This window comes from Aeromonas sp. MdU4, from assembly GCF_041929505.1.
Lineage (GTDB): Bacteria > Pseudomonadota > Gammaproteobacteria > Enterobacterales > Aeromonadaceae > Aeromonas.
In genome coordinates, this window is record NZ_JBHFMW010000029.1 from 56819 (window position 1) to 114489 (window position 57671).

51 protein-coding genes and 1 riboswitch (2 of these 52 running past the window's edge) are annotated in these 57671 nt (G+C 59.1%); of the genes, 34 read left to right on the forward strand and 17 right to left on the reverse strand.

Going from position 1 to position 57671, the window contains the following annotated elements; translation table 11 throughout:
* The 20 genes from mshE to ACE1BR_RS17530 form a co-directional block, all read left to right on the forward strand.
* Window positions 1-810, forward strand: partial view of an MSHA fimbrial ATPase MshE gene (gene mshE / locus ACE1BR_RS17435; protein ID WP_374872467.1) — the end only. 900 nt of this gene lie to the left of the window's left edge; 810 of the gene's 1710 nt are visible here — the last part of the coding sequence; its start codon lies beyond the left edge, outside the window; its stop codon occupies window positions 808-810.
* Window positions 811-813: 3 nt separating this feature from the next.
* Entirely contained in the window at window positions 814-2034 is a 1221-nt protein-coding gene (locus ACE1BR_RS17440) for a type II secretion system F family protein (RefSeq protein WP_374872469.1), read from the forward strand.
* Between the two features lie 90 nt (window positions 2035-2124).
* Complete coding sequence (locus ACE1BR_RS17445; protein ID WP_374872471.1) at window positions 2125-2589, forward strand: hypothetical protein; 465 nt, start codon at window positions 2125-2127, stop codon at window positions 2587-2589.
* 77 nt (window positions 2590-2666) lie between these two features.
* Window positions 2667-3338 carry an MSHA fimbrial major subunit MshB gene (gene mshB, locus ACE1BR_RS17450; RefSeq protein ID WP_374872473.1) on the forward strand — a complete coding sequence of 224 codons (672 nt, stop codon included), beginning with the start codon at window positions 2667-2669 and terminating at the stop codon, window positions 3336-3338.
* A gap of 14 nt (window positions 3339-3352) precedes the next feature.
* Window positions 3353-3784: a prepilin-type N-terminal cleavage/methylation domain-containing protein gene (locus ACE1BR_RS17455; RefSeq protein WP_374872475.1), complete on the forward strand. Its 432-nt coding sequence runs from the start codon at window positions 3353-3355 to the stop codon at window positions 3782-3784.
* 51 nt (window positions 3785-3835) lie between these two features.
* The gene (locus ACE1BR_RS17460) at window positions 3836-4324 is read left to right on the forward strand and encodes a prepilin-type N-terminal cleavage/methylation domain-containing protein (RefSeq protein WP_374872476.1); all 489 of its coding nucleotides are present in this window, start codon (window positions 3836-3838) and stop codon (window positions 4322-4324) included.
* The gene (locus ACE1BR_RS17465) at window positions 4311-4907 is read left to right on the forward strand and encodes a prepilin-type N-terminal cleavage/methylation domain-containing protein (protein ID WP_374872478.1); all 597 of its coding nucleotides are present in this window, start codon (window positions 4311-4313) and stop codon (window positions 4905-4907) included. The genes ACE1BR_RS17460 and ACE1BR_RS17465 overlap by 14 nt, the downstream gene beginning before the upstream one ends.
* Window positions 4907-5839: a PilW family protein gene (locus tag ACE1BR_RS17470; RefSeq protein ID WP_374872480.1), complete on the forward strand. Its 933-nt coding sequence runs from the start codon at window positions 4907-4909 to the stop codon at window positions 5837-5839. The genes ACE1BR_RS17465 and ACE1BR_RS17470 overlap by 1 nt, the downstream gene beginning before the upstream one ends.
* A 37-nt stretch (window positions 5840-5876) precedes the next feature.
* Window positions 5877-6299, forward strand: a complete 423-nt coding sequence (locus ACE1BR_RS17475) for an MSHA biogenesis protein MshP (RefSeq protein ID WP_374872687.1) — start codon at window positions 5877-5879, stop codon at window positions 6297-6299.
* The gene (locus ACE1BR_RS17480; RefSeq protein WP_374872482.1) at window positions 6299-9985 is read left to right on the forward strand and encodes a DUF6701 domain-containing protein; all 3687 of its coding nucleotides are present in this window, start codon (window positions 6299-6301) and stop codon (window positions 9983-9985) included. Before ACE1BR_RS17475 ends, ACE1BR_RS17480 begins: the two co-directional genes overlap by 1 nt.
* Before the next feature lie 204 nt (window positions 9986-10189).
* Window positions 10190-11230 carry a rod shape-determining protein gene (locus tag ACE1BR_RS17485; protein WP_005340051.1) on the forward strand — a complete coding sequence of 347 codons (1041 nt, stop codon included), beginning with the start codon at window positions 10190-10192 and terminating at the stop codon, window positions 11228-11230.
* A gap of 42 nt (window positions 11231-11272) precedes the next feature.
* Window positions 11273-12160, forward strand: a complete 888-nt coding sequence (gene mreC / locus ACE1BR_RS17490; RefSeq protein ID WP_374872484.1) for a rod shape-determining protein MreC — start codon at window positions 11273-11275, stop codon at window positions 12158-12160.
* Window positions 12160-12645 carry a rod shape-determining protein MreD gene (gene mreD, locus ACE1BR_RS17495; RefSeq protein ID WP_374872485.1) on the forward strand — a complete coding sequence of 162 codons (486 nt, stop codon included), beginning with the start codon at window positions 12160-12162 and terminating at the stop codon, window positions 12643-12645. Before mreC ends, mreD begins: the two co-directional genes overlap by 1 nt.
* Window positions 12646-12647: 2 nt before the next feature.
* Window positions 12648-13235 (forward strand): Maf family protein, encoded by a 588-nt coding sequence (locus tag ACE1BR_RS17500; RefSeq protein WP_374872487.1) that lies wholly within the window; start codon window positions 12648-12650, stop codon window positions 13233-13235.
* Between the two features lie 94 nt (window positions 13236-13329).
* On the forward strand, window positions 13330-14799 hold the full coding sequence (rng, locus tag ACE1BR_RS17505) for a ribonuclease G (protein ID WP_374872489.1): 1470 nt from the start codon (window positions 13330-13332) through the stop codon (window positions 14797-14799).
* Entirely contained in the window at window positions 14800-18699 is a 3900-nt protein-coding gene (locus ACE1BR_RS17510) for a YhdP family protein (RefSeq protein WP_374872491.1), read from the forward strand.
* 35 nt (window positions 18700-18734) lie between these two features.
* On the forward strand, window positions 18735-19331 hold the full coding sequence (locus tag ACE1BR_RS17515; RefSeq protein ID WP_374872493.1) for a nucleotidyltransferase domain-containing protein: 597 nt from the start codon (window positions 18735-18737) through the stop codon (window positions 19329-19331).
* Between the two features lie 19 nt (window positions 19332-19350).
* Complete coding sequence (locus ACE1BR_RS17520; RefSeq protein ID WP_374872495.1) at window positions 19351-20157, forward strand: carbon-nitrogen hydrolase family protein; 807 nt, start codon at window positions 19351-19353, stop codon at window positions 20155-20157.
* Window positions 20158-20227: 70 nt separating this feature from the next.
* Window positions 20228-21676, forward strand: a complete 1449-nt coding sequence (gene tldD / locus ACE1BR_RS17525; protein ID WP_162516844.1) for a metalloprotease TldD — start codon at window positions 20228-20230, stop codon at window positions 21674-21676.
* A gap of 32 nt (window positions 21677-21708) precedes the next feature.
* Window positions 21709-22572, forward strand: coding sequence for an SIS domain-containing protein (locus ACE1BR_RS17530; protein ID WP_374872497.1), 864 nt, complete (start codon window positions 21709-21711; stop codon window positions 22570-22572).
* Window positions 22573-22639: 67 nt separating this feature from the next.
* Here the strand turns inward: ACE1BR_RS17530 and ACE1BR_RS17535 are convergent, their stop codons facing one another.
* The 8 genes from ACE1BR_RS17535 to ACE1BR_RS17570 form a co-directional block, all read right to left on the reverse strand.
* Entirely contained in the window at window positions 22640-23272 is a 633-nt protein-coding gene (locus tag ACE1BR_RS17535; RefSeq protein ID WP_374872499.1) for a DUF2057 domain-containing protein, read from the reverse strand.
* 44 nt (window positions 23273-23316) lie between these two features.
* Entirely contained in the window at window positions 23317-24390 is a 1074-nt protein-coding gene (locus ACE1BR_RS17540) for a porin (protein ID WP_374872501.1), read from the reverse strand.
* Between the two features lie 102 nt (window positions 24391-24492).
* Window positions 24493-25947, reverse strand: coding sequence for a PTS N-acetylmuramic acid transporter subunit IIBC (gene murP / locus ACE1BR_RS17545; RefSeq protein ID WP_374872503.1), 1455 nt, complete (start codon window positions 25945-25947; stop codon window positions 24493-24495).
* A gap of 102 nt (window positions 25948-26049) precedes the next feature.
* Window positions 26050-26946, reverse strand: a complete 897-nt coding sequence (gene murQ / locus ACE1BR_RS17550) for an N-acetylmuramic acid 6-phosphate etherase (RefSeq protein WP_374872505.1) — start codon at window positions 26944-26946, stop codon at window positions 26050-26052.
* A gap of 264 nt (window positions 26947-27210) precedes the next feature.
* Window positions 27211-27414 (reverse strand): hypothetical protein, encoded by a 204-nt coding sequence (locus tag ACE1BR_RS17555; RefSeq protein ID WP_374872507.1) that lies wholly within the window; start codon window positions 27412-27414, stop codon window positions 27211-27213.
* A 194-nt stretch (window positions 27415-27608) separates the two neighbouring features.
* A complete protein-coding gene (locus ACE1BR_RS17560; protein ID WP_374872509.1) occupies window positions 27609-27812 on the reverse strand; it encodes a hypothetical protein in 204 nt (67 codons plus the stop codon).
* Window positions 27813-27975: 163 nt separating this feature from the next.
* Window positions 27976-28692, reverse strand: coding sequence for a MarC family NAAT transporter (locus ACE1BR_RS17565; protein ID WP_374872511.1), 717 nt, complete (start codon window positions 28690-28692; stop codon window positions 27976-27978).
* Window positions 28693-28831: 139 nt separating this feature from the next.
* Window positions 28832-30148, reverse strand: a complete 1317-nt coding sequence (locus ACE1BR_RS17570) for an MFS transporter (RefSeq protein WP_374872513.1) — start codon at window positions 30146-30148, stop codon at window positions 28832-28834.
* Between the two features lie 181 nt (window positions 30149-30329).
* Here ACE1BR_RS17570 and ACE1BR_RS17575 point away from each other — a divergent pair, with 181 nt between their 5' ends.
* Complete coding sequence (locus ACE1BR_RS17575; protein WP_374872515.1) at window positions 30330-31004, forward strand: ATP-binding protein; 675 nt, start codon at window positions 30330-30332, stop codon at window positions 31002-31004.
* A 110-nt stretch (window positions 31005-31114) separates the two neighbouring features.
* Window positions 31115-31834 carry an acid phosphatase AphA gene (gene aphA, locus ACE1BR_RS17580; protein ID WP_374872517.1) on the forward strand — a complete coding sequence of 240 codons (720 nt, stop codon included), beginning with the start codon at window positions 31115-31117 and terminating at the stop codon, window positions 31832-31834.
* Window positions 31835-31913: 79 nt separating this feature from the next.
* On the opposite strand, the gene ACE1BR_RS17585 is transcribed toward aphA, so the two are convergent.
* Window positions 31914-32177, reverse strand: a complete 264-nt coding sequence (locus ACE1BR_RS17585; protein ID WP_374872519.1) for a hypothetical protein — start codon at window positions 32175-32177, stop codon at window positions 31914-31916.
* A 169-nt stretch (window positions 32178-32346) separates the two neighbouring features.
* Between ACE1BR_RS17585 and ACE1BR_RS17590 the strand changes: the two genes are divergently transcribed.
* From ACE1BR_RS17590 to ACE1BR_RS17610, 5 genes are all read left to right on the forward strand, one after another.
* Complete coding sequence (locus ACE1BR_RS17590; RefSeq protein WP_374872521.1) at window positions 32347-33168, forward strand: HDOD domain-containing protein; 822 nt, start codon at window positions 32347-32349, stop codon at window positions 33166-33168.
* Between the two features lie 130 nt (window positions 33169-33298).
* On the forward strand, window positions 33299-33802 hold the full coding sequence (locus ACE1BR_RS17595) for a GNAT family N-acetyltransferase (RefSeq protein ID WP_374872523.1): 504 nt from the start codon (window positions 33299-33301) through the stop codon (window positions 33800-33802).
* A 208-nt stretch (window positions 33803-34010) separates the two neighbouring features.
* The gene (locus ACE1BR_RS17600) at window positions 34011-35363 is read left to right on the forward strand and encodes an alpha-glucosidase/alpha-galactosidase (protein ID WP_042032231.1); all 1353 of its coding nucleotides are present in this window, start codon (window positions 34011-34013) and stop codon (window positions 35361-35363) included.
* Window positions 35364-35407: 44 nt separating this feature from the next.
* Window positions 35408-36808 (forward strand): melibiose:sodium transporter MelB, encoded by a 1401-nt coding sequence (gene melB / locus ACE1BR_RS17605; RefSeq protein ID WP_374872525.1) that lies wholly within the window; start codon window positions 35408-35410, stop codon window positions 36806-36808.
* Window positions 36809-36866: 58 nt separating this feature from the next.
* Window positions 36867-38453, forward strand: a complete 1587-nt coding sequence (locus tag ACE1BR_RS17610; RefSeq protein ID WP_374872527.1) for a hypothetical protein — start codon at window positions 36867-36869, stop codon at window positions 38451-38453.
* Window positions 38454-38501: 48 nt separating this feature from the next.
* Here ACE1BR_RS17610 and melR read toward each other — a convergent pair whose 3' ends face one another.
* The 6 genes from melR to ACE1BR_RS17640 form a co-directional block, all read right to left on the reverse strand.
* Window positions 38502-39422: a transcriptional regulator MelR gene (melR, locus tag ACE1BR_RS17615; protein WP_374872529.1), complete on the reverse strand. Its 921-nt coding sequence runs from the start codon at window positions 39420-39422 to the stop codon at window positions 38502-38504.
* A gap of 172 nt (window positions 39423-39594) precedes the next feature.
* Window positions 39595-40785 carry a MalY/PatB family protein gene (locus tag ACE1BR_RS17620; RefSeq protein WP_374872531.1) on the reverse strand — a complete coding sequence of 397 codons (1191 nt, stop codon included), beginning with the start codon at window positions 40783-40785 and terminating at the stop codon, window positions 39595-39597.
* Between the two features lies 1 nt (window position 40786).
* Window positions 40787-42250 carry a Na+/H+ antiporter NhaC gene (gene nhaC / locus ACE1BR_RS17625; RefSeq protein WP_042012971.1) on the reverse strand — a complete coding sequence of 488 codons (1464 nt, stop codon included), beginning with the start codon at window positions 42248-42250 and terminating at the stop codon, window positions 40787-40789.
* A 114-nt stretch (window positions 42251-42364) separates the two neighbouring features.
* Window positions 42365-43387 (reverse strand): LacI family DNA-binding transcriptional regulator, encoded by a 1023-nt coding sequence (locus ACE1BR_RS17630; protein WP_374872533.1) that lies wholly within the window; start codon window positions 43385-43387, stop codon window positions 42365-42367.
* A gap of 229 nt (window positions 43388-43616) precedes the next feature.
* Complete coding sequence (locus ACE1BR_RS17635; RefSeq protein WP_374872535.1) at window positions 43617-43793, reverse strand: hypothetical protein; 177 nt, start codon at window positions 43791-43793, stop codon at window positions 43617-43619.
* A 502-nt stretch (window positions 43794-44295) separates the two neighbouring features.
* Window positions 44296-45573 carry a cation:proton antiporter gene (locus ACE1BR_RS17640; RefSeq protein WP_374872537.1) on the reverse strand — a complete coding sequence of 426 codons (1278 nt, stop codon included), beginning with the start codon at window positions 45571-45573 and terminating at the stop codon, window positions 44296-44298.
* Window positions 45574-45776: 203 nt separating this feature from the next.
* Here ACE1BR_RS17640 and metH point away from each other — a divergent pair, with 203 nt between their 5' ends.
* From metH to rimK, 3 genes are all read left to right on the forward strand, one after another.
* The gene (gene metH, locus ACE1BR_RS17645; RefSeq protein WP_374872539.1) at window positions 45777-49460 is read left to right on the forward strand and encodes a methionine synthase; all 3684 of its coding nucleotides are present in this window, start codon (window positions 45777-45779) and stop codon (window positions 49458-49460) included.
* A gap of 7 nt (window positions 49461-49467) precedes the next feature.
* Complete coding sequence (locus ACE1BR_RS17650; protein WP_374872541.1) at window positions 49468-50622, forward strand: Gfo/Idh/MocA family oxidoreductase; 1155 nt, start codon at window positions 49468-49470, stop codon at window positions 50620-50622.
* A 113-nt stretch (window positions 50623-50735) separates the two neighbouring features.
* Window positions 50736-51632, forward strand: coding sequence for a 30S ribosomal protein S6--L-glutamate ligase (gene rimK, locus ACE1BR_RS17655; protein WP_374872543.1), 897 nt, complete (start codon window positions 50736-50738; stop codon window positions 51630-51632).
* Between the two features lie 84 nt (window positions 51633-51716).
* Here the strand turns inward: rimK and ACE1BR_RS17660 are convergent, their stop codons facing one another.
* Window positions 51717-52961 carry a sensor histidine kinase gene (locus ACE1BR_RS17660; protein WP_374872545.1) on the reverse strand — a complete coding sequence of 415 codons (1245 nt, stop codon included), beginning with the start codon at window positions 52959-52961 and terminating at the stop codon, window positions 51717-51719.
* Window positions 52958-53626, reverse strand: coding sequence for a response regulator transcription factor (locus tag ACE1BR_RS17665; protein WP_374872547.1), 669 nt, complete (start codon window positions 53624-53626; stop codon window positions 52958-52960). The genes ACE1BR_RS17660 and ACE1BR_RS17665 overlap by 4 nt, the downstream gene beginning before the upstream one ends.
* Window positions 53627-53714: 88 nt before the next feature.
* On the opposite strand from ACE1BR_RS17665, the gene ACE1BR_RS17670 reads away from it, so the two are divergent.
* The 4 genes from ACE1BR_RS17670 to thiC all read left to right on the forward strand — a co-directional run.
* Complete coding sequence (locus ACE1BR_RS17670) at window positions 53715-54137, forward strand: hypothetical protein (protein ID WP_335816127.1); 423 nt, start codon at window positions 53715-53717, stop codon at window positions 54135-54137.
* A gap of 86 nt (window positions 54138-54223) precedes the next feature.
* A complete protein-coding gene (locus ACE1BR_RS17675; protein ID WP_374872549.1) occupies window positions 54224-54709 on the forward strand; it encodes a hypothetical protein in 486 nt (161 codons plus the stop codon).
* 56 nt (window positions 54710-54765) lie between these two features.
* The gene (locus ACE1BR_RS17680; protein ID WP_374872551.1) at window positions 54766-55281 is read left to right on the forward strand and encodes a MerR family transcriptional regulator; all 516 of its coding nucleotides are present in this window, start codon (window positions 54766-54768) and stop codon (window positions 55279-55281) included.
* Between the two features lie 77 nt (window positions 55282-55358).
* Window positions 55359-55471: riboswitch (TPP riboswitch) on the forward strand.
* A gap of 279 nt (window positions 55472-55750) precedes the next feature.
* A protein-coding gene (gene thiC, locus ACE1BR_RS17685; RefSeq protein ID WP_374872553.1) for a phosphomethylpyrimidine synthase ThiC crosses the window boundary here: on the forward strand, window positions 55751-57671 show its 5' portion. It continues 71 nt past the right edge of the window; only the first 1921 of its 1992 coding nucleotides appear in the window; it begins with the start codon at window positions 55751-55753; its stop codon lies off the right edge, out of view.

Here is a 57671-nt window from a genome sequence, read left to right on the forward strand (position 1 = left end):
GGGATGCCGCCGGAGATCCTGACCCGCTTCCGCCGTCAGCTCAAACGGCCGCACGGGATGATCCTGGTGACAGGTCCGACCGGTAGCGGCAAGACCACCACGCTCTATGGCGCGCTCTCCGAGCTCAATCAGTCCAGCAACAAGATCATCACGGTAGAAGACCCGGTGGAGTATCGCCTCTCCCGCGTCAATCAGGTGCAGGTCAATCCCAAGATCGGTCTCACCTTCTCCCACGTGCTGCGCTCAACCCTGCGTCAGGATCCGGACATCCTGTTGGTGGGGGAGATGCGGGATAACGAGACGGTAGAGATTGGCCTGCGTGGCGCCATAACCGGTCACCTGGTGCTGACCACCTTGCACACCAACGATGCCGTCACCAGTGCCCTGCGCCTCATCGACATGGGGGCGCCCGGCTATCTGGTGGCGAGTGCGCTGCGGGCCGTAGTTGCCCAGCGGCTGGTGCGGCGGGTGTGTGAACACTGCGTCGAGGAGACTGCGCCGGATGAAGGGCAGGCCACCTGGCTCACCGTGCTCTCCGGCGAGACGCCCGGCCAGCACACCTATCACAAGGGGCGTGGTTGCCAGAGCTGCAACTTCACGGGGTACTCTGGCCGGATCGGGGTCTACGAGCTGCTGGAGCTGGATCAGCCGATGATGGATGCCTTGCGCCGCAACGATGCGGAAGGGTTTGCCAAGGCGGCTCGCCAGCATGTGCATTACCGGCCGCTGGCTCTCACTGCACTGGATTATGCCCGTCAGGGCATCACCTCGGTGGATGAGGTGTTGCGACTGGCTGAGGATCTGGGGTAAGCGATGGCTAACTTTGCTTACAAGGGGCGCGACAGCCAGGGCAACGCCACCAGTGGCGTGGTCGAAGCGGCCAATGAGATGGCTGCTGCCGAGCAGCTGATGCGCCGTGGCGTGATGCCTACCGAGCTCAAACCGGGCAAGGCCAAATCTGCCGCCATCGACTGGTCGTTGTTGCTGGAAGGGGGCGTCAAACTGGATGAGCTGGTGATCTTTTGTCGCCAGATGTATGCCCTGACCCGGGCCGGGATCCCGATCCTGCGTGCTATCTCCGGGCTGGAGGAGGGCACTCACAGCAAGCCGCTCAAGCGGGCGCTGCATTCGTTGGGGGAAGATCTGGGCAACGGCCGCCCATTATCCAGTTCGATGCAGGCTCATCCCAGGGTGTTCAGCAGCCTCTTTATCGCCATTATCCACGTAGGGGAGAACACCGGTCAGCTGGAAGAGGCCTTCCTGCAACTTGCCACTTATTTTGAACTGGAACTGGAGACCCGCAAGCGGATCAAGACCGCCATGCGTTACCCCAGCTTCGTGCTGATTGCCATCGGTATTGCCATGGTGATCCTCAATATCATGGTGATCCCGGTTTTTGCCGGGATGTTCGCCAAATTCGGGGTGGAGTTGCCGCTGGCGACTCGTATTCTGCTCGCCACCTCCCACTTCTTTGTCCACTACTGGTGGCTGCTGCTCGCCATTCTGGCGGGGATGGTGTTTGGCTGGCGGCGCTGGGTCGCGACGGTGAAAGGCAAGCTCACCTGGCATCGTTGGCAACTCAAGTTGCCGATTGTCGGCACCATCATAGAGCGCTCACTGCTGGCCCGGTTCGCCCGCAGTTTTTCGATGATGCTCAAAGCCGGGGTGCCACTCAACACGGCGTTGATGCTGGTGGCCGACGCAGTGGATAACGCGTACATGGCGGGGCGGGTGCGGGATATGCGGGCTGGTATCGAGCGGGGTGAAAGTCTGCTGCGTACGGCGGCAAGCAGTGGCCTGTTTACACCCTTGGTGATGCAGATGATTGCAGTGGGAGAGGAGACCGGCCAGGTCGATGACCTGCTGCACGAGGCGGCCGAGTATTACGAGCGGGAGGTGGATTATGACCTCAAGAGTCTCACCGCCCGGATCGAGCCGATCCTGATTGGGATCGTGGCCGTGATGGTGCTGATCCTGGCGCTGGGTATCTTCACCCCGATGTGGGACATGATGCGTGCTGTAAGAGGCAAATAATTCGCGGTTACCTGATTCTTGGCACTCCCGAGTGGGGACATGACAAGAGCCGTCAGGAGAGGTAATTCGCAGGCGTAGTCGGGGGGCGAGATGAGCAGACAGGGAGTGCAGGATGATCGCTGGATGGCGGGATATCGGCGGATTGCCGTGGTGATCCTGCTGATGGTGATTGTTGCAACCCTGGGGCGCAGTTATCAGCGGAACCGGGAGGAGGCGCAGCAGTTGGCCCTTACCCTGCTGGGAGAGCAGTTTGCCGAGCGGGCACAGCGTTTGCACGGGCTTTGGCTCGATGAGCGGCGCCCTGAGATATTGCGTATTGCGGAGCAGAGTTGGCAATTTGATTCTCGTGGCTGGCCACTTGGGCTGCTGCCGTTGCAATCCCCTTCTGCTAATTGCCAGCAATTGTGGCTGGCCCTGGTAGGGGATGTTGCTACCGCAGGATTACCTCCTTTGCAGTATCTGGCTCGCGTCGATGGTCTCGGTTGTGAGATCGGATGGGATGGTTATTGGCTCATTTATCAATTTTCTGACGGACGAGTGATAAAAAAGCCTTGAATGAGGCCAATCATATGGGCCAACTACATGATTTTTTTGGGTCTGCATGAAATAATGCCAGACATTATGGAGGAAGCATGGCAATGAAACCAATGGCATCAACAATGCCGGGACAGCGGATGATGAGACAGTCAGCAGGTTTCTCCCTGATTGAACTGGTGATCGTTATCGTGATCCTGGGGATCCTGGCGGTAACGGCGCTGCCGCGCTTTCTCGATGTGACTGACGAGGCGAAGAAGGCCAGCGTGGAAGGGGTCTCTGGCGGCTTTGCTACCGGGGTTTCTCTGGTGCGTGCCCAGTGGGAGGCAGAGGGAAGAGCCAAACAGGATAGCCTCAACACAGTGCTCTATGACGGTTCCCGTTTCTATCTTACTACACCGACCGATACCCAGATCAGCAATGGTGAGTTATCACCGGGTTATCCGATGGATACTGCGGCTGGCGGCAATCCCGATGTCGATCCGGCCAATCTGACCGCAGAGCGGTGTTTGAAAATTTGGGAGGGGTTGCTGCAAAACCCGCCCAAGGCTACGGCCAGCTTCAGTGAAGTGCGCGGTAGTGGTAATGACCTGAAATACTATGCCACCGTGAGCAGTAATGGACTGGATTCGGTCTGCCGTTACTATCTGGTTAATAGTTTAAGTAAGGGCAGCGATGGCAAGTATCAGGATCCGCAAGGCAGTACTGATGCTTTTATGAGTTTCAGTTACCGTCCGGCGTCCGGTCAGGTGACCACTAATATTAATTGACAGAGGAAAGTAAAATGAAAAAACAGGCGGGTTTTACCCTGATCGAACTGGTTATCGTGATCATCATTCTGGGTATTTTGGCCGTGACTGCTGCGCCCAAGTTCCTGAATCTGCAGGATGATGCTCGTTATTCTGCCGCGCAGGGTGTGCAGGCAGCACTACAGAGTTCTGCAAATCTGGTATATAGCAAAGCAGCACTGGAAGGTAAGGAAGCCGTATCTTCAGCTACCTCTCTGACGGGACTGACTGGTGTACAGGTTATTTATGGTTATCCGACTGCAGCAACAATTTCTGCGGCTGTAACGCTTGATGGTTGGGTCGCTTCCGGTTCGGCAGGTACTTTTGTTCCCCAAAATACAGCTGGTAATACTTGCTCTGTTGTCTATACCCAAGCAACGTCCTCCGCAATTTTTAGTACTGCAATTAATGGTTGTTCCAAACCATAATGGCAAGCGAGGCTTCGGCCTCGCTTTCTCTTTTCCCTGATGAGAACCTCCATGCCTGCAACCAAGGGCTTTACCCTGATTGAACTGGTACTGGTTATCCTGTTACTCGGGATTCTGGCCGCCTTTGCCGTGCCAAAATGGCTGGGCAAAGGCGGCTTTGAAACTCAAACCGTGCGTGACGAGCTGCTGACCCGTCTGCGGCTGGTGCAGACCGTCAACATGCATGAACCCGTCAACCGCTGTACCCAGCTGGTGGTGGCCTCTCCCCGTTTTGCCCACCGCACTTATGCTGCATGTCCCGTCAGCGATGATTTGAACAGTGGCTGGACCGACAATTTACGTACCCGTGGCCGGGTAGTTACCCCTTCTGCCGGTATGACGATCTCCCTCAATAACAGCAACAGCTTCGTGCTGCGCTTTGATCAGATGGGGCGTCCCCTTGGGGTTTGTAGCAGCGGTTGCACCTTGCAGGTAAGTGACGGTCGCGAGACCAGCCGCATCCAGATCGAATCTGAGGGGTATATCCATGAGAGCCCCTGAACGCGGTTTTACCCTGATTGAGCTGATTGTCGGCATGGTGCTGCTGGCAGTGGCGTTGACAGGCATCCTCGGGATGTTGGTGAATCAGGCGCCGCAGGCAGTGGACCCGGTGCAGCAGGTGCGCGCAGCCCAGCTGGCGCAACGTCTTGCGGGTGAAATACTGCAAAAATCGTTCGATGAAAACTCCGATCATAACGGTGGTCGTTACCGTTGTGGTGAACAGGTCGCGGGGGTGGCAATTTCCCCTTGCTCAAGCGGCTATGGCCCTGATGGTGGTGAGCGGGCCCCCTACACCTTTAACGATGTGGATGATTATCAGACCAGCGCTATTTGTGCCAAGGGATGGGCGGAGGTTAACTGCTTGCAGGGTGATTGGATTGATGCGGGATTCTTTACGCAAACCGACGCCAAGGTTGCAAGTGAAGAGTATCGCAACTATCAGGTCAGGATCGTCGTTACTCCGGATAACCTCTTTGGCAGCTCGGGTGTGAGCACTGAATCCATTGGCAAGCGTATCGATCTGCAGATCAAACTGCCGGATGATAGCGTGCTCGATTTCTCCTTCTATCGGGGGAACTACTGATGGAACGCTTCCACGTCGGGTTTTGCGAGAGTGATCGAATGGCCGATCACGCTTCCGATGACCGATTACGCCAACCAGCTAATCGAACCTGCGCCGGGCCAGGGTTTAACCGTGGTTTTACCCTGGTTGAGCTGGTGATGGTGATCTTGCTGCTCGGAATCATGGCGACCTTTACCAGCCAGTTTATCGGTATCGGCACCCAGATCTACGGTGATGCCAGCAGCCGTGAGCAGCTGATGAGTGACGCCCGTTTTGCCATGGAGCGGCTTAACCGCGAGTTGCGCAACGCAGTGCCGGGATCTGAGCGTATTGAAGATCGGGATGGTAATTGGCTGGACCAAGGTCCCTGTCTGCGGTTCTGGCCCATCAGCACGTCGAGCCGCTACCTTGCTCTCAACAAGGTGGTATCGGGTAGCACTTCGACTATGGAGCTGGTGATGGCAACACCCGCATCTGTGATAGATCCCATGGTCACGGATGCCGCCGCCGTCAAGGTCGGTGATCGGATGGTGGTCTTCCCGTTACCGAGTTCCAGCGCAGATTCCCTGGTCGACGGCTGTGATTACGGGCGTTGTGTCGTCAATGTCACCGCGGTGCTGACCCCAGTCTCCGGTGCCCAGAGCATTCGTTACACCAGCTCGGAAAATTTCGCCGGGCTTTCGCCGGGGAGTCGGGTCTATTTTGCCAATCAACAGGTTCGTTATTGTGTGCAAGGGGGGGCGCTATACCGTACCAGCGCGGGAATCAGTACCGCTGCTAGCACCTTGCCACTGGGAGTCTTGATGGCCGAGTCGCTTCGGTCTGACAATGTTTTTTATCGGGAAACCTCCGCCTTTAATGCGCAGGGGGAGTTTGGCATGCGCTTTGTGTTCGAGCGCAAGGGGGAGTCGGTCACCTTCAACCACAAAATCGAGGTGTTCAATGTCCCTTGATGCACTCTCTTTAGGGCGGAAACGGGGCAGCGCGGTGATGATCGCCCTGTTTGTGATTGTGGTGATGGCGTTGCTGGCGGCAGCCATGGGCCGTTTTCTGATCGATAGCGGTGAGAAAAATACCGTGGAGGTACGCAGTGTGCGGGCTCTGCTGGCCGCCCAGAGCGGGCTGGAGGTTGCACTTTATCAGCTTTTTCCCAACCGGCCAGCAGCGCTACCATCTAATGCTTGCGACGTGGTGATTACCAAACTTCAGTTTAATGGCAACCTCGGCTTGGCAGGTTGTCAGGCGGATATAAGTTGCAAGGCGATGCAGGTGACTTATAACACCCAGAGCAGCACGGGCTACAGGTTACAGAGTGTCGGAACCTGTGGCACCTCTGACCTCAACAGCGCCAATCCCGATTTTGCCGTGAGCAGAACAGTGATGGTGGAAGCTTATGATGGAGGAACTCCCTGATGCGCAATCTATGGTTCATCATCGCGATCTGGCTATGTAGTGGCGCAGCAAGCGCGTTTCAGGTGATTGATAACTCGACCTATTTTCCTGCGGTGACGCAGGGGCATCGTGGGAATGGCAATCTTAATTGCAATTCTCTTGGTAATCCGGCATTGACTATGTATGGCTCTGCTAAGGTAAATGGCACTGGTGGCGCAGCACTCAACTATTGCGCCTCAACTCAGGGTTCCGGGATGCCGTTGGATGCGTGTGACAATGCCGATGGTTCTCGCCGCCTGTGTACAATTACTAAAAATACAATTCGTGGATTATCTATTACCGGTAGCAATGCTTTTTTATCGAGTAGTGGTTCCAGTGGCAATTTTTCACAATGCCAAGCTGGAGAGCAATTAAATATCGGAAGTGCAACCTCTAATCAATATAATGCGATTACATTGAACACCAGTTGTTCTTTAAATTTTTCCAGCGCAGCCAAGGAATATCGCATCAAGTCGCTGGCGTTGAACAATAGCGCCAAAGTGATTTTTTCATCGGGTGATTACTGGATTGAGTCATTAACCCTGAATCAGGGAACTGAAATTCAGATCCTTGGCGAAGTGCGGATTTTTGTAAAAAATAGCTTTGAGTTGAATGATGCAATATTGAACTCATCTGGCGAAGGTTCTCTACTCTTATTTGGCTATGGCGGGATAACGCTAAATAGTGGTAGTCAAATAAATGGCTACGTGTACACAGATCAAAATCTGACACTTAATAACGCCGCAATTATCCGAGGTCGCACGACAAGTCGCAGCCTCAATATGACAGATAGCTCCGCAATCAATGACCAGGCGTTTAATCCCACTCTGACTTGTTTTAACGATAACTTTTCATCAGGCTCGCTGAGCAGTGACTGGGTGGTTAAAACCAGCAGTGGTTCCTTCACCCCCTCGATCGTTAGCGGTCGTTTGCGTCTGACCCAGGCGGTGGGCGATCAGGCTACCTCGACCACCTATCAGCGGTTATTCCCGGCAGCTAGCAATCTGGTGACCATCTCGTTCAACCACTATGCCTATGGGGGCGATGGGGCAGATGGCATGGCGGTGGTGCTCTCTGATGCCACTGTGACACCGCAGCCCGGGGCTTTCGGCGGGCCGCTGGGTTATGGCTTCAAGCCCGGGATTTCCGGTTTTGCCGGGGGCTGGTTGGGGATTGGGTTCGACGAATATGGTAACTACTCTGGCGAAGGCGGGACGAGTAACGTCGGGCAGCGTCGGCAGTCAGTGGCCATTCGAGGATCCGGTTCGGGCACCAGCGGTTACAACTATCTCAGAGGTACCTGTAACGACGGAACAACCAACATTTATACCAATTGCTTGAGCCCAGCGGTCGATGGCAATGGCAGTTCCAATCACAAATACCAGCTCACTATCGATTCGCGTGTCAACGGACAGTCGCTGGTGAAGGTGGAGCGGGACACCGGTAGTGGCTATGTCACCCTGATCGACTGGTTCAATGCCCAGAGCCAGAGTGGTCAGACTCAAGTCCCGAATGATTTTCTGCTCTCTTTGACTGGTTCGACAGGGGGGTCAACCAACGTACACGAGCTCGACAACGTACAGACCTGTGCTCTGCGTTCCAACCCGGTCGGGGTGCAGATTGATCACTTCCAGCTTGATCACTCCGGCCAGGCTCTGACATGTAATCCTGAAACGGTGACGATCAAGGCGTGTGCCGACGCAGCCTGTTCCACTCTCATCACTGACCCTGTGACGGCTACCTTGAGTCTGACGCCGGTCTCCACCAGCAATGGCTGGATTGGTGGCAATACGGTGACCTTCAGTGGCGGCTCTACGACCGTTCAATTGCGCAATAACTCCGCCACAATACCGGTGACAATCGGTGTGTCCAGCTCAACCCCTACCACCAAGCCATTTAGCACCACCTTGTGCAAGGCCGGTGCTGCAGCCCCCAGTGCGGCAGCCTGTACCCTGAACTTTGCCGATAGCGGCTTCTTTTTCGATGTGCCGGATACCTATTCCAATCAGCCGCAGACGGTCACCATCAAGGCGGTCAAAAAGAGCGATGTGACCAAGCAGTGTGTGCCGGGATTTGCCAGCCAGACCAAGAGCGTCAAGTTCTGGAGCAGCTATATCACCCCGACCAGTAACCCTTACAACAGTAAGATGAGCGTCAACAACAGTGTGCTCGGTACCAGTCAGGGGGCTGCGACGCCGGTCTCTCTGGCGTTTGATGCTCAGGGGCAGTCGACCATCACAGTCAATTATCCGGATGCAGGCAAGGTACAACTGGATGCCCGTTATGATGGTACCGGCAGTGAAGCCGGTCTGGTGATGCTTGGCGCGGATCAGTTTGTAGCGCGTCCGGTTGGTTTGTGCATTACGCCCTCGCAAGGGGTCTGCATGGCAGGGGATAGCAGTTGCCCGGTATTCAAGAAAACGGGGGAGGCGTTCCAGGTAGATATCAAGGCGATGGCCTGGGAGTCGGCCAATGATGGGGATATCTGCGCAGGGAATCAGACCACGCCCAATTTTGTGCTGAGTGGCATTGGCTTGGGAAGTGCCCTGGTTGCGCCCACCCCCGGCACTAACGCCGTGCTTGGCACCACCACCTATAACCATGGTGCAGCCGCCAACAGTCTCAACAGCGTTAGCCAGACGGTGAACGAGGTTGGGGTATTCAAAATGACAGCGACCCCGCCTGCCAGCGGCTACTTCGGATACACCATCCCTTCCGCACAGAGTCAGCCGGTGGGGCGGTTTATCCCTACCGACTTCAATCTGGTCAGTGGCGACATAGCGCCAGCCTGCATTGTGTTCTCCTATATGGGGCAGCCCTTTGATGTCTCGCTGGATGTGCAGGCCCGAAACCAGTCAGGGGGAGTGACCCAGAACTACAAGGGAAATTTTGCCAAGGGTAGCGCCTATGTCACGGTCGCCAATAACCAGGACGGAAAGTCCCTGTCGAGCCGCTTGCGCAGCTTGCCGTCTCTGCCATGGCTCAATGGCCGGGCGGTATTGACTGCTGGCAGCACTGAATTTGCTCGTCTCTCCGATACCCAGCCGGATGGCCCCTACAAGTCGCTACTGTTTGGTCTCTATATGAGGGACAACGATGGTGACAGAACATTGATTGCAAGCCCCAATTTCAACGATGCCGTGGCTGGTAACTGTATTGGTGCCAGTTGCAATGCCCGGTTGATCGACAATGTGCCCATGCAAGCCTATTTCGGTCGCTTGTTGGCGGGTACGGCGGCGGGTCTTGCCTCTGCGCCGCTGGCCGTTCCCTTGCAGATGCAGTATTACGAGGCGGGCAATTGGCAGTTGAACAAGCTGGATCAGTGCACCCAGTTTTCCCTTGCCGGTCAGGGTGTTGCTTTCCTCAATCCAAGCCATTCGTTTGATGCGGCAACCAGCAGCCTGAATCTGGGGGCGGGACGAACCATCAAGCTGGGGCTGGGCAGCATACCTCCCGGTGCTATGTCGGGTACGGCAAAAGATGGCGAGATCCTGTTCCAGTTTGCCAAGCCGGATATCTCGGTACGCATCCCCTACAAGGTCGATTTGGCAAAACAGCTGTCGCAGCCGCTCTGGTTGTCTGACCCGAGCAGTCTGCAGGGGGAGGCCACTTTTGGCTCCAGCCGCGGTAATGACAGAATTATTTATCGGCGCGAATTATTGCGCTGAATCGTGATGGATGGGGGATGGTGGATTTCCATCCCCCTAAATCCTTGTTTATTAGCGTTTGTAAGCCTGAGCGAGTGAGTGATGACTCGCACTTTTGTCGCGCTTGATTGAGTGGCGACAGTTTGAGCGCTTGCCCATTGGGGTGGGCATTGGTAAAGTTAGCCGGTTTTCTGCACCTCCAAATTCTTAGGATTTCCCGTAGCCATGTTCAAAAAGCTCAGAGGCGTCTTTTCCAACGATCTGTCGATCGATTTGGGAACTGCCAACACCCTGATCTATGTAAAAGATCAAGGGATCGTCCTTAACGAACCCTCAGTTGTCGCCATTCGCCAAGAGCGCGGGAACGCCAAATCGGTCGCTGCTGTCGGTCATGCCGCCAAGCAGATGCTGGGCCGTACCCCGGGCAACATCTCCGCAATCCGCCCGATGAAAGATGGCGTGATCGCCGATTTCTACGTGACCGAGAAGATGCTGCAGCACTTCATCAAACAGGTTCACGACAACAACTATTTCCGCCCCAGCCCGCGAGTGCTGGTGTGTGTACCGTGTGGCTCCACTCAGGTTGAGCGTCGCGCCATCAAGGAGTCCGCTCTGGGCGCCGGTGCCCGCGAGGTTTACCTGATCGACGAGCCTATGGCTGCGGCCATCGGTGCTGGCCTGCCGGTCTCCGAAGCGACCGGTTCCATGGTGGTTGATATCGGTGGTGGTACTACCGAAGTGGCCATCATCTCCCTGAACGGTGTGGTTTACTCCCAGTCTGTCCGTATCGGTGGCGACAAGTTTGACGAAGCGATCATCAGCTACGTCCGTCGCAACTACGGTAGCCTGATCGGTGAAGCCACCGCCGAGCGTATCAAGCACGAGATCGGTTCCGCCTATCCGGGTGAAGAGGTGCGCGAGATCGAAGTGCGTGGCCGCAACCTGGCTGAAGGTGTACCGCGCAGCTTCACCCTCAACTCCAACGAGATCCTGGAAGCGCTGCAAGAGCCGCTGTCCGGTATCGTCGCTGCTGTCATGGTTGCACTGGAACAGTCTCCGCCGGAACTGGCTTCCGACATCTCCGAGCGCGGCATGGTGCTGACCGGTGGTGGCGCACTGCTGAAAGACATCGACCGTCTGCTGATGGAAGAGACCGGTATCCCCGTCGTCGTTGCTGAAGATCCCCTCACCTGTGTGGCCCGTGGCGGCGGCAAGGCGCTGGAGCTGATCGATATGCACGGTGGCGATCTGTTCCACTACGAATAAGACCCAAAGCCGGCCAGCGTGCCGGCTCTTTTTTGACGACCCATGAAACCCATTTTTGGTAGAGGCCCTTCGCTTCAGTTACGGTTGTTTCTCGCCGTCATCATCTCCATCGCAGCCATCGTCGCGGACTCCCGCTTCGGTGTGTTTACCCATGTCCGCGTCTACCTCAGTTCGTTAGTCAGCCCGTTGCAATACATGGCCAATGCGCCCGGCACCCTGCTCGACACCATGTCGACCCAGGTGCAGACCCGTGCCGATCTCATCGAGCAGACCAAGCAGCAGGAGCAGCAACTGTTCACCCTGCGTGCCCGTTTGCTCAAGATGGATCATCTGGAGCACGAGAACCAGCGACTGCGCGAGTTGCTCGGCTCGCCGGTGCACAAGGAGTCACGCAAGATGGTGGCCGAGCTGCTGTCGGTCGACTCCGACCCCTTCAGCCATCAGGTGCTGATCAACAAGGGGGCGCTCGATGGCGTCTATAACGGTCAGGCGGTGATCAACGATCAGGGGGTGATTGGTCAGGTGCTCCATGTGGGCTCCACTACCAGTCGCGTCCTGCTCATCACCGACACCAGCCACGGCATACCGGTGCGGGTGCTGCGCAACGACTTGCGCGCCATTGCCTCCGGCAGCGGCGAACTCGATATGCTGGAGCTGCGCAACCTGCCACGCAATACCGATATTCAGGTGGGCGATCTGCTGGTCACCTCCGGTCTCGGTGGTCGTTTCCCGGAAGGTTATCCGGTGGCGACCGTGACTCGCTCAGAGTATGTGGAGGGCAAGCCCTTCGCTCAGGTCGAGGCCAAACCACTGGTTGAGCTTGACCGCTTGCGTTACCTGCTGTTGCTGTGGACCGACAAGAAGCCTGACGTTCATGATGATGGTGAAGCGGCCGCACCGGCTGCGTCCGCCGCAGGAGCGACGCGCTGATGTTACAACCCGCCAGTGGCAGGATCTGGATCTGGATCTCGATCCTGCTGGCCTTGAGCCTGTCGATCCTGCCACTTCCTTTCGAATTTGACCCTTTCCGCCCGGACTGGCTGGCTATGGTGCTGCTTTACTGGGCCCTGGCCTTGCCGCACCGGACCAACGTCGGCACCGCCTGGGTGGCTGGCCTGCTGCTGGATGTGCTGCTTGGCAGCACACTCGGGGTGCGGGCGATGGCGATGGCCATCACCACCTATCTGGCGGCCTTCCAGTTCCAGAAGATCCGCAACTTCTCCCTCTGGCAACAGGCGCTGATCATCGGTGGCCTCTCGCTGGTGGGCAAGATGACGGTATTCTGGGCCGAGCACCTGTTCAGCCAGGCCAGTCTCAATTTCTCCTATTTTTGGTCGACCTTGACGACGATGTTAATATGGCCCTGGGTGTTTCTGGTGTTGCGCAAAGTGCGGCGCCGCTTCAATATCAGGTAAATATGAACAAAAACAACGAACTGCAACTTTATCTCGCCTCTGGCTCTCCCCGTCGTCGTGAACTGCTGACTCAGCTTGGTTACCGCTTCGAGGTGTTGAAGCTGGATGTGCCCGAGCAACGCAACGAAGATGAAAAGGCACAGGATTATGTCTGCCGCCTCGCTCGCGACAAGGCCACTGCCGGGGTGGCCGCCGCGCCCACGGCGTTGCCGGTGCTCGGTGCCGACACCATAGTGGTGCTGGGGGAGCGAGTGCTGGAGAAACCATCCGATCTGCTCGATGCCAAAGATATGCTGGAAGCGCTCTCCGGCAAGGTGCATCAGGTGATGACCGCGGTGGCACTTGCCAGCAAGGATCGTTGTGACGTGCGTCTGGTTACCACCAACGTGGCGTTTCGCAAGCTGGACGAGGCCGAAATCGAGGCCTACTGGCAAACCGGTGAACCCTGCGACAAGGCCGGGGCTTACGGTATTCAGGGTATTGCAGGCAAGTTTGTCAGCCGTATCGAGGGGAGCTACAGCGCCGTGGTCGGCCTGCCCCTGCTGGAAACGGACCTGCTGATCAAGCATCATCTGGAACAGCTCAAGTAATTTTCCGTCAGCGGTGTTCTGCTGCGTTTTCCCTTGCGCGCGTTGTACCGGATTGGCTCTAAAGAATTCAAAACTGGAACAGGCAAGGTTACTTATGTCGGTAGAACTGCTGGTTAACGTTACCCCCTCTGAAACCCGCGTTGCTCTGGTCGAAAACGGTCTGCTGCAGGAAGTGCATGTAGAGCGTCAGGCCAAGCGCGGCATCGTGGGCAATATCTACAAAGGCAAAATCAGTCGGGTGCTGCCCGGCATGCAGGCGGCCTTCGTCGATATCGGCATGGACAAGGCGGCTTTCCTGCACGCTTCCGATATCGTCCCCCACACCGAGTGTGTGGCGGTGAAGGAGAAGGAGCAGTTCCAGGTCGGCAATATCGCCGAGCTGGTGCGTCAGGGACAGGACATCATGGTACAGGTGGTGAAAGATCCGCTGGGTACCAAGGGTGCCCGCCTCACCACCGATATCACCTTGCCCTCCCGTTATCTGGTCTTTATGCCGGGCAGCGCCCACGTCGGCGTCTCCCAGCGTATCGAGTCGGAAGCGGAGCGGGAGCGCCTCAAGCGCACCGTGGCCGGTTATGTGGATGATCTGGGTGGCTATATCATCCGCACTGCCGCCGAAGGGGTGGGGGAGCAGGAGCTGGAACAGGACGCTGCCTTCCTCAAGCGCCTGTGGCGCAAGATCCTCGAGCGCAAGCAGAAGTACCCGCCCTGCAAGATCCTCTACGAGGATCCCAGCCTGGCTTTCCGGGTGGTGCGTGACTTTGTCGGTGCTGAGCTCGACAAGATCCGGGTCGACTCGCGCCAGAGCTTCGATCAGCTCAAGCGCTTCACCGAGGAGTATGTGCCGGAGCTTGCCAACAAGCTGGAGTACTACCCCGGCGAGTCGCCGATCTTCGATCTCTACGATGTAGAGAACGAGATCCAGCGTGCGCTGGAGCGCAAGGTGGAGCTCAAATCCGGCGGCTACCTCATCATCGACCAGACCGAAGCCATGACCACGGTGGATATCAACACCGGTGCCTTCGTCGGCCATCGCAATCTGGAAGAGACCATCTTCAACACCAACGTCGAGGCGACGGCGGCCATCGCTCGTCACCTGCGCCTGCGCAACCTCGGCGGCATCATCATCATCGACTTCATCGACATGCAGTCCGAGGATCACCGCCGCCGGGTGCTGCATAGCCTGGAGCAGGCGCTGTCCAAAGATCGCGCCAAGACCAACGTCAATGGCTTCTCCCAGCTCGGTCTGGTGGAGATGACTCGCAAGCGCACCCGCGAGAGCCTTGAGCATGTGCTTTGCTCCGAGTGTCCCGAGTGCAAGGGGCGCGGTCGGGTCAAGACGGTGGAGTCGGTCTGCTTCGAGATCCTGCGGGAGATCATCCGGGTCAATCGTGCCTACGATGCGGATCAGTTCACCGTCTACGCGGCCCCGGCCGTGGCCGACTACCTCCATGGCGAGGAGTCCCACAGTCTGGCGGAGCTGGAAGTGTTCATCGGCAAGCAGGTGCGGGTAGTGAGCGAACCCCTCTGTGGTCAGGAGCAGTTCGACGTGGTGATGATGTAATTGGTCTATCGCTGGCTGAGTCGGGGCTGGTTGGCCCTGGGGGTCCTGTTCGTACTGATGGCCATGCTGGTCACCTTGGTACGGGTCGGGGGCCCTTTGCTGAATCAATACCGGGAGAGTCTGCTCAACACTCTGCTGGCAGATTCACAACTCAAGGTCAGCGTGGCGCAAGTGGGACTGGACTGGACACAATCAGGCCCAGCCCTCGAATTGCAAGGCATTGCCATTGCCCCGGATTCCAAACGTTACACCATCCAGCTTGGCAAGGCCTGGGTTCATCTCGACTTCTGGCGCACCGTCAACGAGCTCAAGCCGGTCTTTGGCGAGTTGATCCTGAGCGATGGCGACATCACTCTCGATTTCAGTCAGCCGACCAACAGCCGCGAGCCGGAGCGGGATCCCCAGCAGGGGGCGCTGCTGCGTTTTCTGCTGACCCAGCTTGCCACCTTTGATGTCCACAATACCCGGCTGAGTATTACCACTGCCCTCGGTGACTTGCGGGCGCTCGACATTGCCCAGTTGCACTGGCAGAACCGTGGCAAGCGTCATCAGGGGGTCGGCAAGGCCTATCTCATCAACGGGGTGGGCGAGAGTACCCTCGATCTGATCCTCGATGTGGAGGCCCCCGAGGCACGCCTCGATCGGCTCAAGGGGCAGCTCTATCTGGGGGCCCGCCAGCTTGATATCACGCCGACCCTAGCCAAAATCCATGCTGGTGAGCCCAAGGTCGCCGGTCAGCTCGACTTTCAGCTCTGGAGCGAGTTTGCCAACGGCCAGCTGGGCAATACCCTGCTGGCCTTTGGCCATAACTATCTGATCTGGAAAGATCCCAAGAAGCAGGAGCTGCATCGTCTCGGCCTCGATGGCGGCAAGATCCAGCTGCGTCGGGATGGCCAGAACTGGCAGCTGGCCAGCCACGATGTCATCTTCAAGCTTGACGAAAAACCCTGGCTGCACAGCAGGTTACAACTGGAGCGGATTGGCGACCGGGTACAGGGTTATGTGCCGCGCATCGACTTCGACAAGATCTCCCAGATGAGCCAGCTGGTCTCGGCGCTCTACCCCTCGCTCAGTGAAACCCTGCGTCAGACCAACCCTCAAGGCTCGCTGCAGGATCTGACCCTGCTGGCAGATGCCAACTGGCAGGATCTCTCCCTCAGTGGCCGCGCCGTCAACCTGCATCTCAACGCGTGGCGGGATGTGCCTGGTATGCAGGATCTTAACGGAGAGTTCTGGGTGACCCCAAAGGGGGGGAGTGCCAGGTTTGCCCTCGGCAAGGACAAGATCGATCCGGCTCGTCACTTCAAGGAACCGATCCCGGTTGACAGCTTCTCGGCTCGTCTCGACTGGTGGCGTGAGGCGCAAGGTTGGGTGCTCTACGGGCAGGATATCGCGCTGGATAACCCGGATCTGACCCTTGCCAGCCGTTTCCGCCTCGATCTGTTCGAGCACCCCTTTCTCGCCCTGACCGGCCGCATTGAGGTGAAGAACGCCGCTCATGCCGATCGCTACTTCCCGTTGCAGGCGATGGACAAGGGGCTGGTGGATTATCTGAGTGGCGCCATCAAGGGAGGCAAGGCCAAGGGGGCCGACCTGCTCTGGTATGGCGAGTTCAGGGATTTCCCCTACAGCAAGGGTGAGGGCATCTTCCAGGTGGCGGTGCCGCTGGAGCAGGCGACCTACGAATTCTTCCCCGGTTGGCAACCGCTCACCGACCTGCAGATCGACCTGCTATTCCAGAATGCCAGCCTCGATATGCGCAGCCGCTCGACCCGGCTTGGCAAGGCGAGCTCAGACTCGGTGCATGCCTGGATCCCGGATCTCTCCCCCGGCGCCCATCTCTATGTGGATGCCAAGGTAGAGGGCGAGGGCAAGGCCATCAGTGACTATTTGCAAGACTCGCCGCTGGGGGGCTCGGTTGGGCAGGCATTGCGGGAGATCGAGGTCCGTGGTCCGATGGCCGGTTCGGTCAAGCTCGATATTCCCCTTGATGGCACGGGTGAGGTCAAGGCGAGCGGCGACGCCACCTTCAGCAACAACAAGGTGCGGGTGGCCAGTCTGGATCTGCCGCTGGAGAAGGTGCAGGGACGGCTCGAATATGACAACCAGCAGACCCGCTTCAGCAACCTCAAGGCGAGCCTGTGGAATCAGCCGCTCACCCTCAACTATCAGGGGCGCCAGCATCCCGATCATTATCAGGTTGATCTGGACTTCAAAGGGCAGTGGGATAGCCGACGCCAGCCAGCTGCCATCTCCTCATACGGCATCCTCAACGGCCGCAGCAACTGGGGCGGCAAGCTGGGACTGACGCTGCCCGATGGCAAACCGTTCAGATTCCAGCTGGGTCTCGACTCCACTCTGCAGGGAATGGCGCTCGATCTGCCGCTGCCACTGGCCAAGAGCAGTTCCAGCCGCCTGCCGCTCACCGTGATCGCTCGCGGGCGGGATGGCAGTGCCGATATCCGCGCCGTGCTGGGGGTCGATGTGGATATGCAGACCCGACTGGTTTACGGCGAAGGGGTGCCTTATCTGAGCCGGGTACGGGTCGATGTGGGCCAGCCGGGGGCGCGGGTACTGCGTGATGTCCCTTTGCTGCTCGCCATCAATCAGCAGGAGGCCGATGTGGGCGGCTGGTTGGCGCGACTCAAGCAGTGGCTGCCCTCCGGCAATGCGCCGACCGGTACGGCTGTAGTTGGCCCCTCTTTCCTGCCGCAGGAGTGGTGGGTGGATGGTCAGTTGGCCCGCGCCTATATCGGTAGCGCCACCCTCAAGGCGGCACGCTTCACCGTGGGGCCGACCAATCAGGCGACCGAGGTGATGATCGACAGCCCCGACGTGATGGGGGTGATCCGCTTGCCGGCAGTAGCCAATCGTCCGGTGGATGCCAAGTTTGCCCGTATTTACTGGTCCGGCAAGAGTTCGGATCTCAGTCCGGATCCCGATGCAAAACAGGATAGTGCCATCATGGCCTCGATCCCCTGGCTGACATTCAGCTGTGTCGATTGCCGCTTTGGTGAGCTGCCGCTCGGCGAAGTGAAAGGTGAGCTGGTGCCGGGTGCCAACAAGGTGACCCTTAAAGGGCTGGATATGCGGCTGGCAGGCAGCCAGTTCACCGGGAGCGCCGACTGGCTGGCTGATGGCAACCGGATGGAGACCCGGGTCCGTGGCAAGCTGACCAGCAACAACAGCGAGCTGCTGCTCAAGCGGCTGGGCTACACCTCGCCCATTGGCGATGCGCCCGGCTCGCTCGCCTTTGATCTCAACTGGCAGGATGTGCCCTACCGGCCGAATCTCGCCACCCTGGGTGGCAGTGGCAACTATCAGCTGGAGGGCGGCACCCTGCGCGAGGTCAATGACAAGGGCGCCCGGCTGCTCTCCCTGCTCAGCCTCGACTCCCTGCTGCGCAAGCTGCGCCTCGATTTTCGCGATGTGTTCGACAAGGGCTTCTACTTTGAATCCATGTCCGCATCTGCCAAGATCGCCCAGGGGCAGGTTACAAATGACGACTTCTACATGAAGGGGGCGGCGGGCAATCTGCGCGGTGAGGGGATTGCCGATCTGGTGCGCTGGCGGCTCGATTACGAGCTGAGCTTCTCGCCCAATTTGGGCGGGACTCTGCCGGTCGTGGCGGCCTTCTCCATCACCCCGGTAACCGGCCTCTATGTGCTCGCACTCTCCAAGCTGCTGGAGCCGGTGGTGGATGTAGTGACCCGCATTGATTTTCGGGTCTCCGGCCCGCTTGATGACCCCAAGCTGATCGAGGCGGGACGCAACCGGGCTCGCATCAAGCTCAACCAGCAGCAGAAAGAGGCGGTCGATGCTGTGGCGCCCAAGTTGCCTGCGACCACGGCCAGCCCGTTGCTGCTGAATCCACAACCCGGGAGTCCACGCCAGCCCTGAGACTGGCAGTGTGACCCATCACAAGGAGTGATCCCATGACAAGGAGTGATGACCAGACGAACTTGCTTGCCATACCGCCACTGCAGCGGTCATTGGTGCAGGCGGTAGTGGCGTGTTTTGAACCTTGCGTTGAGGTGCTGGCGGCGGTAGTGATCGGCTCTTTGGCCAAAGGCAAGGTAGATCGGGTCTCTGATGTGGATGTGCTGTTTATGGTGGAACCCGGTTTTCATCGTGATGGGCAGCCCTGTATTGAGCGGTTTCTGGCGGGCAGAGAAGTGTTTCACTGTTGGCAGGGAGCCCATGGCAATCAGGGCTATTACTGGCGTTATATCTTTTATGATTTCACCAGCATCGAGATCCATTTGATCGATGTGAACGCAGATTTCCCTCTGGCTCGTCCATATCTGCCACTGTTCGATAAGAGCTCCTGCTTGCCAGCGCTGGAGGTGGCGGGACCGGCGCCCAGTCACTGGGATTTTCCAGCCTATATGGCTGAAGGCGACGGCTTGGTATGGGAACTGTTCGACTGCCTCAAGTGGGCTGAACGGGGTCAGCGTGGGCTGGTCAGGCATCATTTGCGCAAGCTGTTGGCCGAGATGGATAAAGATCCGGATATTGTGGATCGCGATTAACGCGGACAAGGAGAGTGTGATGTGGTTAGCCGCAATACAGCTGGTATCGGGCCGAAACTGGCAGGATAACCGGGAGCAGATCGCCGCCGAGCTGGCGGCCTTGCCCAAAGAGCGGCCACTGCTGGTGCTGCTGCCGGAGAACTTTGCCCTGTTTGGCGAACGGCAGGGTTATCTGGACGGTGCCGAGGCCATCGGTATGGGTTCTATCCAGCAGCAACTGGCCGAGTGGGCCCGTGGTTACGGCATCTGGCTGGTGGCCGGTGCGATGCCGACAACCATCGCCGGTTCCGACCATATCCATACCAGCTCGCTGGTGTTTGACCCAAGCGGCGAGCTCCAGGGCCACTACCACAAGATCCACCTGTTCGATGTGGATGTGGCGGACAATCACGGTCGCTACCGGGAGTCGGAGACCTTCAGCCCGGGTGATGCACCTGTGCTGGTGGACTCCCCCTTTGGCCCCCTTGGCCTCTCGATCTGTTATGATCTGCGCTTTCCCGAGCTTTACCGCCAGCTGGCCCGAGTCGGTGCCCGCGTGCTGCTGGTACCTGCTGCCTTTACTGCGGTGACCGGCGAGGCGCACTGGGAGCCGCTGCTGCGGGCCCGCGCCATCGAAAACCAGTGTTATGTGGTGGCTGCCAATCAGGGCGGCACCCACGAGACGGGGCGCCAGACCTGGGGCCACAGCATGGTGATCGACCCATGGGGCCGGGTGCTGGCCAGCAAAGAGTCCGGGCGTGGCACCATATTGGCGCAGATGGAGCCCGGATTTATCGACGAATTGCAGCGCACCATGCCAGTGCTGACCCATGCCCGTTTGTTGTGATGGTGTGGCTTGTTGCCAGCCAGTCGGCAAGACGATTTAAAACATCTCGTTACGAGAGTGGAGAAGAAGATTGAGTCTATTGAGCCAGGTTAGTGCCTCCCTGTTGGCCCCCAACGATCTTGACGAAGGGCGGTTACAGCAGTTGCTCGGCAGCCTGATGAGCCATCAGGTGGAGTTCGGCGACCTCTATTTCCAGCGCAGCTGGCACGAGTCCTGGATGCTGGAAGATGGCATCGTCAAGGATGGCAGCTACAACATCGATCAGGGGGTCGGGGTGCGCGCCGTCAGTGGCGAGAAGACCGGCTTTGCCTATTCCGACGAGCTGAGCCTGCTGGCCCTGCAACAGTCAGTGACTGCGGCCCGCGGCATCGCCGCTGCCGGTGCCCACGGCAAGGTGAAGGCGTGGGCTCGCACCGAAGCGAACCTGCTCTATCCAGCCATGGATCCGCTGCAGACCCTCGACAAGCACCAGAAAATCGCTCTGCTGGAGCAGATGGACAAGTTTGCCAGAAGTCTGGATCCCGCCATCAATCAGGTGATGGCCTCCATCAGCGGCGTCTATGAAGAGGTGCTGGTGGCCGCTACCGACGGCACCCTGGCTGCCGATATTCGCCCGCTGGTGCGGCTCTCGGTGACCGTGATTGCCGAGAAGGGCGATCGTCGCGAGCGCGGCAGTGCCGGTGGTGGTGGCCGCTTTGGTTACGACTGGTTCCTCGAATTGGACGGGCTGGAGAGCCGTGCCTTTGGCTATGTGCGCGAAGCGGTGCGTCAGGCGCTGGTCAACCTCGACGCCATCGACGCCCCGGCCGGTACCATGCCTGTGGTGCTCGGCGCCGGTTGGCCCGGCGTGCTGCTGCATGAGGCGGTGGGCCACGGTTTGGAGGGGGATTTCAACCGCAAGGGATCTTCCGCATTTGCTGGCCGCATCGGCGAGCAGGTGGCCTCCAAGCACTGCACCATCGTCGATGACGGCACCCTGCCGGGTCGGCGTGGCTCCGTCTCCATTGATGACGAGGGGACGCCGGGTGGCTACAACGTGCTGATCGAGAACGGCATCCTCAAGGGCTATCTGCAGGATAAGCAGAATGCCCGCCTGATGGGCGTGCCGCTCACCGGCAACGGCCGCCGCGAATCCTACGCCGCCATGCCGATGCCGCGCATGACCAACACCTACATGCTGGCGGGTCAGTACGATCCGGCCGAGATCATCGCCTCGGTGAAGAAGGGGATCTATGCCCCCAACTTCGGTGGCGGTCAGGTGGACATCACCTCCGGCAAGTTTGTCTTCTCCGCCTCCGAGGCTTACCTCATCGAGGATGGCAAGATCACCGCTCCCATCAAGGGCGCGACCCTGATCGGCAACGGCCCCGAGGCGATGAGTCAGGTCTCCATGGTGGGTAGCGATCTTGCGCTGGATCGCGGGGTTGGTATCTGCGGCAAGGAGGGGCAGAGCGTGCCGGTCGGTGTCGGCCAGCCCACCCTCAAACTGGATCAGCTCACCGTGGGCGGCACCCAGTAAGCTTCGCCGCAGAACAAGAACAGAGAGAAATCATGCTTACCCTGTCGAAAATATCCAATATCAGGAGCCAGCTATCCCCCAGCGAGCTCAAGATTGCCGACTATATCCTCTCCTGTCCGGAGCAGGTGACTGGCTTCTCCTCCCAGGAACTGGCCCTGCAGGCGGAGGTGAGCCAGTCAAGCATCGTGAAGTTCACCCAGAAGATCGGGTTCAAGGGCTTCACCGCCTTCAAGTTGGCGGTCAGCGAGGATCTGGGGCGCAAGCATGCCATCAAAACCGACAATGTCGGCGATCTCTACAATGGCATCGGGCGTGACGACGATCTGGAGACCATGGCCAAGAAGCTGGCGCAGGAGAAGATCAACTCCATTATCGAGACCACCCAAGCTATCGACAGCGAGGTCTTGATGCGAGTGCTTGACTCCATCGATCAGGCAGGCAGGGTGCAGTTGGTGGGGATTGGCGGTTCGGCACTGACCGCCAAGGATCTCTGGTACAAGCTGCTCAAGATCGGCGTGACCACCCTGTTCGCCCAGGATAGCCATGTGCAGATCTCCATTGCCCAGACCCTGGGACCGGGTGATGTGCAGCTGGTCATCTCCTACTCTGGTGCCAGCCGTGATGTACTGGCGGCCGCCGAGCTGGCCAAGCGCAATGGCGCCACCCTGATTGCAGTCACCTCGTTTCGGCAAACCCAGTTGCGCCAGATGGCTGACATGGTGCTGGATACGGTGGCGGAGGAGAACGAACTGCGTATCTCCTCCATTTCTTCTCGTACCGCCCAGAACACCATTACCGATATTCTGTTCCTCGGTCTGGTGCAGCGCAGAGACGATCGGGCTTGGGCCCTGATTGACGGTACCCGGGATGCCATCGACCGACTCAACAAGGAGTGAGGCCGGCTTTCCCGCAGCATCATCCGTACAACAAAAACCACCTGAACAGGTGGTTTTTTGTTGTCTGCTAGAGGCCAAGGGCCCAGCGGATAAAGGCTTTACGCCGCTTGGCATCGGCCGCCAGATAGAGTTCCCGCAGGGTGGCATCCGCCTGCTCCGGCGTAAGTGCCGAAGCTGTATGAGAGGTAGTTGCGGCTTGTGTTGCGAAAATGGGGTCCGAGCTCACTGTTGGCGTATGGCTTGCCAACAGGGCCTGGTAATCGGTGCCCAGACCATCCTGGCTGCGTGGCAGGGCTTGCAGTGTCAGCGGCTGTGATATGCCCTTGTCGTCACTCAGCCGCAGGGCCGGGCTGGCGGCAAACTGGCGGATAGCCGAGGAGCTGGTCAGCACCGGGGTGGTCAGTTGCAGCGTCCCTTGTGCTGGTGCTGTAAGGGTGACCAGTAGAGGAGCAGAGGTCACGCGTCCCGGGCTCTCGTTGGTGGATCGAGGGTCACTTGGGCTGTCAAAGCGCACCAGCAGTCGGGACTCTCCCGCCGGGAGATCAATGGTCCGGGTAAAGGCAGAGGGTTTGCCTTGTGGCGAGGCGAGCAGGGTGAGGTTGTCTGCCAGTTCCAGTCGGGCAGCCTGTACAGGCATTCCGAGCAGCAGGGCAAGCAGGGATGAGAGCAGCAAGGGAGAGAGCGGAGAGGATCGTCTCATCATAAGACTCCATAAAGGTGCCGGCCCGCAGGCCGGCAACAAGATCAAAATTCGTAGCGCAGGCCGAGGTGGTAGAAGCTCTCGCTGTTGCTGCTGCCGCCAAAGCTGGTGATGGTGCTGCCAGCCAGACCATCTTCACCGTTGCGGAACACATAGGCGCTGTAGAGGGACGAGCGAGGAGTGAGCTTGTATTGCAGCTCCAGCGTAGTATCGCGCAGTGCCATCTGGTCGCCACCCTCGTTGACGAGGTGACGATAGCCTGCGCGGGCCGCCCACTTTTGGTTGATGTCATACACAGCGGTCAGTTCCCACACCTTGTCTTCACTGTCGGCACGGCCGTCGCGATAGGTCACCTGATCCTTGCTATAGAGGGCGCCCAACATCAGAGGGCCGAGATAGTAGCGGGTACCGATCCCGGCGAAGCGATACTCATCGGCATTGGGATCGACCTTGCTGCCACTGCTCTGGGCGGCTTTGGTCTGCTGATACGCCACGACCGGAGCCAGTTTACCGGCATTGCCCAGATCGAAGGTGTAGCGCAGGGCGCCGTTGTATCCGTAATCAAGATCCGAGGTACCGTTACCAAGAATGTAGGCGAGCGAGAGATCCAGATTGCCGAGGGTGTTCTGGTACTGCAGGGTGCCATCCTGACGGAACACCTGCACGGCGGTTGAATCCACCTTGCTGGCCTGACGAGCCATGGAGACATCGGAGGCGGCAAACACATCGCCGATATCGGTGAACATGATGAGGCCGGAAGAGACACGCCCGCCGGTCACCTTGCCCCACTGGCCAGCGTCGATCCCGGCCCAGACGTAACGGGCAGTGAGGTCGCTGCTGTTCTTCTGCACGTTGTTGGCGTATTCGGCCGCATTAACCTGATATTGCGCCATGCCGATCACTGCGACATCGTCGTTGACGGTCTGGCGGGCGGTAAAGCCGATACGGCCATCGAAGTCACCCTGATCATTGCCGCTCTTCTTGTCGGAGATATTGAAGCCAAGACGGCCGTAGAGGTCGACGTTGGATCCATCGTCAGCCTGATAGATGACGGCAGCGTTGGCGGAACCTGCACCGAGCAGAGCGGGAAGAACCAGAGCAAGCATGGATTTTTTCATTTTTTATCGTTCCTGTATGGGCTCTGTGCCAGAGCCGGGATGAGTTAGGCCATGACCCCGATTGCTCGGGGCCAGACCTTGGCTATAAATCCGGAGGAGGGATTAACTCAGATCGACGTTCTTGCAGCCGAACATCAGGGTGAAGAGGTAGCCGCCGAGGTAGGCGACGGCGAGGCCGACGGCATAGACCATCATGCCGGGAAAGATCCCCTGGGCGGAAGTCATCAGCGGCAGGGCGACGATACCGGAGGGGCCAAAGACGGTGTTGAGACCAACCGGCAGACCCAGCCAGGAGATGAGGCCAACCACGAAGCCGCCCAGTGAACCGCCGCAGCATGCGGTGATGAAGGGTTTAACCCGTGGCAGGGTTACGCCGTAGATCAGTGGTTCACCCACTCCCAGAATGCCCGGGATGATGGTGCCTTTCACCTGAGTGCGCAGCAGTGAATCCTTGCCTGCCCGGCTGTAGAGCGCCAACGCAGCCCCTACCTGTCCGGCGCCAGCCAGCGCCAGGATGGGGAACAGGGAGTTGAAGCCCTGAGCATCCATCAGCGCAAAGTAGACGGGAACAAAGCCTTGGTGGATACCGAACATCACCGAGATGAGGAACAGACCGGCCAGAATGGCGGTGCCGAACGGGTTGCCATTGAGGTTGATGAAGAGCCAGGACATGCCGTTATAGAGCTGCACGCCGAGGGGCATGATCAGGATAAAGGTAACAGCACCCATGATCAGTAGGGTGATGCAGGAGGTGAGGATCATATCCAGACTGTCCGGCATGAAGCGGCGAACCTGACGCTCCACCGAGGCGCCTATGATGCAAGCGATCAACACGCCGATGATGTTGCCGCGCGGATCGATCTGGTGACCGAAGAAGTCGCTAATGCCGGAGTAGATCCCGCTGCTGGCTTGGGGGTCATACCCCATGACAAACAGGGAGGCGAGGATGGCGCCATTGACCCCAGATCCGCCAAACGCCTTCTGGGCGTTGTAGCCGATCAGGATGCTGAGGAAGCTGAACAATCCCTTGCTGAACAGCTTCATGTAGCCGACGAATTCGGCCAGCATGCCCCCTGTCTGCTGTCCTTCCAGCAACAGGGTCTGTTCGATCAGGGTGGCACAGCCGAGCAGCAGACCCGCAGCGATAAAACCGGGGATCAGCGGAGTGAAAATGGTGGCAAACTTGGCCAGGAAGCGGTGCGCCGCACTGCTCTGCTTCTGCTTCAGCGCCTGCTTGTTGGCGGCGGCGATGTCGCCAAGATCATTTGATTGTGGGCGGTGGGGATTCAGGGTACCCGCGTCAGCGCTCAGCATGCCGTTCATCATTTCGCAGGCAGTCTGGGCTTTGCCGGGGCCAAGCACGATCTGGAACTGGCTGTCGCTTTCAATTACCCCCATCACCCCGGCGATTCGTTTGATGGTATCGCGATCGGCATGCAGGCTATCCGCCAGGCTCAGCCGCAAGCGGGTCATACAGTGGCCACAGTTGGTGATGTTATCCCGGCCACCGATGGCCTGGATGAGCTGGCCAATCATGGTGTCAGTTATTTTTGCCATAAAGAACCCAGTCACTCTGATGTGATTTGAGGGGGCGGATGCCCCCGCTTATGTTGTTATCTTGTCGCCATTTCTGGCATGACCAATGCGTAATTGGCCCGATCAATCGGTGCACTTGCTGATAAAGCCGCCATTGCTCAGCAGTCGCTCGCGTGCTTCGCTGGCGGAGATGTTGGCCAGGATCATCACGATAGCGGTCTTGCAGTGGTTATCTGCGGCCGCAAGAGCCTGTTCTGCCGTGTTACGGTCACATTCGGTTGCTTCCATGACGATCCGCTTCTGGCGCTCCACCAGCTTGGCATTGGTCGCTTCCACATCCACCATCAGGTTGCCGTAGACCTTGCCAGTACGGATCATGGCGCCGGTAGAGAGCATATTGAGGATCAGCTTCTGGGCGGTACCTGCCTTCATGCGGGAGGAGCCTGTGACAATCTCGGGCCCGACCACGGCGACCATGCTGATGTCGGCCGCTTTGGCGAGCGGGCTGCCCGGATTGCAGCTGATACTGCACACCGTTGCCCCCAGACCCTTGGCATACTGCATGGCTCCCAGCACATAGGGTGTTCGTCCGCTGGCCGCGATACCCACCAGCACGTCGTTGGCACTGAACTGGATGTTTTTCAGATCGCTGGCACCTAGCTCTGTATCGTCTTCAGCATTTTCTACCGCCTGCAGAATGGCCTTGTGGCCTCCGGCAATCAGACCGACCACCAGTTCGGCAGAGACCCCGTAGGTGGGCGGGCATTCGCTGGCGTCCAGAATGCCAAGGCGCCCGGAGGTGCCTGCCCCGATGTAGATCAGGCGGCCACCCTTGCCAAATGCAGCAGCGATCGCATCGACCGCCTTGGCGATCTCTGGGAGCAACTGGCTTACCGCCACTGCAACTTGTTGATCTTCTTGATTGATGATCTGCAGCATATCCAGTGTCGGGAGCTGGTCGATCTCGATGCTGGCGGGGTTGCGGGTTTCAGTAATCATGCTTGATAGGTCAATGGTCATCGTGTCCTCTACTTCAGGTCGTCGCCATTCCCGGCGCAAATTATCTTTCTGGATACTGGTTATCATAAGGATTTTTGATTTTCGTTATGCGACTCGTGTCGCATAATTAATTATTCCATTTATATTTGTTTTAAAGCTAATAAAATTCCATCATGAGATTCATCAGTACAAACGGGGGGATGAAACTGGTGGGCATGCCGATCAGGCAGAAAACAAAAAGCCCCGGCCAGTTGGCCGGGGCTTGCGGGGGTGGGCAATCCGATATCAGTTGATGGATATGGCGCGGGCGTCGATGAAGTAGCGGGCCTTGCCCTGATTATCGATCTGGATCTTGGCGAGCAGCCGCTCTTGCCGCCTGTGTTCCCAGAGTTGCTCTACTTTGGCAAGGGCTGGATTGGCAACACCAAGTACGTTGAGGTACTCGTGAAACAGGCTATGGCTTCCAATCTCGGTCAGCATCTTGGTCATCGGGATACTCTTCTTAATTAAGTGGTGTTCGCCAGAGAAGATAGTCCTGCACAGCTGAATGCGTGCTGTATGAAAAACAAACAGCGAGGTGGCAGGTTTAAGTCACCACCATGGCGAGATGAGTCGTTGCGTGTGGGGGCACTGGTAACAAAAAGCCCCGGTCAGTTGGACCGGGGCTGGCAGGCTATTCGGGATCAGTTGACGGAAATGGCGCGGGCGTCGATGAAGTAGCGGGCGTTGCCCTGCTTGTCGATCTGGATCTTGGCAACCAGCTGCTCTTGCTCTTTATACTCCCAGCGTTGCTCGATCTTGGCGAGGGATGGGCTCGAAATCCCAACCACGTTCAGGTATTCATGAAACAGGCTATGGCTCCCTATTTCTGTCAGCATCTTATCCATCTGCATACTCTCCTGAAGTTGAGTGGGTATTCATCAACAAACCTATCAGCATCCGTCTGAACATAGTCTGTATGAAAAACACCCTAACTCATTTATGTGTCAATAACATGATCAGGAACAAGATCAGTGCAGATCGTCAGGGACTTTTTGATACCGTTTTCAATCACTGCTGGTGCGGCTTCGGCAGCTGATCAAAATGGCCTTCAATCTGCGGTAAATGAGGAGTTGTTTGAACCGAAGGCGTTCCATGGAATACCGGATCCTGAGCAACCTCTTTGATACCGTTTATGCAAAATTGCATGCCCATGCAGACCAGCAGGAAGCCCATGATGCGGGTCATGGCATCGATACCGGTGGCGCCGAGGATCTTGCAGACCGGGTCGGCCAGCTTGAGCACACCCCAGCTGATCACGCTCATCAGGGCGAATGCAGTCACCATGGCGCCGTAGATAGTAAGGCGGTCGTACTCGCTAGGCAGTTCGGCAATCTGGGCGGCGCCACTGATCACCAGTGCCATGGTGCCCGGGCCACACATGCTGGGCATGGTGAGCGGGACGAAGGCGATGTTCTGGTTGATATCGACGCCGCTGGCCTGGCTGGGGGCAGGGAACAGCATGCGAAAACCGATAAAGCCGATGATGAGACCACCAGCCAGGCGCAGGCCCGGGATGGAGATCCCGAACAGATCCAGAATCGAGGAGCCGATGAAGAAGGTGATGCAGAGGGTGCAGAAGAGATAGATAGCCGCCATGTTGACCTGGCGGCGCACATGTTCCCGCGACATCCCTTTGCTCAGCCCCAGCAGCAGGGTGGCCGTAGTGGGCGGGTTAACCATGGGTAGCAGTGCCAGCAAGGCAAGAAAAACAACCTGAAAGAACATGTTGAGCCTCGGATAACAGGAGTGAAGGGAAGTGATATGGATCAGGCGTTTGCCTGACTCAAGAGGGAGGCTATCTTAAGTTGGTCAGCCTGAACACCAGCAGTACAAAAAAGCCCCGAATCAGGTTCGGGGCTTTGGATCAGGCTGGTTGGGGCAGTTGTTGCCGCGCCGCGCGTTGCTGGAGCCAGAGCCAGAGTCCGATGGCAAAGCCCAGCAGCGCCAGACTCACCACATAGTGGGAGGGGGCCAGCACGTCATTCTTCATCCAGAGGGTTACCGCCATCGGGGTGAGGCCGCCGAAAATGGCGTAGGCCACATTGTAGGAGAATGACAGACCGGAGAAGCGCACCACCGGCGGAAACGCATTGACCATCACATAAGGCACAGCTCCGACAATCCCGACCGCAAACCCTGCCAGCATATAGAGCGGTATCAGCTGGTTCATGCCTGCCGCCAGCCCGTGATAGAAGGCGTAGCTGGAACCTGCCAGCAGCAGGGAACCCAGCATAAAGGTAAGGCCGCTACCCAGCAAATCGATCAGCCGACCATAGATGATGCAGCCGAGTGTCAGGGCGACGATCGCCAGCGAGTTGGCGGTCAGGGCATCGGTGGGGCTGATGCCATAGACCTTTTGCAGGTAGGTCGGGGTCATCAGGATCACCACTACGATGCCAGCGGAGAGCAGCCAGGTCAGCAGCATGGAGACCACCACGCTGCTCTTGTGGCTGCGCAGCACCGTCTTGAGGGGAAGCTCGTCGGCCAGTGCCTTGTTGGCCTGCATTTCGGCGAAGACCGGGGTCTCGTGCAGCCAGCGGCGCAGGTACATGGCGACGATCCCGAAGATGCCCCCCAGCAGGAAGGGGACTCGCCAGCCCCAATCGCTCACTTCCGCCGGAGTCAGGCTCTTGTTGACCGCGGTAGCGATGAGGGAGCCGAGCAGGATGCCTGCGGTCAGCCCGGCAGTCAGCGTGCCGCAAGCGACGCCGACCCGACGGGCAGGGACATGCTCTGCCACAAAGACCCAGGCACCCGGCACTTCACCGCCGATGGCGGCGCCTTGCAGGATACGCAGTCCCAGCAGGGCGATGGGGGCGCCGATGCCGAGCCCCGCATAGGTGGGCAGCAGACCGATCAGCAGGGTGGGCAGCGCCATCATGATGATGCTGAGGGTGAACATCCGCTTGCGACCGATAAGGTCGCCAAAGTGGGCCATGATGATGCCGCCCAGCGGGCGAGCCAGATAACCGGCGGCGAAGATGCCGAAGGTCTGGAACTGGCGCAACCACTCGGGAATGTCGGCCGGGAAGAACAGCTCGCCGATAACCACGGCGAAGAAGACGAAGATGATGAAGTCGTAAAATTCCAGCGCACCGCCGAGGGCGGCCAGACTCAGGGTTTTGTAATCCTGTCGGTTGAGGGGGCGACCGTGGTCGTATTGTTGTGTTGTTGTCGTCATATCCTTATGTTTCCCATCGCTTTTTTAGTTATTGTTCACCCCTGGTAGGGGGCTTGTGGCTGAGATCGAGAGTATGCTGCACGCCTCTTGTGTGTAAATTGCGCAATTCGCAACACAGTCTTGCATCTTATTTGGGGCAACCATTTTGGGAAAACCTGAGCGTCCCGCTGGCGGAGAAGTGATGGAAAAGAAACGGGTACTACTCTCCTGGAGCAGCGGCAAGGATTGTGCATGGGCCTTGCATCGGCTGCGGCAAGATCCCGCCATCGAGGTGGTGGGGTTGTTCACTACCCTTAATCAGGCATTCGAGCGGGTGGCGATGCACGGGGTGCGCAAGCAGCTTCTGACCGAACAGGCTGCCTGTGTCGGCCTGCCCCTCATTACCCTCGATCTGCCCTGGCCCTGCAGCAACGAGGATTACGCCCGTATCATGACCGGCTTCATTGCCGATGTGGTGGCACAGGGGATCCGTCACATGGCGTTTGGCGATCTGTTCCTTGAGGATGTAAGGGCTTACCGTGAAAAACAGCTGGCAGGCACCGGCATCGAGCCGATCTTTCCGCTGTGGGGCAGCAACACCCGGGAGCTGGCGCAGCAGATGATGGTGGCAGGGTTGAAAGCGAAGATCAGCACGCTGGATCCGACCAAGCTGGATGCCAGCCTGGGGGGCCACGATTTTGACGAGGCGCTGCTGGCGGCCTTGCCCGAGGGGGTTGACCCTTGTGGCGAGAACGGTGAGTTTCACACTCTGGCTTACGATGGCCCCATGTTCTCCCATCCACTCGGGATCCGGGTCGGTGAGACGGTGGTTCGTGACGGTTTTGTTTTTACCGATCTACTGCCACTCGGTGATTAATTTTTTATGGGGCAAGCGCTCCTTTTTTGCCAGTCTACTCACAGTTTACAGTGGGTGATACGGGCACTATCATCGCCCTCTTTTTTGATTGAAAATCACGGTACTTCCTTATGAAACACCTCTCTCGCCCAGCGCTGCTCGCTTCCTTGCTGGCTGCCGCTCTCTCTCTGCCCGCCGTAGCTGGTGGTGCCGCCACAGTTCAGCCGGTTCCTGCCGGTGTCACTACCGTTACGCTGGCCCAGCAGGCCCCGATTCACTGGGTATCCGTGGAGCAGATCGCCAAGAGCCTGGATGGTCTGCCCCCGATTGCGGTCGGTTTTGATATCGACGATACCCTGCTCTTCTCCAGCCCGGGTTTTTACCGTGGCAGGATGGAGTACTCCCCCAAGGATCAGAGCTATCTGAAAAATCCGGAGTTCTGGGAGAAGATGAACAACGGTTGGGATGAGTTCAGTATTCCGAAAGAGGTGGGCAAGGCCCTGATCGCGATGCACCTCAAGCGCGGTGATCACATCTACTTTGTTACCGGTCGTCCGGTCACCAAGACCGAGACCGTGACCAAGACGCTGCAGAAGACCATGAACATCCCGGATGCCCAGCTCAATCCGGTGATCTTTGCCGATGATCATCCTGGCCAGAACACCAAGGTGCAGTGGCTCAAGGATAAGAAGATGAAGATCTTCTACGGCGATTCTGATGGTGATATCAAAGCGGCGCAGGAGATTGGCGCTCGTGGCATCCGCCTGCTGCGGGCTGCTAACTCCAGCTACCAGCCAATGCCGCTGGCTGGCGCACTGGGTGAGGAAGTGATCATCAACTCCCAGTTCTGATCCCGTTCCGGTTCAGACAAGAAGGGCGAGTGTGTAGACACTCGCCCTTCTGTTTTTCTCATTTTGATGCCGGTACCGTTCAGTCGGCCCAGGGCATCTCGGGCAGGCTGTCGAGAAACTCGCCGTAGCGGGTCAGGTTGAAAGGACCTTGTTCGGCTTCCATCGCCATCAGTTCGGCACCGAGGGCACAGGCGATATATTGCAGCGCCTCTTCCCGTGGTGTGCCCTTCATCACCAGTCGCATCAGGGTCGCTTTCACCTGCAGTGGGTGACCGTCATTGAGCTGGTTTTCCACCATCTCCAGCAGCGCGTCCTCGTCAAAAAATTCCTGAGTATCGTTCATGGGATATCCGCAACAGTGAATGTGGCGGCCAGTATAGCCTGAATGGTGTTAACAACTTGAGCCAGAAGCGCACAAACAATCCGGTGCTGCAGCCATTTGTTACCCATAATTAGAAGGCGTTTGCCAAAGCAAACAGGTTAGAACACAGATAACAAGGATGGACACGCCTATGCCCACGATAGATTCCCTGCTGGCACAGCCGCATAACCTGCCAAAAATTCCTGAAGTGATGCGCGAACTTATTCAGACCTTCAACGAGAAGGAACCGGATCTGCTCAAGATCAGCAAGCAGATCAACAAGGACCCGGTCATCTCCGCCAAGCTGTTGCGCTTGGCCAACTCGGCCAAATTTGGCAGCAGTCGTCAGGTTGCCACCGTCAATGAAGCGGCAGTGCGGCTGGGGTTGGCGATGGTACGCAACATGGTACTTGCCTGCGGGTTGACCGAATCGGTTAATGCGGTGCCCGGCCTTGACCTTAAGCATTTCTGGGGCTGCGTGTTCAACGTAGCGGAGCTTGCCCGCCGTCTGGCAGTGAAAAAGGGTATGAAAGGGGAGGAGGTTTTTACCTGTGCACTGCTGCACGATCTCGGTCGATTGATCATGCATGTGGGGTTGCCGGAAAACACGGTTCATCACATCCATGACCTGGAGCAGCACAAGGGGCGGGCCAAGGCAGAAGAGCTGGTGGTCGGCTTCAACTATGCCCAGGTCGGGGCTGCCATGGCCAAGCTGTGGAAATTTCCAGACACCATCAGCAGTGCGGTGGAGTATCACTACAACCCTTTGTTAGCAAAGGAGTTTTCTACCGAGGCCGGCTTGATCCATCTGGCGATCGTGTTGGCTGCGCAATCCGATGTGGGTGAAGAAGCCCCACCAGAATGGCCAACCAAGGTCGCGGAGAAGCTGGGTCTCTCCTGGGCTGATTGTGCCGCCCAGTTCACAGCGCTGCGTGAGCAGGGCAACGGTTATGCCGGGTTGCTCGCTGCCTGAGCTAACGTTGCCAAGTACAACAGGGGTCGCCGCGCGGCCCCTTTTTCATGGTTGATGAACCGGCAGGCTTGCCAGCCAGAGAGGCGCGGGGCACTCTTTGCCCTTCACTTTCCGTTTGAGAGCCCTTGCCATGATTGCCTCCTCCCGCCTGATCCTGCGCGAAATGATCGCCACCGACGCCCCCTTCATTCTTGAGCTGCTCAATGATGCCGACTTTCATCGTTACATCGGTGATCGGGGGATCCGCACGCTGGAGCAGGCGCAGGAGTATATCCAGCAGGGACCGGCGGTGAGCTATGCCCGTCATGGTCACGGCCTCTATCTGGTCGAGCGCAGGGAAGATGGCGCGAGCCTCGGTATCTGCGGTCTTATCAAGCGCGACAGCTTGCCCCGTGAAGATATCGGCTACGCCTTCCTGCCGCAATATCGCGGGCAGGGCTACGCCATTGAAGCTGCGCAGGCTGCTCTGGCCGATGGCAAAAGTCGGCTGGGGATCGGGCAGGTAGTCGCCATCGTCACGCCGGGGAATGAACGCTCCATCGGCCTGTTGGCCAAGCTGGGGCTGGTTCGTAGCCGCCTGGTCAAGTTGAGCGAAGATGCTGACGAGTGCCTGCTGTTGGAACAAGCGCAGTGATGGCACTCAGGGACATTGGAACCCTTGTCGATGTAGCAGCGCCTTGCTCTCCCGCATTCGGGGATAAGTGTCCCATTTTGTAAGATCTTGCCAGCCAGTCCATCAAATATGAGTTTTTGGGAGTTACTGCTCCGTAAGCGAGACGCGCCTGACGGGACCAGCCCTGCATAGTAGGCACACTGGTTTCACCGTCATCGGAGCAATGGACATGAGAACTCCCAATATCACCTTTATCGGCGCAGGGTCGACCATCTTTGTGAAGAACATCCTGGGCGATGTGTTTCACAAACCGGCCCTGAAAAACGCCAACATATCCCTGATGGACATAGATCCGCAGCGGCTGGAAGAGTCCCAGATTGTGGTGCGCAAGCTGATGGATTCCAGCGGTGCCAAGGGGCAGCTCAACTGTCATACCGAGCTGAAACCTGCGCTCGCTGGCGCCAATTTCGTGATCGTTGCCTTCCAGATTGGCGGCTATGAGCCCTGTACCGTGACCGATTTCGAGGTGTGCAAACGCCACGGTCTGGAGCAAACCATTGCCGATACGCTTGGGCCCGGCGGCATCATGCGGGCACTGCGCACCATTCCCCATTTGTGGCGGGTGTGTGAGGTAATGAGCGAGGTATGCCCCGACGCCACTATGCTCAACTACGTCAACCCGATGGCGATGAACACCTGGGCCATGTATCAACAGTTTCCCCATATCAAGCAGGTGGGGCTCTGTCACTCGGTTCAGGGAACTGCGCACGAGCTGGCCCGCGATCTCGACATCGATCCGGCGACCTTGCGTTACCGCTGCGCCGGCATCAACCACATGGCGTTCTATCTGACCCTCGAGCGTCAGCTGGAGAGCGGCGAATTCGTCAATCTCTATCCCGAGCTGCTGGCCGCCTATGAAGCGGGGAGTGCGCCCAAGCCCGGCCTGCACCACAACCAGCGTTGCCAGAATCTGGTGCGTTACGAGCTGTTCAAGAAGTTTGGCTACTTCGTTACCGAATCCTCCGAACACTTTGCCGAGTACACCCCCTACTTCATCAAGCCGGGGCGGCCCGATCTCATCGAGCGCTACAAGGTGCCGCTCGACGAGTATCCCAAGCGCTGCGTCGAACAGATTGCCCGCTGGCAGGATGATCTCACTGCCTATCGTCAGGCCGAACGGGTCGAGGTGCCCGAATCGAACGAGTATGCGAGCGTCATCATCAACTCGCTCTGGAGCGGCGAGCCCAGCGTCATCTATGGCAACGTCAGAAACGACGGTCTCATCACCAACCTGCCGGATGGTTGCTGTGTGGAGGTGCCCTGTCTGGTCGATGCCAACGGCATCCAGCCCACCGCCATCGGCCGTCTGCCAACCCATCTGGCTGCATTGATGAGCACCAACATCAACGTGCAGGCGCTGGTCACCGAGGCGATCACCGAGCGCAAGCGGGAAAGCATTTATCATGCTGCCCTGCTCGATCCCCACACTGCCGCAGTGCTTGGCATGGATGAGATCTACGCCCTGATCGACGAACTGATTGAAGCCCACCGCGGCTGGTTGCCTGAGTGGATTCACGGCTGAGCAAGAGCCCCCTGCGGGGGGCTTAACCCCCAAGGAGATAAACCATGAGCGTCTCGCTGAAAACCAAGTTGAGCTATGGCTTCGGGGCCTTCGGCAAGGATTTTGCCATCGGCATCGTCTACATGTATCTGATGTTTTACTACACGGATGTGGTGGGGGTATCGGCTGCGGCGGTCGGTACCATCTTTCTCATCGCCCGGATCTGGGATGCCGTCAATGACCCCATCATGGGGTGGATCGTTGACAACACTCGCAGCCGTTGGGGCAAGTTCAAACCCTGGATCCTGATCGGCACTGTGGTCAACTCCATCGCCCTGGTGATGGTGTTCAGTGCCCACAACTTCGAAGGTACCACCCTGATCGCCTATGTGGCCGTGACCTACATCCTGTGGGGCATGACCTATACCCTGATGGATATTCCCTTCTGGTCGCTGGTGCCAACGCTGACCCTCGACAAGCGCGAGCGTGAGGAGCTGGTGCCCTATCCCCGCTTCTTTGCCAGTCTGGCCTGGCTTATTACCGGTGCCATTGGTCTTCAGGTGGTGGATTACTTCGGGCAGGGGGATAAGGCCCACGGCTTCTTCATGTTCACCTTTATCCTGGTCGCCTTCTTCCTGGTCTCGACCCTGGTCACCCTGCGCAATGTGAAGGAGCGCTACAGCTCGGCAGCGACCCCTACTGTCAGCCAGCAACGCACCTCCATCATCGATACGGTCAAGCTTATTTTCCGCAACGACCAGCTCACCAGCGTGCTGTTTATGGCGCTCTGCTACAACGTGGCTTACAACACCATCACCGCCTTCGCTATCTACTACTTCACCTATGTCATCGGACGTGAGGATCTCTTCCCCAGCTACATGATGTACTCCGGTGTGGCGAATCTGATCACCCTGATGGTCTTCCCCCGTCTGGTTGGTTTTATCTCGCGCCGGGTATTGTGGGCTCTTGCCTCCCTCAGTCCGATCCTGAGCTGCCTGACCCTGCTCTATGTCGGTCTGTACGATACCCAGAACGTGCCGCTGATCGCGCTCTCCGGCATCCTGCTCAATATAGGTACCGCTCTGTTCTGGGTGCTGCAGGTGATCATGGTCGCTGATACGGTCGACTACGGTGAGTACAAGCTGGGCACCCGCAACGAGAGTATCGCCTACTCGGTGCAGACCATGGTGGTCAAGGCTGGTTCAGCTTTTGCCGGCTTCTTCATCGGCATCATGCTGACTCTGGTCGGTTATGTCCCCAATGCGGTGCAAAGTGCCGAAACCCTGCTGGGTATGCAGGCCATCATGGTGGTGCTGCCGGCCATCTTCTTTGCCCTGACTCTGTTCGTTTACTTCCGCTTCTACAAGCTCAACGGTCAGTACCAGGCCAAGGTGGTGGATCATCTGATGAGCAAATATGAACCCGAGAGTGCCGAGGCGGAATCTCCCCGGGCGGTCGCCAGCTAATCTCTTTCACCCATAGCGCCGACCTTCGGGTCGGCGTTCATCATCAAAGGAGTTGAACATGGGATATCCAATGAGTCGCCGGGCCCGTCTCTCATGCGCCATGATGGCCGCTGGCATCGCCACCCTTTGCACGCAGCAGGCAGTCGCCGCCAGAGGGGAGATGGCATCGCAACCGGCAGTGCATCTCAGCTCTTCCAGTGCCGAACTGGCGGAAGGGTTCAACTGGGCGGCAGCCAAGACGGCGCAGTTCATCATGACCGGCCAGCGCGGCGTGACCAACAAGGACGAGAACCACCCGACCGGGGATGGTACGGGTCTGCACGACTATCTCCCCTCCTACTGGGCCGGTTACTACGACCGGACGGCGTTTTACGGGCGCGACTTTGCCCATCAGGTTGCCGGTGCCGAGATTGCTGGCTGGCGCGCCGAGAACTTTTCGATGTTCAAGGTGTTTGCCCGCAACGCCACCGAGGCGCGCAAGTGGTACACCCTCTGGGCCTTCAACTTTGACGGCTCTCCCCACACCATCGACTACAAGGACGACAGCTGGTTCGTGCGCGAGGTGCCTGCCCAGTTCGAGCTGGTGGAGAAGGCTTATCACGCCTACCTCTGGAGCGGGGATCGCCGCTACATCGAGGATCCCGAACTGTGGACCTTTTACGGCAAGGTGATGACCGACTTCATCGCTCTGCATGACGAGCAGCACCCCAACGGGATTGCCGAGGGCAAAGGGGGGATTTTTCAGGGCTCCTGCACCTACAACGAGCGGGGTGAGCACCCGATAGAGGCAGCCGATGCCATCGGCTCCCAATATCAGGCGACTCTGGCTTATGCCGCCATGCTGCAGGCTCGCGGTGAAAAGCGGGCGGCGCAAGTCTGGCAGCGCAAGGCGGCGCAGTTGAAACGCTACTTCAACGAGGAGTGGAGCCGGGTTGCCGGGGATGAGGAAGGCCACTATGCCCGCATACTCGACAGCAACCTCAGCAAGCGCAACGATTTTGGCAAGGAGAACAGCTGGTTCATTCCGATGAAGCGTCTCTCCGATCCCGGTGCACGCAATGACCGCTATCTCGACTATATCGGCGAGATGGTGGGCGACGGGATCGGCTCGACACCGCAGGCACCCGCCAACATCGAGGCCTACACCTATCTGCCGGATACCTATTTCCCCTATCTGCGCAACGAGGAGGCGTGGCGCTGGATGCGCTACATCCTGGCCAAGCGAGATCAGCCCCACGAGCGGCCGAGTCAGGGCACCAATGGCGACTATCCGGAGATCTCCTTTACGCTGGTGTCGCAGACCGTGGAGGGGATGATGGGGGTTGAGCCGGATGCGGCCGCGCACCGGGTAGCGACCCTGCCCCGATTGCCCGCGACCATCGACTGGGTGGCCATCGAGCAACTGCCAGTCGGAGCCCACCGGTTGTCACTGCGCCATGAGGGGGTCACTGCCAGCGAGCTGGGCAACAAGGGGCCGCGCGCCCTGTTCTGGGAAGCCCGTTTCCCGGGCAACCACGGATTCTTGCTGGTGGATGGCAAGCTGCGCAAGGCCCGTTCGCTGCGTCTCAACGGTGTCATTGTGAGTGCGGTCGAGGTGACTGTGCCGCCGGGTGGTCGGGTGACGGTGTCGACGCCGCCCCGTTGAGAGCAAAGAGAGTGAGCAAGGGGCGTGAGCCCCTTTTTTATTGGGAATTTATGGCGAAGAGCGGGCCCGCTCCCGGCTCAGCTGGCGGTAGCGACTCGGGGTCAGCCCCAGATAACGCTGGAAGGTCTCATAGAAGCGGCTGCTGGAGTTGAACCCTGCAGTCATGGCGATATCGAGGATGGTGCGATCGGTATCGCTGAGCAGGGCTCTGGCATGGTTGATCCGCATCGCGGTGACGTACTGCTTGATGCTCATCTGCATCACCTTCTGAAACAGCCCCATGGCGTAGTTGGGGTGCAACCCCACGTGGTCGGCCAGCTCCCTGGTGGTCAGCGGGGCATCGTGGTGGGCGGCAATGTATTCGAGCATCTGCTGCACATGGAACTGGGAGTGTTTCGAGCCGCCCGATGCTGCGCCCTGATTGCTGTGGTTGGCGAGCAGACGGGTCCAGCCATCCAGCCCGATGCGCCGCAGCATCAGGCAAATCTCGTCGGCGGCCAGCTGCTGGCGGCCGGGGTCATCCATCCGGCTTTCCCTGGCCCAGCGGTCCAGCTCGAATTCACTGACCAGCATGGGCGATCGCGATTGCAGTACTCCTCCGTGGGTGACCTGAGTCAGCAGCTCCCGGTTGATGGGCCAGGAGAGGAAGAGGTGGATTGGAATATTGATCAGCCCCATCTGCGAGCAGTTGCCGATGCGGGTCAGCTGATGGGGGATGGCGGCCCAGAACAGGCCTGCATGGCCAGCTGCCAGAGTGAAGGATTGGCCATTCATGGTGTACTCCACATCGCCGTCGAACGGGATGTTGACCTCCACTTGTCCGTGCCAGTGGTAACCGGCCATTTCGTGAGGAGGGCGCAGCTCCACATCGACAGCTTCGTAGGTGGAGTAGAGCGAGAGCGGGCTGCTCAGTCCTTCATCGAGCTCATGCACACTGGAGAAATAGGGTCGCTCAGGCTTAGTTGTCATCGCAATCAATCAAGGTGAGTGAGCCTCACTTTGTATCACCAATTTGTCTGCCTGCCTGTGCTGACAGTTCAGTTATTACATCGTGGGGTTCGCCGAGGATGATAACTGCTGGCCAGCTCACACTGGCGCATGGAATAAAGGCCGGGGCAATGTAGCTCCCGGCCAGTGTCACTCAGACCTGCGTCTTAGCGACCAGCGCCTCCAGGCCATTGAGTGCCTGTTCCAGATAGCTGCGTGGGCAGCCGAGATTGAGGCGAATAAAGCCCTGGCCCCCGTCACCAAAACCGACCCCCATCGACGGGACTATGCTTGCCTCTGCAATGAGCCGCTGTTTCAACTCATCGTCCGTTAGCCCCAGTTGGCGGCAATCGATCCAGGCCAGATAGGTGGCATCGGCGTCCATCAGTTGCAGACCCGGCAACCGGGTTGCCAGCTGCGTGGCGAACCAGCGGCGATTTTCCGTCAAATAGGCGAGCAAGCCGTTTAGCCATGCCTCGCCGTGTTGATAGGCCGCGGTAGCCGCCTCCATGGAGAGCGCATTGAACACATCCAGACCATGGGCGTCGAGACGCTGTTTAAAGCGCTGGTGCAGCGCAGGGTCCGGGATGATGAAGTTGGAGATGCGCAGCGAGGAGAGACCGAAGCTCTTGCTGGCGGAGGTCGCCACCACCATGTTTGGCAACAGATGGGCAGGCAGGGAGAGCACCGAGGTATGTCTGTGTCCATCCAGCTGCAGGTCTGCCCAGATCTCGTCTGATACCAGCGTCACGTCGTGTTGCTGGCAGAGCGTTGCCAACTCATAGATCTCGGTGAAGGTCCAGCTTCTGCCGGTCGGGTTGTGGGGATTGCAGAGGATCATCATGGCGGGGCGTTCCACCTTGAAGAGGTGAGCCAGCTGCGGCAGATCCATCCGGTAGCTGTTCCCTGTGCGTTGCAGTGGATTGTCGAGCAGGCGTCGTTCATTCAGGCCGATGACCTTGGCAAAGGATCCATAGCAGGGGCCCTGGATAACCACCCCTTCTCCGGGTCGTGTCAGCATTTGCAACAGCAGTGAAATACCGGGGATCACCCCCTCGATGGAGTGGATCCACTCCCGTTCGATGGTGAGCTGATGGCGCCGGGCAAACCACTGTTGCATGGCGGTGAAGTAGTCATCCCGCCGTTCGCTGTACCCAAAGACGCCGTGGGCCACCCGCTGTTGCAGAGCCTGCTGCACGGCTGGCGGGCAGGCAAAGTCGAAATCGGATACCCACATCGGCAGCAGGTCGCTGCCATCAATGCCGAGGTATTGGGGCATGCAGTCCCATTTGATGGAGTTGGTATTGTGGCGATCAATCACGCTGTCGAAGTTATGGTCTGACATCTTATTGCTCCTTGGCCACAGTCATGGTCAGTGGCTCCCTGCTTAACTCTTGCTGGCCTGTACGCGCAATGCCGATGCCGGTAAAGCCGTAGGCAAGAGCGAAGAAGATGGCGGCATAGCATTGAATGGCCCAGGGCAGGTAATCGAGCGTCGAGACCCCAAGGGTGCCCGCCATATAGACACCAGCGGCAGTCCACGGGATCAGGGGTTCAATCACTGTGCCAGCATCTTCAATGGTGCGGGAGAGGTTCTTGGTATCCAGCCCCATGCGGCGGTAGGCATCCTGAAACAGCTCGCCCGGGATAAGCAGTGCCAGCTTGCCATCGCTGGTGGCTCCGGTGACCAGCAGGGTGGTGGCGATGGTCGAGGCGATCAATTGGCCAGTGGAGTGAATGAGCGTCAGCAGGCGATTGATGATGAGATCGAGTGCGCCCGTCAGCGTCAGTACCCCCGCGAAGGAGAAGGCGCAGAAGACCAGCAGAATGGTGCTCATCATCGAGAACATGCCGCCGCGATTGAGCAGGCGGGGAATATCGGGGATCAGCTGGCTGATGTCATGACCCAGCGGGGTAAACATGGTGAGGTTGAAGCCGTCGATCAGGGCATTGAAACCGGACTGGAGCGGCAATCCCTGCATGGTGATCCCGAGGCCGATAGCGATGGCGCTGGCCAGCAGCATCAAGGGGATGGTGGGCTTCTTGGCGATCGCACCCCACAGCACAATCAGCGGGGGCAACAGCAGGAGAGGGTTGAAGTGGTAAAGCTGCTCCAGCGTGGACAGGATGGTGAGTACCTTCTCCGGTGTGGCCACCTCTTCCCCGATGGCAGAAAAACCGGCGAAAAAGAAGACGCAGGCAGCCAGCAAAAAGCTTGGCAACGTGGTCCAGAGCAGATGCTGAATATGAGCGTAGAGCGTGGTATCGGCCACAATGGCGGCAAAGTTGGTTGAGTCGGAGAGGGGGGAGATCTTGTCACCGAAATAGGCGCCGGATACCACGGCACCGGCTGCGGCAGCCAGAGAGACATCCAGACCGTGAGCCACCCCCATCAGGGCCACCCCGACCGTGCCTGCCGAACCCCAGGATGTACCGGTACAGACCGAGACCAGACTGGTAATGAAGAAAGCCGCGATAAGAATGTACTGCGGGCTGATCAGCTTGAGCCCCCAATAGACCATGTAGGGGATGGTGCCGCTGAACATCCAGCTGCCAATCAACCCGCCGACACAGACCAGAATAAGGATGACAGGCATCGCCTTGGCCAGCTTCTGGACGATGGACTGGATGATCTCGTCCCAGCTGTAGCCTTGCCAGCAGGCCAGCAGCGCGGTGAAGACGGCGGACAGCAGGAGCAGTGGCTCGATGCGCAGTCCCATCAGAACATAGCCAACGATCAGGAGCCCGAGCATTACCAGAATGGGTAATGCAGCCAGCCCCAGGGTCAGGGTTTTTCTCTCTTGTTTCATCACAGTGGATCCATCGCTTCAGAACATGTCGCCATTGTGTGGTGAACAGGTTGGTGAAAATGTGAGCCTTGCATGGTGGTCATGTAACCGGTTACATGGCGTCATGAAACGTGATCATGGTTGCAAGATTGGGGCTTGAATCAGTGGCGAAACAGACTCTCGAATAATCAGTGAAGGGCTGAATTCATGGCGGCCCGGGCCCGGCTCCTGCTGTTGCAGGTGGGCGATGGCCAGCTCTGCAGCCCGTTTGGCCATCGTCTCTATCGGGTAGTGAAGGGTGGTGAGAGTCGGGTAGAGATAGCGAGCCAGCAGAATGTCATCAAACCCGATAATCGACAGATCCTCGGGGAGTCGTCGCCCGCATTTTCTCAGGTGCGCCATCATGCCTGCTGCCATTACATCGTTGAAGGTGAGCACCGCAGTGATTTCCGGGCACTCAGCCAGCAAGTGTGCAGCGGCCAGCTCGCCTCCCTCCTCGGTAAAGGGTTGACTGATAACCCAGCCTGGTTTGATCTCCAGATGATATTGAGACATGCCTTGCTGATATCCCTCCAGACGCAGCTGCCGATCGGCGATGGGCAGATCGCAAGTGATGAAACCGATATGACGATGGCCTTGAGCCACCAGATGGTCGACGGCCGCTCTGGTGCCTGCCCGGTTGTCCAGCCAGACGCTGCGGTGAGCCAGCTCGGGCAGATAGCGGTTGATAGGGATGAGCGCTGGCATATGGGAGGCATAACGGAGCAACAAGTCGTCAGATAGACGAGTGGTATGGGCAACGATCGCTTCGCAGCCCTGATTGATCAGAAACTCGAGGCCATATTGTTCCTGCTCGCTCTGGTGTGAGCCGCTGCACACCATCAAGCGGAATCCATGTTGCCGGCTAACTGTCTCAACACCGCGTGCCAGTCTGGCAAAGAAGGGATCGGCCAGATTGCCGGTCAACAGGCCAAGCATATTACCGCTCCGCTTGGCCAGCGCGACCGCCGCCATATCCCGACGATAGTTGAGTGTGCGCATCGCCTTCTCGACGCGTTCCCGTGTTGCAGGTTCGACATAGGCAGAGCTATTGATCACTCTTGAAACGGTGGCAGTCGAGACCTTGGCTAGTGCGGCTACCTCTCTGATCGTGGCCATCTGATTGCCTTTTGGTGCGCGGGAAATAAGGGGCTTCCTTATAGCGACAACTCGTTATGTCAGCTATCTCGGCGGGCTTGCTTTACTTCGATTTGTGATCGGCGTTGCACTCTAGTGAGAGAGGGGAGGCAAATGAATAGTGGTGCTGAGATCTAGGGAAGGAATAGGCAAAGAGGCCGCCGTGAGTTGCGGCCTGTCTGCATCGGGCGCTGCCGGAGGGCAGGCAGGATCAGTTGAGGTCTTCGATGGAGAACTCGCCAGCGATACCATCACAGGAGATGGCGAAACCGCCGGTGAAGCGGGTGCTGAACTGGATCAGGAACGCATCGGAATCCTGCTCTTGCGGGGGCAGGTTGATGGGTTTGCTACGACGCAGGGGCTTGTGTGTTTGTACGGCTTTCATCATGGTATTTCTCTATATAAATTAGGTGTTTGCTCCTTGTATTGGCAAATGTCAGGTCAATGGGCGCGGTCGATTGGGTGAACGACAAGCGCGCAGGAATACCCAGCCCGGTTAAGGGGCGTCTGCACTTTTCAAGGAATATGCTGATGCATAAATCAAATTGGGTGGGCAGATCGGGTCTGCACCGTGAGAGCCGGGCAACGCAGGCAGACAGCCTGACGGTTCTCAAGGCGAGTAAATCAGAGGGAGGTTATGTGTGTACTGGCAGGATTCATCTAACGTTGAAGCATTGCGAACATAAACAGGGCTGATTAACTAGCCGGGGCGCATTCTCTCTTCGAAATGAATAAAAAGCAAACAATAATTTGGCGATGTTGAAGTAAGCACGCTTTTCATCTGTGTAATCAAGGTGCTATCAGTCGCAAATAGGCCGCAACGATCAGCCATAAAAAGAGGGCTCCCGACGGGAGCCCTCTTTCATTCTGCAATCAGCACCGTGGGTGACTTAGTAGTCGCCGCAGGCCTTCTTGGCGGCAGTGATCATCGGGGTGATGGTCATGCCCTGCACCACGATGGAGAACATCACCACCGAGTAGGTCATCACCAGGATGACCTGACGCAGGTCAACGCCGTGTTCCGGGATCATCATGACGCCGGAAGGCAGTGCCAGTGCCATGGCCATCGCCAGACCACCGCGCAGACCACCCCAGGTGAGGATCCGCACCGAGAAGGTGTTGTAAGTACGGAATTTGCGGAAGGCCACATAGGGCAGCGACACGCTGATGAAGCGGGCAGCCAGGCAGAGCGGCACCGCGATGACCAGCAGTACCCAGTCATGCCAGGAGAGTTCCAGCAGTACCAGCGCCAGACCGATCAGCAGGAACAGCAGGGCGTTGAGGAACTGATCCATCAACTCCCAGAAGTGATCCAGGTGATGGCGGCTCTGCTCGGAGAAGCCGGATTGACGGGTCCAGTTACCGATCATGATGCCGGTAACCACCATGGCCAGTGCGCCGGAGACACCGATCATGTTGGCGAGGGCAAAACCGGCGGTCGGGATGCAGAGGGTCAGCAGCAGTTCCAGCGAACCGTCGTCGGTGGCGCTGATCATCACGTGAGCGATGACGCCCAGCACGGCACCAAACAGGATGCCACCGAGGGCTTCATGCAGGAACAGACCGGCGACGCTGCCAAAGGTGGGCTCGACACCGCCAAACGCGACGGCATAGACGGTGGCGAAGATCACCAGACCAACACCGTCGTTGAACAGGGACTCCCCTTCGATCTGGATGGCGATCTGGGGTGGCGCTTTCATCTTCTTGACGATGGCCAGCACGGCAATCGGGTCGGTAGGGGAGATGAGCGCACCGAACAGCATGCAGTAGACCAGCGGCAGATCCCAGCCCAGCAGTTTGGCGATGAACCAGAAACCGTAGCCAATCAAGAAGGTAGAAAGCAGGGTGGCAATGATGGCCAGAATGGTGATCTCCCACTTCTGGCTGCGCAGTGCCTTGAGGTTGATCCCCAGCCCACCGGCAAACAGCAGGAAGCCCAGAATCCCCTTCAGCAGGAAGTTCTGGAAGTCGATGCTCTCCATGGTTTTGACAGCAAGAGGTTCCAGATTGAACCAGCCCATTTTACCGAACAGCACCAGCAGCGCGGAGATCAGCATGGAACCGGCTGTGATGGCGATGGTGGTCTGGATCTTCACAACATACTGGTTGGCAAAGGCGATAAAGATCGCCAACGCTGCCAGAAAACAGAGTGTGTAGTAGACGCTCATAGTTATTTTTTCTCATTAGTAGACAGCAAGCACGTATCCCCATGCGGGACGGGCATAGGGTACTCTCGAGCCCTATGTTACTCATTACCCATAAAGGAGTATATCTCGGCATGTTTAGACAGATAGACGGCTAGATTTCCATTTTTTTTGTTTGCTGTTAGGATGCTTGTTACGCAGTTGCATGGATGTGAGAGGAACGAGCGGTGTCGAACAAAAAGTCGGATGTGACAAACAAACTGGAAGCCTGTCTCAAGGATCGGATCCTGATCATCGACGGGGCCATGGGCACCATGATCCAGGGCTACAAGCTGGGAGAGGCGGACTATCGGGGCGAGCGGTTTGCCGACTGGCACACCGACATCAAGGGCAACAACGATCTGCTGGTGCTGACCCGTCCGGCGGTGATCCGCGAGATCCATGAGCAGTATTGCGCTGCCGGGGCCGACATTCTCGAGACCAACACCTTCAACGCCACGCGCATCGCCATGGCCGATTACGAGATGGAAGCATTTTCGGCCGAGATCAACCGCGAGGCGGCCCGGCTGGCCCGCGCCGTGGCGGACGAGTGGACGGCGAAAGAGCCCCACAAGCCGCGCTTCGTGGCAGGGGTACTGGGCCCGACCAACCGTACCGCCTCCATCTCGCCGGATGTGAACGACCCCGGCAAACGCAACGTCACCTATGACCAGCTGGTGGCCGCCTATACCGAATCGACCCATGCCCTGATCGAGGGTGGCGCCGACATCATTCTGATCGAGACCATCTTCGATACCCTCAACGCCAAGGCGGCCGCTTTCGCGGTGGAAGGGGTGTTCGAGGCGCTGGGTTACAGCCTGCCGGTGATGATCTCCGGCACCATTACCGATGCCTCCGGTCGTACCCTCTCCGGCCAGACCACCGAAGCCTTCTATCACTCCCTGCGCCACGTCAAACCGGTCTCGTTCGGCCTCAACTGTGCGCTCGGACCGGATGAGCTGCGTCAGTATGTCGAAGAGCTGTCGCGTATCAGCGAGACCCATGTCAGTGCCCACCCCAACGCCGGGCTGCCCAACGCCTTTGGCGAGTACGATCTGGATGCCGCCGAGATGGCGAGCCATATCCGCGAGTGGGCCCAGAGCGGTTTTCTCAATATCGTTGGCGGCTGCTGCGGCACCACCCCGACCCATATTCGCGCCATGGCGGACGCCGTGGCGGGCCTCAAGCCGCGCGCGCTGCCCGAGCTGCCGGTGGCATGCCGGTTGTCGGGTCTTGAGCCGCTGATCATTACCCCTGATTCCATGTTCGTGAACGTGGGTGAGCGCACCAACGTCACCGGTTCGGCCAAGTTCAAGCGGTTGATCAAGGAGGGGCTCTACGACGAGGCGCTGGATGTCGCGAAGCAGCAGGTAGAGAGCGGCGCCCAGATCATCGACATCAACATGGATGAGGGGATGCTGGACGCCGAAGCGGCCATGGTGCGCTTCCTCAATCTCATCGCCGGTGAGCCGGATATAGCCCGGGTGCCGGTGATGATCGATTCCTCCAAGTGGGAAGTGCTGGAAGCGGGCCTCAAGTGTGTGCAGGGCAAGCCGGTGGTCAACTCCATCTCCATGAAGGAGGGAGAGGAGAAGTTCATCCAGCAGGCCAGACTGCTGCGTCGCTACGGCGCAGCAGTTATCGTGATGGCGTTTGACGAGAAAGGTCAGGCTGATACCCGCGCCCGCAAGTTCGAGATCTGTCAGCGGGCCTACCGCATTCTGGTGGATCAGGTTGGTTTCCCGCCGGAAGACATCATCTTCGATCCCAACATCTTCGCGGTGGCGACCGGCATCGATGAACACAACAACTACGCGGTGGACTTCATCGACGCGGTGAAGGACATCAAGACGAACCTGCCCCACGCCATGATCTCCGGCGGCGTCTCCAACGTCTCGTTTTCATTCCGTGGCAACGAGCCGGTGCGTGAAGCCATTCACGCGGTCTTCCTCTACCACGCCATCAAGAACGGCATGGACATGGGGATCGTCAACGCCGGTCAGCTCGCCATCTATGAAGACATTCCGGCGGAGCTGAAAGAGAAGGTCGAGGCGGTAGTGCTCAACCTCAATGACAACGCCACCGAAGAGCTGCTGGCCATCGCCGAGAAGTATCGCGGTGCCGGTGCCCAGGCGGAGGATCCGCGGGATCAGGCATGGCGCAGCTGGCCGGTGGGCAAGCGGCTGGAGCACGCACTGGTCAAGGGGATCACCGACTTTATCGAAGAGGATACCGAAGAGGCGCGCGCCGGGGCCGAGAAGCCGCTGCACGTCATCGAGGGGCCGCTGATGGATGGCATGAACGTGGTCGGTGACCTGTTCGGTGCGGGCAAGATGTTCCTGCCGCAAGTGGTGAAATCGGCCCGGGTGATGAAGCGGGCGGTGGCCTATCTGCAGCCCTATATCGAGGCAGAAAAATCGGGCGGCTCCAGCAATGGCAAGATCGTACTCGCCACTGTGAAAGGGGATGTGCACGACATCGGCAAGAACATCGTCGGGGTGGTGCTGCAGTGCAACAACTTCGAGATTGTCGACCTCGGGGTCATGGTCTCCTGCGAGACCATCCTCAAGACCGCGCGGGAAGTGGGCGCCGATATCATCGGGTTGTCTGGCCTCATCACTCCGTCGCTGGACGAGATGGTGCACGTGGCCAAGGAGATGGAGCGTCAGGGCTTCAAGCTGCCGCTGCTGATCGGCGGTGCCACCACCTCCAAGGCGCACACTGCGGTGAAGATCGAGCAGAACTACTCCGAGCCGGTGGTCTATGTCTCCAACGCCTCCCGCGCGGTGGGGGTGGCCCAGAGCCTGCTCAGTCCGGATCTCAAGGCGGCGTTTGTCGCCCGCATCGACAAGGAGTACGAGATTGCCCGGGATCAGCACGCCCGCAAGCAGCCGCGCTCCCGCCCGGTCAGTCTGGCCCACGCTCGTGCCAACCGGCACAAGCTGGACTGGGTTGGCTACCAGCCGCCCAAGCCTCGCGAGCCGGGTGTGCAGAAGTTCGAGAATGTACCCATTTCGGTGCTGCGCCCCTACATCGACTGGACGCCGTTCTTCCTCAGCTGGGAGCTGGCAGGTAAGTATCCGCGCATCCTCGAGGACGAGATCATCGGCGAGGAGGCGACCAAGCTGTTTGCCGATGCCAACGCCATGCTCGATCAGTTGGAAAAGGATCAGAGCGTGCGCTGCGCCGGTATTATCGGCCTGTTCCCGGCCAACGCAGTGGGGGACAGCATCGAGGTCTATAGCGACGAGTCGCGCAGCGAAGTCATCAAGGTGCTGCACCACCTGCGTCAGCAGAGTGAGAAGCAGGGCTTCCCCAACTACTGTCTGGCGGACTATGTGGCGCCGAAAGAGAGCGGCAAAGCCGACTGGATCGGCGCCTTCGCGGTGACCGGCGGCATCGGTGAGGAGGCTATCGCCAAGGCTTACAAGGCGGATCACGATGACTACAACGCCATCCTCATTCAGGCGGTGTGCGATCGCCTCGCCGAGGCGTTTGCCGAGTACCTGCACGAACAGGTGCGCAAGGTGCATTGGGGTTATGCCCCTGATGAAGCCCTCAGCAACGAGGAGCTTATTCGCGAGAACTATCAGGGCATCCGCCCGGCACCCGGTTATCCGGCCTGCCCGGAGCACACCGAAAAGGGCAGCATCTGGGAGCTGCTGGAAGTGGAACAAGCCATCGGCATGCAGCTCACCGAATCCTATGCCATGTGGCCGGGGGCGGCGGTGTCGGGCTGGTACTTCTCCCACCCTGACAGCAAATACTTCGCGGTAGCGCAGATCCAGCAAGATCAGGTGGAAGATTACGCCGCCCGCAAGGGGATGACGTTGGCAGAGGCCGAGCGCTGGCTCGCCCCCAATCTCAATTGAGGTGCTGATGAAGATTGGCTTGGTTGGTTTGGGGAGCATTGTCGAAACCGCCTATCTACCGGCCTTGCACACCCTTAGTGCCGAAGTGCGGCTATGGGGTTTTGACCCAGCCCGCAGCCTGCCGGGGGTGACCTCGTTGCCAACCCTTGAGGCGCTGCTGGCGCAGCCCCTCGATCGGCTGGTGATTGCGACCCCCTCTCTGCTGCATCTGCCGGTGCTGGAGCAGGCGCTGGAGAGCGCCATTCCCTTGATTCTGGTGGAGAAGCCGGTGGTGGCGACGTTGGCCCACCAAGCCAGATTGCAACAGCTGCTGGCCGATCCGCAGATCGCCGCCCGGGTGCTGGCACTGGATCACTGGATGGCCCGCAATGCCGTTCAGCGGTTGTTGCGTGGGGCGTTGGATGACAGCTGGCAGCCGTGCACTCAACCGAACCCTTCGTCGAACTTTCAGCCAAATACTCCACTGTTTGGCACGATTGCACCTGTCACGCTGGCGGAGGTCGCGTTGGTAGAGGGCTTCTTGCTGGAGCCATGTGGCATGGATGATGAGGGGCGTCCCTATGCCCTCAACTTTGCCACCGGCGAGCCGGATCGGCGGGTGCTGTGTCACCCAGACGGGGTGATCCTAGATATCGGTACCCATCTGCTGGCGATGATCCGCGAGCTGCTGGTGGCCCTCGACGGCGATGACCGGCTGACGCTGGTGGCTGAAGGGGTGGTCGATCGATTGGGCCAACCCATTACCCGTGGCGATCTGGAGAGTGCTGAAGGGCGTGCCTGTCTGCGCGGCGAAGCATCCGGTGTTCCGCTGGTCCTTTGGCTCGACAAGTACGCCGGGCCGGGTATCGAGCGCAAGGGGTTGGTTCTGCACCTCAAGGATGGACGGCGTATCGAGCTGTTTCGCAGCGGTAATCAGGAGTGGCTGGACTATTACGGGGAGACATGTGGCAGCGACAAGCGCGACCAACACCTGCATGGGCCCGAACACCTGTCGGTAGAGGCGCAACGGTGGCTGCATGAAGGGCCGCTCTATCGCGACTGCATCGCGCAAACCCTGCTGGCGCCCCTGCCTGCTGAAGGCTGGGGTGGGGCCACGACGCGCCGGTTGCAAGAGGTTACCCTGCTGCTCACCTTGCAGCAGCAGTTGCGCGGGCCCCATTGAATCTGTTTTACGGGTAATGACAAAAAGGCAAATGGTGAGGGGAAAGGATTGGCGTTGTCAGCGCTCCGTGGCACCTTATACTCTCCAGCCCGATTATCAGGTCTGTCATTTTCATGAAGATTGCCATTTTATCCCGTGAGCCGAAAAACTACTCCACCTGTCGTCTGGTTGAGGTTGCTCAGGCGCGCGGTCATCAGGTCGAGGTGCTCGACACCCTGCGCTGCTATATGAATATCGCTTCCCATAACCCCTCCATTCACTACGAGGGTGGGGAGCTGGGCAGTTATGACGCCGTGATCCCCCGGATCGGGGCCAGCATTACCGCCTACGGCACTGCCGTGCTGCGCCAGTTCGAAATGATGAACACCATGGCCCTCAACAGCTCGGTGGCCATCAGCCGCTCCCGCGACAAGCTGCGGGCGATGCAGCTGCTCTCCCGCCACGGCATCGGCCTGCCGGTGACCGGCTATGCCCACAGCACCCACGACGTGCCGGATCTCATCACCATGGTGGGTGGTGCACCGCTGGTGGTGAAGCTGCTGGAGGGGACCCAGGGGATTGGTGTGGTGCTCTGCGAAACCCAGAAGGCTGCCGAGAGCGTGATCGAGGCCTTTATCCAGACCAATAACAACATCCTGGTGCAGGAGTATATCCGCGAGGCCAATGGCGCCGACATCCGCTGTTTGGTGGTCAATGGCAAGGTGGTGGCTGCCATGCGCCGTCAGGCCCAGCCGGGGGAGTTTCGCTCCAACCTGCACCGTGGCGGCACCGCCGAGGCGATCAAGATCACCCCGGAAGAGCGCGCCACCGCCGTACAGGCCGCCAAGATCATGGGGCTGGATGTGGCGGGGGTGGATATCCTGCGCAGCGCCCGCGGCCCGCTGGTGCTGGAGGTGAACTCCTCCCCCGGCCTGCAAGGGGTGGAAGCCGCTTCCGGCAAGGATGTGGCAGGCAAGATCATCGAGTTCCTCGAACTCAAGGCGAGCCGCAAGAACAAACCGGCGGAGTGAGCCTCGGGCTTGCAGCTATCAGATAGAAACAGGGCGCCCTTGGGCGCCTTGCTTGTTTCTGGCTGGTGCCGCAGCGCCCTCACCCTAGCCCTCTCCCGGAGGGAGAGGGAACTGTTCGGCGGCGATCATCGCCAGCCTTGCGCTGAAAACGCCATCCTCCAGCCGGGTCTCGATCTGCCAGCCCAGCTTCTCGCAGATACGCTGGATGATGGTGAGGCCGCAGCCGTAGCCAAGGATCTGATCCGGCGCTGCCGCCGTCGGGTTGCTGATGGTGAGCACCGGGCCACACAGCTCGATCTCGATATGCCCCTCGGCATAGCTCAGGGCATTTTTCAGCAGGTTGCCGAGGGCAATGGCGAGCAGGGAGAGGGGGGCATTCACCTCGCTGGTTTCGTCCAGAGTGAGGCGAATGTCGAGAGCCTCCCGCTGCAACAGCGGGGCGAGGCGGGCCAGCTCCTGGCGGATCAGCGGGGTCACCTGCTGCAGTGGCCGCTCGACCTCCTCCTTGCGACCCAGCAGCAGGAAGGTTTCGGTGAGCAGCGCCATCTCGTCGGCGGCGGCGCGGATGCGGGTGGTGGCGCGGGCTGCCGGAGCAGGCAGATCCGTCACCTTGCCGAGCAGGGCGGCCGAGCCCTGAATCACCATGTTGGGAGTGCGCAGCTCGTGGCTGGCGAAGCGGCTGAACTCCTGCTCGCGGGCGAATACCGCGCTCACCTCCTGTTTACCGGCCAACAGTGCCAGTTCGATATCGCGCAGCTCCTGCCAGGGGGCGTCGGGCTCGAAATCTGCCTGATCCGGAGTGAGGTGGGCGACCCTGTGCTGCAGCCGTTGCAGCGGCCCGGTGATATGACGTACCAGCCAGATGCCGAAGCCAAGGCAGCCAAGCAGCAGTGCCAGCCCGATCAGCCAGGTTGCGGCGCGCAGCTTGTCTTCGTAGGGATCGAGGTAGTCGTCGGCATCGTCGTTGAACACCAGATAGAGCATCCCCTCTCCGGAGGGGTGGCGGGCGACCAGAAAGTGTTTGTCCTCCTTGCCCAGCTGATGCTCGAAAAAGCCGGGGGTCCGGTAGGGCCGCAGCCACTTCGGCAGGCGGCCCGCCTCGGTCCAGTAGCTGGAAAACAGCCTGGGACTCGGGGCCGCCGCGGCCGGGCCGAGCCGCAGCCAGTCATCGCTGTAGCGGGTCACTTCCGCCTCCAGCCAGTGGCGCAGACTCAGCTCCTCCATCTTGTCTTCGGCCACCATCATCAGGCCGGAGAGCAGGATCAGCAGCACCACGCCCGCGCCCCCGAGCGCCATGATCAGGCGGTGGCGCAGGCTGGGCAGGCTCATTCGCTCACCAGTCGGTAGCCCTGACCATGCAGGGTTTCCAGCATGGGTGCCGGGAAGGGTTTATCCAGCGCGTTGCGCAGGGCGTAGATGTGGCTGCGCAGGGCGTCGGAGTCGGGCTCCTCATCCCCCCAGACGGTGTCGAGCACCTCCTGACGGCTGACGATGGCGGGGGCGCGGCGGGCCAGCAGCGCGAGGATCTGGAACGGGATCTTGCCGAGCTTGAGGGGCTCACCGGCGCGGGTCGCGCGGCCGCTGGCGACATCGACCGTCAGATCGCCAAAGCTGATGGCCCCCACATCGCCGCGCGGGCCGCGCAGACTGAGGGCTTGCAGCCGCACCTCCAGCTCCTCCATGGCGAACGGCTTGACCAGATAGTCATCGCCCCCCGCCTTGAAGCCCGCCAGCTTGTCCTCCAGGCTGTCGCGGGCGGTGAGAAACAGTACCGGGGTGGCAATCCCCTGCTCGCGCAGGCGGGCTACCGTGCTGAGCCCATCGAGGCGCGGCATCATCACATCCATGATGATGACGTCGAAACGCTGCTCCTCCAGCAGTTGCAGCGCGGCCTGACCGTGATAGGCACAATCGAGGCGGTGACCGGCCAGCTCCAGATAATCCATGATGGTCTCCGCCACCTGAGGATTGTCTTCCACTACCAAAATCTTCATGCTTTGCTCTCCTGGTTGGTGAGCGTTTCACGCTCTTTTCACACCGGATATGGCATCCTGTGTGCCAGTGTAACCCCGAGGATCCCCGATGAAGAAGTCTCTCTGCGCCCTCCTGTTGCTGATCTTGTTGCCACTTGGCACCGCACAGGCGACCGAATTCAAGCTGATCGGCCGCACCACCTGGCAGCTTGGCCAGCTGATGGTCAACGGCATGCCGTTCGTGATCGACGATCAGACCCGCTTCAAGGATTGGCTCAACGAAGATGATCTCGGCGGTACCTGGGTCGAGATGAAGGGCGTGGTGGAGAACGGCGTGCGCTATGTGCGCAAGGTCGAAGCCCTCGACGAAGATGACAAGGGCGAGATGGATCTGGAAGGGCCGGTCGAAGGGGGGCGGATTTGGGGCTACACCACCTCGGACAACAGTCTGGCGCCGTTTGAAGGGCGCTGGCTCGAGCTGGAGTGCAAGTTTGACGGCATGCGCCTGAGCCGCTGCCGCGAGGATGACTGATCCGATCTTTGCGTTCCGATTAGAAATGCTCCCGAATGAAGCCCATGCTTGTCCAGCATGGGCTTTTTGTTCAGGGACGAACGAAGATGGAGCAAGCGAAAAAGTGGTGTGCATGGATGCTGGGTGTACCGCTCTGGGCGGCGCAGGCGGGAGCCGACGAATTATGGCTGGTGGAGCTGGAGCGCGATGACGGCATCCATCTGCAATTTCAGGGTATCGAGGTGGAGCGAGGCAGCGCTCCGGTTTGGCGGCAGGGGGAGATTTGGCCGCAGCCACTCAAACCCGGCGACCAGCTCTCCCTGCTGGTCGCCGACGGGGTGGCCACCCGGATTGAGCTGCTGACGGCCAGATCTCCGGCGGGATCCGGACAGTGGCAGCGGGTGCAAGATCGCCTGCAATCCTTCGATGACCGGCAGCTCACGCTGGCCACTCTGGGCACAGTATCACTCAATCCGGTTGTTCGCTGGGTCAACGGCTCGGCCGCCGATCTGCATGAAGGGAGTGCGCTGGTGCTGACCCGCGACGAACAGGGCCGCTTAAGCGAAATCCTTGTCATCAATCCGGAGGAGTAGTTGACCTGTCTACGATAGGCGGGTTTATCCTCTGCCCGTTGGATGAAGGAACCCCTATGTTGACGATTACCCGGCTGGCCAGAGAACTGGGCCTGAGCCGCACCACCCTGCTCTATTACGAACGTCTCGGTCTGCTGCTTCCCGCCCTGCGCGGGGAGAACGGCTATCGCCGCTATGGCGAGGCCGAGCTGGAACGGGGGCGGCAGATCGCCAGCTTTCGTGCCATGGGGCTGCCGCTCGAAGAGATCGGCACCCTGCTGGCGGCAAGGCAGGAGAGCCACTCCTGCCTCGATGGTCATCTGCTGCGACTGGAGCAGGAGATCGCCGAGCTGAGGCGGCAACAGCGGGCCATCATCCTCTATCGCCAACAGACACACGAGGAGATCCCCATGGTAGACAAGGCACGCTGGGTTGCCATCATGCAGGCCGCAGGCATGACCGAAGAGATGATGCGCAACTGGCATATCCAGTTCGAGAAGATGGAGCCACAGGCCCATCAGGAATTCCTCGAATCCCTGCAGATCCCCACCGCGGAGATCGCCGCCATCCGCACCTGGTCGCGCGGGGAGTAACCCGGTCCGACCACAGCACCAGCCGTTGACCCATATTGTTAACGGCTTGTGCTTTAGATTTTCCCCCTTATACTGGCGCCATCTTGTCGGAGTGCTGACCGTCGAACGACGCGAAGCTGAGACCGTTAATTCGGGATCCGTGGAACCTGATCAGGTTAAAACCTGCGAAGGGAACAAGGGTAACTTGCGGGTTACCGCGCCGGAGGAGGAACAAGCCTCTTCCGCTCATCGAAGGGGTAACCCTGATGGGTCAGGGCGCACAGGAGGGAGTCTGTCCCGTCCGGTTGTCCAGCACGTGGGGCGCCTTGCCCACAGAGTGCAGAGAGCGGGAAGTGGCAGAACAGCAGAGCGGAGATCCATCCCGCGCGCACTCCCTCCTGACATAAATACCCCGCCGCAAGTTCATCTTCTCCTCGAACTCCAGACAAGCAAACACCCATAACTTCAACCAGTTAATGTGAGTTTTGCTATGTCTACTTCTGTATCTGATACCGCCAAATCCAGCCGCCGCGAGCAGCGCTCCAGCGCCCAGGCATTTATCGACAGCCTCAAGGGGATGGCTCACCCCAACTCCCGCCGCATCTTTATCGAAGGCTCCCGCGCCGATATCCGGGTGCCGCTGCGGGAAATCCAGCTGGCCGACACCTTCGTCGGCGGCACCAAAGAGGCTCCCCGGTTCGAGCCCAACGAGCCGGTGCCGGTCTATGACACCTCGGGCCGTTACGGGGAGGAGGGGGTCGCCATCGACGTGCGCTGCGGCCTGCCGCGCCTGCGGGAACACTGGGTGCTGGAGCGCGATGACACCGACGCCCTGCCGGGGCTCAGCTCCACCTTCACTCAGGAGCGTCTGGCCGACGAGGGGCTGGATCACCTGCGCTTCGAGCACTTGCCAAAACCGCGCCGTGCCAAGCAGGGCCGCCGGGTCACCCAGCTCCACTACGCCCGTGCCGGTATCGTCACTCCCGAGATGGAATTTATCGCCATTCGCGAGAACATGGGGCGCGAGCGGGTGCGCTCCGAACTGTTGCGCACCCAGCATCCGGGCCGCGATTTCGGTGCCCGCCTGCCCCAGAACATCACCCCCGAATTTGTGCGCGATGAGGTGGCCGCCGGTCGCGCCATTATCCCCAGCAATATCAACCACCCGGAAGCGGAGCCGATGATCATCGGCCGCAATTTTCTGGTGAAGATCAACGCCAACATCGGCAACTCGGCGGTCACCTCCAGCATCGAAGAGGAGGTGGAAAAGCTGGTCTGGTCCACCCGCTGGGGCGCCGACACCGTCATGGATCTCTCCACCGGCCGCTACATCCACGAGACCCGCGAGTGGATCCTGCGCAACAGCCCGGTGCCCATCGGTACCGTGCCCATCTATCAGGCGCTGGAGAAGACCAACGGCATCGCCGAAGACCTCACCTGGGAGCTGTTCCGCGACACCCTGCTGGAGCAGGCCGAGCAGGGGGTGGACTACTTCACCATCCACGCCGGCGTCCTGCTGCGCTTCGTGCCGATGACCGCCAAGCGCCTCACCGGCATCGTCTCCCGCGGCGGCAGCATCATGGCCAAGTGGTGCCTCTCCCACCACAAGGAGAACTTCCTCTACCAGCACTTCCGCGAAATCTGCGAGATCTGCGCCGCCTATGACGTGGCCCTGTCCCTCGGTGACGGTCTGCGCCCGGGCTCCGTCTATGACGCCAACGACGAGGCCCAGTTCGCCGAGCTGCGCACCCTGGGCGAGCTGACCAAGATCGCGTGGGAGTACGACGTGCAGGTGATGATTGAGGGGCCGGGCCATGTGCCGATGCACATGATCGAGCGCAACATGACCGAGCAGCTGGAGCACTGCCACGAGGCGCCTTTCTATACCCTGGGCCCGCTCACCACCGACATCGCGCCGGGTTACGATCACTTCACCTCCGGCATCGGCGCCGCGCTCATCGGCTGGTATGGCTGCGCCATGCTCTGCTACGTCACCCCCAAGGAGCATCTGGGGCTGCCCAACAAGGAGGATGTGAAGCAGGGGCTGATTACCTACAAGATCGCCGCTCACGCCGCCGATCTGGCCAAGGGGCATCCGGGCGCCCAGATCCGCGACAACGCCATGTCCAAGGCGCGCTTCGAGTTCCGCTGGGAGGATCAGTTCAATCTGGCCCTCGACCCCGACACCGCCCGTGCCTACCACGACGAGACCCTGCCGCAGGAGTCCGGCAAGGTGGCTCACTTCTGCTCCATGTGCGGGCCCAAGTTCTGCTCCATGAAGATCACTCAGGATGTGCGCGACTACGCAGCCAAGCTTGAAGCGGTGGAGATCAAGCTGGTCGGTATGGATGGTCAGCAGGAGCAGGTGGTGGCTCAGGTGGAGAGCGGCATGGCCCGCATGGCAGAGACCT

What these genes read in the sequence shown, in the direction of transcription:
- mshB (WP_374872473.1), top strand. Translation starts at nt 2,667, where the DNA reads ATGGCAATGAAACCAATGGCATCAACAATGCCGGGACAGCGGATGATG.
- ACE1BR_RS17530 (WP_374872497.1), top strand. Translation starts at nt 21,709, where the DNA reads ATGCTTACCCTGTCGAAAATATCCAATATCAGGAGCCAGCTATCCCCC.
- aphA (WP_374872517.1), top strand. Translation starts at nt 31,115, where the DNA reads ATGAAACACCTCTCTCGCCCAGCGCTGCTCGCTTCCTTGCTGGCTGCC.
- ACE1BR_RS17515 (WP_374872493.1), top strand. Translation starts at nt 18,735, where the DNA reads ATGACAAGGAGTGATGACCAGACGAACTTGCTTGCCATACCGCCACTG.
- ACE1BR_RS17575 (WP_374872515.1), top strand. Translation starts at nt 30,330, where the DNA reads ATGGAAAAGAAACGGGTACTACTCTCCTGGAGCAGCGGCAAGGATTGT.
- ACE1BR_RS17475 (WP_374872687.1), top strand. Translation starts at nt 5,877, where the DNA reads ATGATCGCCCTGTTTGTGATTGTGGTGATGGCGTTGCTGGCGGCAGCC.
- ACE1BR_RS17560 (WP_374872509.1), bottom strand. Translation starts at nt 27,812, where the DNA reads ATGGATAAGATGCTGACAGAAATAGGGAGCCATAGCCTGTTTCATGAA.
- ACE1BR_RS17460 (WP_374872476.1), top strand. Translation starts at nt 3,836, where the DNA reads ATGCCTGCAACCAAGGGCTTTACCCTGATTGAACTGGTACTGGTTATC.
- ACE1BR_RS17570 (WP_374872513.1), bottom strand. Translation starts at nt 30,148, where the DNA reads ATGACGACAACAACACAACAATACGACCACGGTCGCCCCCTCAACCGA.
- ACE1BR_RS17640 (WP_374872537.1), bottom strand. Translation starts at nt 45,573, where the DNA reads ATGAGCGTCTACTACACACTCTGTTTTCTGGCAGCGTTGGCGATCTTT.
- ACE1BR_RS17565 (WP_374872511.1), bottom strand. Translation starts at nt 28,692, where the DNA reads ATGTTCTTTCAGGTTGTTTTTCTTGCCTTGCTGGCACTGCTACCCATG.
- ACE1BR_RS17535 (WP_374872499.1), bottom strand. Translation starts at nt 23,272, where the DNA reads ATGAGACGATCCTCTCCGCTCTCTCCCTTGCTGCTCTCATCCCTGCTT.
- ACE1BR_RS17600 (WP_042032231.1), top strand. Translation starts at nt 34,011, where the DNA reads ATGAGAACTCCCAATATCACCTTTATCGGCGCAGGGTCGACCATCTTT.
- rng (WP_374872489.1), top strand. Translation starts at nt 13,330, where the DNA reads ATGTCGGTAGAACTGCTGGTTAACGTTACCCCCTCTGAAACCCGCGTT.
- ACE1BR_RS17610 (WP_374872527.1), top strand. Translation starts at nt 36,867, where the DNA reads ATGGGATATCCAATGAGTCGCCGGGCCCGTCTCTCATGCGCCATGATG.
- ACE1BR_RS17470 (WP_374872480.1), top strand. Translation starts at nt 4,907, where the DNA reads ATGGAACGCTTCCACGTCGGGTTTTGCGAGAGTGATCGAATGGCCGAT.
- ACE1BR_RS17500 (WP_374872487.1), top strand. Translation starts at nt 12,648, where the DNA reads ATGAACAAAAACAACGAACTGCAACTTTATCTCGCCTCTGGCTCTCCC.
- ACE1BR_RS17590 (WP_374872521.1), top strand. Translation starts at nt 32,347, where the DNA reads ATGCCCACGATAGATTCCCTGCTGGCACAGCCGCATAACCTGCCAAAA.
- mreC (WP_374872484.1), top strand. Translation starts at nt 11,273, where the DNA reads ATGAAACCCATTTTTGGTAGAGGCCCTTCGCTTCAGTTACGGTTGTTT.
- ACE1BR_RS17635 (WP_374872535.1), bottom strand. Translation starts at nt 43,793, where the DNA reads ATGATGAAAGCCGTACAAACACACAAGCCCCTGCGTCGTAGCAAACCC.
- murQ (WP_374872505.1), bottom strand. Translation starts at nt 26,946, where the DNA reads ATGACCATTGACCTATCAAGCATGATTACTGAAACCCGCAACCCCGCC.
- ACE1BR_RS17480 (WP_374872482.1), top strand. Translation starts at nt 6,299, where the DNA reads ATGCGCAATCTATGGTTCATCATCGCGATCTGGCTATGTAGTGGCGCA.
- ACE1BR_RS17675 (WP_374872549.1), top strand. Translation starts at nt 54,224, where the DNA reads ATGGAGCAAGCGAAAAAGTGGTGTGCATGGATGCTGGGTGTACCGCTC.
- ACE1BR_RS17445 (WP_374872471.1), top strand. Translation starts at nt 2,125, where the DNA reads ATGAGCAGACAGGGAGTGCAGGATGATCGCTGGATGGCGGGATATCGG.
- ACE1BR_RS17585 (WP_374872519.1), bottom strand. Translation starts at nt 32,177, where the DNA reads ATGAACGATACTCAGGAATTTTTTGACGAGGACGCGCTGCTGGAGATG.
- ACE1BR_RS17595 (WP_374872523.1), top strand. Translation starts at nt 33,299, where the DNA reads ATGATTGCCTCCTCCCGCCTGATCCTGCGCGAAATGATCGCCACCGAC.
- nhaC (WP_042012971.1), bottom strand. Translation starts at nt 42,250, where the DNA reads ATGAAACAAGAGAGAAAAACCCTGACCCTGGGGCTGGCTGCATTACCC.
- ACE1BR_RS17520 (WP_374872495.1), top strand. Translation starts at nt 19,351, where the DNA reads ATGTGGTTAGCCGCAATACAGCTGGTATCGGGCCGAAACTGGCAGGAT.
- murP (WP_374872503.1), bottom strand. Translation starts at nt 25,947, where the DNA reads ATGGCAAAAATAACTGACACCATGATTGGCCAGCTCATCCAGGCCATC.
- ACE1BR_RS17680 (WP_374872551.1), top strand. Translation starts at nt 54,766, where the DNA reads ATGTTGACGATTACCCGGCTGGCCAGAGAACTGGGCCTGAGCCGCACC.
- ACE1BR_RS17650 (WP_374872541.1), top strand. Translation starts at nt 49,468, where the DNA reads ATGAAGATTGGCTTGGTTGGTTTGGGGAGCATTGTCGAAACCGCCTAT.
- rimK (WP_374872543.1), top strand. Translation starts at nt 50,736, where the DNA reads ATGAAGATTGCCATTTTATCCCGTGAGCCGAAAAACTACTCCACCTGT.
- ACE1BR_RS17465 (WP_374872478.1), top strand. Translation starts at nt 4,311, where the DNA reads ATGAGAGCCCCTGAACGCGGTTTTACCCTGATTGAGCTGATTGTCGGC.
- ACE1BR_RS17660 (WP_374872545.1), bottom strand. Translation starts at nt 52,961, where the DNA reads ATGAGCCTGCCCAGCCTGCGCCACCGCCTGATCATGGCGCTCGGGGGC.
- ACE1BR_RS17630 (WP_374872533.1), bottom strand. Translation starts at nt 43,387, where the DNA reads ATGGCCACGATCAGAGAGGTAGCCGCACTAGCCAAGGTCTCGACTGCC.
- ACE1BR_RS17665 (WP_374872547.1), bottom strand. Translation starts at nt 53,626, where the DNA reads ATGAAGATTTTGGTAGTGGAAGACAATCCTCAGGTGGCGGAGACCATC.
- melB (WP_374872525.1), top strand. Translation starts at nt 35,408, where the DNA reads ATGAGCGTCTCGCTGAAAACCAAGTTGAGCTATGGCTTCGGGGCCTTC.
- ACE1BR_RS17555 (WP_374872507.1), bottom strand. Translation starts at nt 27,414, where the DNA reads ATGACCAAGATGCTGACCGAGATTGGAAGCCATAGCCTGTTTCACGAG.
- melR (WP_374872529.1), bottom strand. Translation starts at nt 39,422, where the DNA reads ATGACAACTAAGCCTGAGCGACCCTATTTCTCCAGTGTGCATGAGCTC.
- mreD (WP_374872485.1), top strand. Translation starts at nt 12,160, where the DNA reads ATGTTACAACCCGCCAGTGGCAGGATCTGGATCTGGATCTCGATCCTG.
- ACE1BR_RS17455 (WP_374872475.1), top strand. Translation starts at nt 3,353, where the DNA reads ATGAAAAAACAGGCGGGTTTTACCCTGATCGAACTGGTTATCGTGATC.
- ACE1BR_RS17620 (WP_374872531.1), bottom strand. Translation starts at nt 40,785, where the DNA reads ATGTCAGACCATAACTTCGACAGCGTGATTGATCGCCACAATACCAAC.
- ACE1BR_RS17485 (WP_005340051.1), top strand. Translation starts at nt 10,190, where the DNA reads ATGTTCAAAAAGCTCAGAGGCGTCTTTTCCAACGATCTGTCGATCGAT.
- ACE1BR_RS17440 (WP_374872469.1), top strand. Translation starts at nt 814, where the DNA reads ATGGCTAACTTTGCTTACAAGGGGCGCGACAGCCAGGGCAACGCCACC.
- ACE1BR_RS17540 (WP_374872501.1), bottom strand. Translation starts at nt 24,390, where the DNA reads ATGAAAAAATCCATGCTTGCTCTGGTTCTTCCCGCTCTGCTCGGTGCA.
- ACE1BR_RS17670 (WP_335816127.1), top strand. Translation starts at nt 53,715, where the DNA reads ATGAAGAAGTCTCTCTGCGCCCTCCTGTTGCTGATCTTGTTGCCACTT.